This is a genomic window from Kitasatospora setae KM-6054 (assembly GCF_000269985.1).
Classification (GTDB): domain Bacteria; phylum Actinomycetota; class Actinomycetes; order Streptomycetales; family Streptomycetaceae; genus Kitasatospora; species Kitasatospora setae.
In genome coordinates this window covers 2,749,745-2,806,731 of sequence record NC_016109.1, presented here as the reverse complement: position 1 = coordinate 2,806,731, position 56,987 = coordinate 2,749,745, and the positions used below count along the sequence as shown (strand labels likewise).

Annotated in this window: 44 protein-coding genes, 3 tRNA genes and 2 pseudogenes (1 of these 49 cut by a window edge); 22 read left to right on the top strand and 27 right to left on the bottom strand. The window is 74.4% G+C overall.

The genetic code is table 11. The annotated features are described in order from the left end of the window. The first annotated feature begins 1,476 nt into the window (after positions 1-1,476). Both KSE_RS12350 and KSE_RS12345 read left to right on the top strand, forming a co-directional pair. A complete protein-coding gene (locus KSE_RS12350) occupies positions 1,477-3,504 on the top strand; it encodes a tetratricopeptide repeat protein (RefSeq protein WP_014135648.1) in 2,028 nt (675 codons plus the stop codon). Positions 3,505-3,736: 232 nt separating this feature from the next. After that, positions 3,737-4,492: a sirohydrochlorin chelatase gene (locus KSE_RS12345; protein WP_014135647.1), complete on the top strand. Its 756-nt coding sequence runs from the start codon at positions 3,737-3,739 to the stop codon at positions 4,490-4,492. Here the strand turns inward: KSE_RS12345 and KSE_RS12340 are convergent. Both KSE_RS12340 and KSE_RS12335 read right to left on the bottom strand, forming a co-directional pair. Then, on the bottom strand, positions 4,464-5,957 hold the full coding sequence (locus tag KSE_RS12340; protein WP_014135646.1) for an MFS transporter: 1,494 nt from the start codon (positions 5,955-5,957) through the stop codon (positions 4,464-4,466). The two genes, KSE_RS12345 and KSE_RS12340, sit on opposite strands and share 29 nt — an antisense overlap. After that, positions 5,954-6,619 (bottom strand): ArsR/SmtB family transcription factor, encoded by a 666-nt coding sequence (locus KSE_RS12335; RefSeq protein WP_014135645.1) that lies wholly within the window; start codon positions 6,617-6,619, stop codon positions 5,954-5,956. Before KSE_RS12335 ends, KSE_RS12340 begins: the two co-directional genes overlap by 4 nt. A gap of 150 nt (positions 6,620-6,769) precedes the next feature. On the opposite strand from KSE_RS12335, the gene KSE_RS12330 reads away from it, so the two are divergent. From KSE_RS12330 to KSE_RS12320, 3 genes are all read left to right on the top strand, one after another. Beyond that, positions 6,770-8,041 (top strand): deoxyguanosinetriphosphate triphosphohydrolase, encoded by a 1,272-nt coding sequence (locus KSE_RS12330; protein WP_014135644.1) that lies wholly within the window; start codon positions 6,770-6,772, stop codon positions 8,039-8,041. A 101-nt stretch (positions 8,042-8,142) separates the two neighbouring features. After that, entirely contained in the window at positions 8,143-10,050 is a 1,908-nt protein-coding gene (gene dnaG / locus KSE_RS12325) for a DNA primase (RefSeq protein WP_014135643.1), read from the top strand. Between the two features lie 208 nt (positions 10,051-10,258). Further along, on the top strand, positions 10,259-11,428 hold the full coding sequence (locus KSE_RS12320; RefSeq protein ID WP_014135642.1) for an RNA polymerase sigma factor: 1,170 nt from the start codon (positions 10,259-10,261) through the stop codon (positions 11,426-11,428). Positions 11,429-11,445: 17 nt separating this feature from the next. On the opposite strand, the gene KSE_RS12315 is transcribed toward KSE_RS12320, so the two are convergent. The 4 genes from KSE_RS12315 to KSE_RS12300 form a co-directional block, all read right to left on the bottom strand. Further along, positions 11,446-12,360 carry an IS982 family transposase gene (locus tag KSE_RS12315; protein WP_014135641.1) on the bottom strand — a complete coding sequence of 305 codons (915 nt, stop codon included), beginning with the start codon at positions 12,358-12,360 and terminating at the stop codon, positions 11,446-11,448. Positions 12,361-12,470: 110 nt separating this feature from the next. Then, a complete protein-coding gene (locus tag KSE_RS12310; protein ID WP_014135640.1) occupies positions 12,471-13,883 on the bottom strand; it encodes a glutamate decarboxylase in 1,413 nt (470 codons plus the stop codon). A gap of 95 nt (positions 13,884-13,978) precedes the next feature. Then, on the bottom strand, positions 13,979-15,412 hold the full coding sequence (locus KSE_RS12305; protein ID WP_014135639.1) for an FGGY family carbohydrate kinase: 1,434 nt from the start codon (positions 15,410-15,412) through the stop codon (positions 13,979-13,981). 144 nt (positions 15,413-15,556) lie between these two features. Then, positions 15,557-15,850 (bottom strand): hypothetical protein, encoded by a 294-nt coding sequence (locus tag KSE_RS12300; protein WP_014135638.1) that lies wholly within the window; start codon positions 15,848-15,850, stop codon positions 15,557-15,559. Between the two features lie 309 nt (positions 15,851-16,159). Here KSE_RS12300 and KSE_RS12295 point away from each other — a divergent pair. Then, positions 16,160-16,232: transfer RNA gene (locus KSE_RS12295), tRNA-Asn, on the top strand. A 5-nt stretch (positions 16,233-16,237) separates the two neighbouring features. Further along, positions 16,238-16,310, top strand: a tRNA-Asn gene (locus KSE_RS12290). A 119-nt stretch (positions 16,311-16,429) separates the two neighbouring features. Here the strand turns inward: KSE_RS12290 and KSE_RS12285 are convergent. Together KSE_RS12285 and KSE_RS12280 are read right to left on the bottom strand one after the other, a co-directional pair. Next, positions 16,430-17,218: a trypsin-like serine peptidase gene (locus KSE_RS12285; RefSeq protein ID WP_014135637.1), complete on the bottom strand. Its 789-nt coding sequence runs from the start codon at positions 17,216-17,218 to the stop codon at positions 16,430-16,432. Between the two features lie 173 nt (positions 17,219-17,391). Next, positions 17,392-18,285 carry a trypsin-like serine peptidase gene (locus KSE_RS12280; RefSeq protein ID WP_106973203.1) on the bottom strand — a complete coding sequence of 298 codons (894 nt, stop codon included), beginning with the start codon at positions 18,283-18,285 and terminating at the stop codon, positions 17,392-17,394. A 299-nt stretch (positions 18,286-18,584) separates the two neighbouring features. Here KSE_RS12280 and KSE_RS12275 point away from each other — a divergent pair. Next, positions 18,585-18,658, top strand: a tRNA-Ile gene (locus KSE_RS12275). Positions 18,659-18,950: 292 nt separating this feature from the next. Here the strand turns inward: KSE_RS12275 and KSE_RS12270 are convergent. Next, a complete protein-coding gene (locus tag KSE_RS12270; protein WP_033259357.1) occupies positions 18,951-21,212 on the bottom strand; it encodes a M9 family metallopeptidase in 2,262 nt (753 codons plus the stop codon). 613 nt (positions 21,213-21,825) lie between these two features. Here KSE_RS12270 and KSE_RS12265 point away from each other — a divergent pair. From KSE_RS12265 to KSE_RS12255, 3 genes are all read left to right on the top strand, one after another. Next, entirely contained in the window at positions 21,826-22,464 is a 639-nt protein-coding gene (locus KSE_RS12265) for an ankyrin repeat domain-containing protein (protein WP_014135634.1), read from the top strand. Continuing rightward, positions 22,461-23,630, top strand: coding sequence for a YncE family protein (locus KSE_RS12260; RefSeq protein ID WP_014135633.1), 1,170 nt, complete (start codon positions 22,461-22,463; stop codon positions 23,628-23,630). Before KSE_RS12265 ends, KSE_RS12260 begins: the two co-directional genes overlap by 4 nt. 68 nt (positions 23,631-23,698) lie before the next feature. Then, positions 23,699-24,589: a 1-aminocyclopropane-1-carboxylate deaminase/D-cysteine desulfhydrase gene (locus KSE_RS12255; RefSeq protein WP_014135632.1), complete on the top strand. Its 891-nt coding sequence runs from the start codon at positions 23,699-23,701 to the stop codon at positions 24,587-24,589. A 19-nt stretch (positions 24,590-24,608) separates the two neighbouring features. Here the strand turns inward: KSE_RS12255 and KSE_RS45775 are convergent, their stop codons facing one another. Continuing rightward, complete coding sequence (locus KSE_RS45775) at positions 24,609-26,231, bottom strand: LCP family protein (protein ID WP_033259356.1); 1,623 nt, start codon at positions 26,229-26,231, stop codon at positions 24,609-24,611. 230 nt (positions 26,232-26,461) lie between these two features. Continuing rightward, entirely contained in the window at positions 26,462-26,941 is a 480-nt protein-coding gene (locus KSE_RS12245; RefSeq protein WP_014135630.1) for a MarR family winged helix-turn-helix transcriptional regulator, read from the bottom strand. A gap of 388 nt (positions 26,942-27,329) precedes the next feature. On the opposite strand from KSE_RS12245, the gene KSE_RS12240 reads away from it, so the two are divergent. Then, positions 27,330-27,824, top strand: a complete 495-nt coding sequence (locus KSE_RS12240) for a DUF3145 domain-containing protein (protein ID WP_033259355.1) — start codon at positions 27,330-27,332, stop codon at positions 27,822-27,824. An 80-nt stretch (positions 27,825-27,904) separates the two neighbouring features. On the opposite strand, the gene fabF is transcribed toward KSE_RS12240, so the two are convergent. The 5 genes from fabF to KSE_RS12215 form a co-directional block, all read right to left on the bottom strand. Further along, complete coding sequence (gene fabF, locus KSE_RS12235; RefSeq protein WP_014135628.1) at positions 27,905-29,173, bottom strand: beta-ketoacyl-ACP synthase II; 1,269 nt, start codon at positions 29,171-29,173, stop codon at positions 27,905-27,907. A 114-nt stretch (positions 29,174-29,287) separates the two neighbouring features. Beyond that, on the bottom strand, positions 29,288-29,530 hold the full coding sequence (locus KSE_RS12230) for an acyl carrier protein (RefSeq protein ID WP_014135627.1): 243 nt from the start codon (positions 29,528-29,530) through the stop codon (positions 29,288-29,290). 81 nt (positions 29,531-29,611) lie between these two features. Beyond that, the gene (locus KSE_RS12225; RefSeq protein ID WP_014135626.1) at positions 29,612-30,640 is read right to left on the bottom strand and encodes a beta-ketoacyl-ACP synthase III; all 1,029 of its coding nucleotides are present in this window, start codon (positions 30,638-30,640) and stop codon (positions 29,612-29,614) included. Next, a complete protein-coding gene (locus KSE_RS12220; RefSeq protein WP_014135625.1) occupies positions 30,637-31,575 on the bottom strand; it encodes an ACP S-malonyltransferase in 939 nt (312 codons plus the stop codon). Before KSE_RS12220 ends, KSE_RS12225 begins: the two co-directional genes overlap by 4 nt. 90 nt (positions 31,576-31,665) lie before the next feature. Continuing rightward, complete coding sequence (locus tag KSE_RS12215; protein WP_051055798.1) at positions 31,666-32,862, bottom strand: PucR family transcriptional regulator; 1,197 nt, start codon at positions 32,860-32,862, stop codon at positions 31,666-31,668. A gap of 256 nt (positions 32,863-33,118) precedes the next feature. On the opposite strand from KSE_RS12215, the gene KSE_RS12210 reads away from it, so the two are divergent. After that, the gene (locus KSE_RS12210; RefSeq protein ID WP_231873162.1) at positions 33,119-33,949 is read left to right on the top strand and encodes a pirin family protein; all 831 of its coding nucleotides are present in this window, start codon (positions 33,119-33,121) and stop codon (positions 33,947-33,949) included. An 18-nt stretch (positions 33,950-33,967) separates the two neighbouring features. On the opposite strand, the gene KSE_RS12205 is transcribed toward KSE_RS12210, so the two are convergent. Next, a complete protein-coding gene (locus tag KSE_RS12205; RefSeq protein ID WP_014135622.1) occupies positions 33,968-34,798 on the bottom strand; it encodes a serine hydrolase domain-containing protein in 831 nt (276 codons plus the stop codon). Positions 34,799-34,916: 118 nt separating this feature from the next. Between KSE_RS12205 and KSE_RS12200 the strand changes: the two are divergent. Both KSE_RS12200 and KSE_RS12195 read left to right on the top strand, forming a co-directional pair. Next, a pseudogene (locus tag KSE_RS12200) lies at positions 34,917-35,333 on the top strand (MerR family transcriptional regulator); the annotation flags it as partial. Between the two features lie 128 nt (positions 35,334-35,461). Further along, positions 35,462-36,484 (top strand): aldo/keto reductase, encoded by a 1,023-nt coding sequence (locus tag KSE_RS12195; protein WP_014135620.1) that lies wholly within the window; start codon positions 35,462-35,464, stop codon positions 36,482-36,484. Positions 36,485-36,530: 46 nt separating this feature from the next. On the opposite strand, the gene KSE_RS12190 is transcribed toward KSE_RS12195, so the two are convergent. From KSE_RS12190 to KSE_RS12160, 7 genes are all read right to left on the bottom strand, one after another. Further along, positions 36,531-37,721 (bottom strand): alpha/beta hydrolase, encoded by a 1,191-nt coding sequence (locus KSE_RS12190; RefSeq protein ID WP_014135619.1) that lies wholly within the window; start codon positions 37,719-37,721, stop codon positions 36,531-36,533. 144 nt (positions 37,722-37,865) lie between these two features. Continuing rightward, the gene (locus KSE_RS12185) at positions 37,866-38,201 is read right to left on the bottom strand and encodes an MmcQ/YjbR family DNA-binding protein (protein ID WP_014135618.1); all 336 of its coding nucleotides are present in this window, start codon (positions 38,199-38,201) and stop codon (positions 37,866-37,868) included. Positions 38,202-38,265: 64 nt separating this feature from the next. Further along, a complete protein-coding gene (locus tag KSE_RS12180; protein ID WP_014135617.1) occupies positions 38,266-39,477 on the bottom strand; it encodes an acyltransferase family protein in 1,212 nt (403 codons plus the stop codon). Positions 39,478-39,563: 86 nt separating this feature from the next. Then, complete coding sequence (locus KSE_RS12175) at positions 39,564-40,673, bottom strand: alpha/beta hydrolase (protein WP_014135616.1); 1,110 nt, start codon at positions 40,671-40,673, stop codon at positions 39,564-39,566. A 122-nt stretch (positions 40,674-40,795) separates the two neighbouring features. Beyond that, the gene (locus KSE_RS12170; RefSeq protein ID WP_014135615.1) at positions 40,796-41,473 is read right to left on the bottom strand and encodes a response regulator; all 678 of its coding nucleotides are present in this window, start codon (positions 41,471-41,473) and stop codon (positions 40,796-40,798) included. Next, positions 41,470-42,768: a sensor histidine kinase gene (locus tag KSE_RS12165; RefSeq protein ID WP_014135614.1), complete on the bottom strand. Its 1,299-nt coding sequence runs from the start codon at positions 42,766-42,768 to the stop codon at positions 41,470-41,472. The genes KSE_RS12170 and KSE_RS12165 overlap by 4 nt, the downstream gene beginning before the upstream one ends. Before the next feature lie 79 nt (positions 42,769-42,847). Continuing rightward, the gene (locus tag KSE_RS12160) at positions 42,848-43,501 is read right to left on the bottom strand and encodes a TetR/AcrR family transcriptional regulator (protein WP_014135613.1); all 654 of its coding nucleotides are present in this window, start codon (positions 43,499-43,501) and stop codon (positions 42,848-42,850) included. Between the two features lie 270 nt (positions 43,502-43,771). On the opposite strand from KSE_RS12160, the pseudogene KSE_RS12155 reads away from it, so the two are divergent. After that, positions 43,772-45,404, top strand: a pseudogene (locus tag KSE_RS12155) (MFS transporter); the annotation flags it as partial. A gap of 121 nt (positions 45,405-45,525) precedes the next feature. Here the strand turns inward: KSE_RS12155 and aceE are convergent. Then, a complete protein-coding gene (gene aceE, locus KSE_RS12150; protein WP_014135611.1) occupies positions 45,526-48,276 on the bottom strand; it encodes a pyruvate dehydrogenase (acetyl-transferring), homodimeric type in 2,751 nt (916 codons plus the stop codon). Between the two features lie 467 nt (positions 48,277-48,743). Between aceE and KSE_RS12145 the strand changes: the two genes are divergently transcribed. The 3 genes from KSE_RS12145 (at position 48,744) to KSE_RS12135 (ending at position 50,593) form a co-directional block, all read left to right on the top strand. Then, on the top strand, positions 48,744-49,181 hold the full coding sequence (locus tag KSE_RS12145; RefSeq protein ID WP_014135610.1) for a DUF3052 domain-containing protein: 438 nt from the start codon (positions 48,744-48,746) through the stop codon (positions 49,179-49,181). Between the two features lie 226 nt (positions 49,182-49,407). After that, positions 49,408-49,866 carry a peroxiredoxin gene (locus tag KSE_RS12140; RefSeq protein ID WP_014135609.1) on the top strand — a complete coding sequence of 153 codons (459 nt, stop codon included), beginning with the start codon at positions 49,408-49,410 and terminating at the stop codon, positions 49,864-49,866. Between the two features lie 151 nt (positions 49,867-50,017). Then, on the top strand, positions 50,018-50,593 hold the full coding sequence (locus KSE_RS12135) for a TerD family protein (protein ID WP_014135608.1): 576 nt from the start codon (positions 50,018-50,020) through the stop codon (positions 50,591-50,593). A 64-nt stretch (positions 50,594-50,657) separates the two neighbouring features. Here the strand turns inward: KSE_RS12135 and KSE_RS45770 are convergent, their stop codons facing one another. Continuing rightward, entirely contained in the window at positions 50,658-53,063 is a 2,406-nt protein-coding gene (locus KSE_RS45770; RefSeq protein ID WP_014135607.1) for a protein kinase domain-containing protein, read from the bottom strand. Between the two features lie 391 nt (positions 53,064-53,454). Between KSE_RS45770 and KSE_RS12125 the strand changes: the two genes are divergently transcribed. Together KSE_RS12125 and KSE_RS12120 are read left to right on the top strand one after the other, a co-directional pair. Beyond that, complete coding sequence (locus tag KSE_RS12125) at positions 53,455-54,030, top strand: TerD family protein (RefSeq protein ID WP_014135606.1); 576 nt, start codon at positions 53,455-53,457, stop codon at positions 54,028-54,030. A 60-nt stretch (positions 54,031-54,090) separates the two neighbouring features. After that, complete coding sequence (locus KSE_RS12120; protein ID WP_014135605.1) at positions 54,091-55,173, top strand: DUF475 domain-containing protein; 1,083 nt, start codon at positions 54,091-54,093, stop codon at positions 55,171-55,173. 80 nt (positions 55,174-55,253) lie between these two features. Here the strand turns inward: KSE_RS12120 and KSE_RS12115 are convergent, their stop codons facing one another. Further along, positions 55,254-56,408: a DUF2637 domain-containing protein gene (locus tag KSE_RS12115; protein ID WP_014135604.1), complete on the bottom strand. Its 1,155-nt coding sequence runs from the start codon at positions 56,406-56,408 to the stop codon at positions 55,254-55,256. 216 nt (positions 56,409-56,624) lie between these two features. On the opposite strand from KSE_RS12115, the gene KSE_RS12110 reads away from it, so the two are divergent. Then, positions 56,625-56,987, top strand: partial view of a TerD family protein gene (locus KSE_RS12110; RefSeq protein WP_033259359.1) — the 5' portion only. The gene runs 381 nt beyond the window's last position; only the first 363 of its 744 coding nucleotides appear in the window; the start codon lies at positions 56,625-56,627; its stop codon lies beyond the right edge, outside the window.

The window sequence follows — 56,987 nt, the reverse complement described above, 5'->3', positions numbered from 1 at the left end:
TCCCTCCGAGGTCGTGCTCCGGATGGTGGGCGTCGGAGCTGGCGGGCTGACCGGGCGCCGACCGGGCCACCGGCGGTCCGGTCGGGGCGCAGTGCGCCTCCGGTCCCGCCGGGGGCCTCGACCGGGGCGGTCCGTCGGTGGCCCGCGACCCGGTCGCTGTCGTGGCACCGAGCATGTTCGGAGGGTGTTTCCCGACCGGTGCCGCCCTGTTTCACCGCCGGAACTTCGGTCTCAGCGGCGCCCGGTGCCGACTGTGAGAGCCGATGCGGGGGCAGCCGCCCGCCGGGGGAGCGTCGCGGCGGCGCCATACCAGCTGGCGGCCCTCCGCGGGGGCAGGACTGCCGATCCGGAATGGGATTAGCGGAGAAGTCGATACGCGGGAGTACGGGAGTGCGTACCCTGCACGCAGGGGAGCGGATTCCAAGATCCGGTCCGAGTCCGGCCGGGAGCTGGCATGACAACAGACGTGCAGGTGAGGGGCCGCGCGGCCCACTCCGCCGTGCTGCGCGAACTCCTGCTGCTCTGGGACGAGGCCCGCCGGGTCGGCGGCCGGACGGTCACCCAGAAACGCCTGGCCAGGCTCGCTGGCATCGGTCCGTCCACCCTGTACGGCTGGCTGTCCGGCCGCTCGGTGCCCCGCGAGGCGGACCGACTCGCCCTCGTGGCCGGGGAGTTGGCCCGTGTCGCCGGACAACCGGTGCGGCCGGCCGCCTACTGGTCCGCCCTGCTGGAGTCCGACCGGCTCCGGGCCCACCCCGCCGTCCGACCGCGACCGGACGGCGAAGGACCCGAGTCGGCCGCCGCCGCGCAGTGCCTGTCCGGACGGCGGGCGGTGGTCCTCCGGGGAGCGGACGGCGCGGTGCGTCGGGCCCGGCCGGCGGCGACCGCCGGAGCGGGCGCGTTGGCCCACCGGGCGGCGGCCGGCGGCCCCGGGCCGGTCGGGACCCGGCTGGTGAACCGCTACCGCGCGGCGCCGCCCGCCGCCCGGGCCGTCGTCGACGCGGCGATGGACGCGGTGCGCCTCGGTCACCGCCCGGTCCTGCCGGCGGCACTGCTCGCGGCCTCCGCCCCGCACTACCTGACCTCCCGCGAGCGCAGCGCCCTCCGGCCCGGCTGGGTCGCCGACGGCCTGGCCTACCTGCGCAAGGCCGTCCCGGGCACGGGCGCGCTCCTGATGTCCGGCGACCCGACGGCCGTCGGCCCGCTGAACGGCCGACCGCGGACGGCCGCTTCACGGGCGGTCGTCTCACGGACGGTCGTCTCACGGACGGCCGGGGCGCGGACGGCCGGGGTGCGGCGGGTCGCGCGCCGCGCGGCATCGTGCCGCCCGGGACGGCGGAGGCGCTCCCGACTGCTGGGCCGCCCCGGGCCGGGGAGGCGCTCCGCGGCGGGGAGGTGCTCCGCGGTGCGGAGCCGTCCCGCGGGGCGGCGGCTCGGCAGGGCGCGGAGGCGGCCCGGGCGGGGTGCGGTCCCGAGGTGTGGCTCCCCGAGGCCCTGGTGCGGCAGTTGGGGCCGGAGCGGGAGGGGCGCACGATCCCGGCCGGGCTGTGGGAGGGCCTGGCCAGGTACGCCCATCCGGCCGACCGGTCCGCCCTGGCGCGGTCGGCGGCGACCCGGGGGCTCACCCGGATCGCGGTCGGCCTGTGCGCCTCCGCCGCCGAGGCGGGGGACCCCTCCGCGTTGTCGGTCGGCGCCGCGCTGCTGGCCGAGGCGGGCCGCACCGCCGAGGCCGCCGACTGGTACGGCGCGGCAGCCGACCGGGACGTACCGGAAGCCGCGCTGCGGGCGGCCGAACTGCTGGAGCGGGACGGCCGGTTCGAGCAGGCCGTCGACTGGTACGACCGGGCCGCCCGGGCCGGGGACACCGACGCCCACTGCCGGGGCGCCGAACTGCTCGGCCGCTACGGCGAGATCGCCCCGGCGCTGCACCGCTTCGAGGAGGCCGCCCGGGCCGGCCACTCCACCGCCCGCCACCGGGCCGGTCGGCTGCTCGCCGAACTCGGGCGCGGAGCGGAGGCGTTGGGCTGGTTCGAACGGGCGGCGGCCGACGGCCACCCCGAGGCGGCCGTCGACTGCGCCAGGCTCTGCGCCGAGGCCGGCCGGATCGACGAGGCGGTCACCTGGTGGGAACGGGCCTGGGCCCGGGGCGGCGCGGTCGGCGTCCACGAGGCGGCCCGGGCATTGGAGGCCGTCGGCCGGATCGACGAGGCCGCCGCCTGGTACGAGCGCGCGGCGGCGTCCGGCGACGAGAACGCCTGGCACGAGGCCGCGGCCCTGCTCGCCCGGCACGGCCAGTACGGCAACCTGCCCTGGTACGCGCACATCGGCGACCCGCAGGTGCTGCGCGACCGCGCCGAGCGGTGCGAGCGGGCCGACGACGTGGCCGGGGCGCTGGACTGGTACCGGAAGGCGGCCGAAGCGGGCAGCGAGACCGCCCTGTTCCAGGCCGCCGACCTGCTGGAGCGGCACGGCGACCGCACCCGAGCCGTCCACTGGTACGAACGCGCCGCCGCCCGGGGCGACGTCTACGCGATGCGCGAACTCGCCCGGCTGCAGGGCGAACTGGGCCGGGCCCGGGAGTCCGCCGACTGGCAGCGGGCCGCCGCCGCGGCGGCGACCGGGTGGCCCGTTCTGCCCGCCACCGCCCCGACCGTCCTCCAGACCGCCCCGCACCTCGCGCCGCTGGCAGCCGTCGTCCCCGCGCCGCGTTCCGCCCCGGCCGAGGCGCCGGTCCTGGTCCCGAGCCCGGCCGCACCAGCCCCGGCCCCAACGGTCCCGGCCCCAACGGTCCCGGCCCCAACGGTCCCGGCCGCACCGGGCGCGGCGGCGGCCGTCCCCGCCGACCAGCGTCCCGGGGCCGCCGCCACGGTGGGCGAGGCGGTGGAACTGCTCAAGGAGGCCGGCCGCTTCTTCGAGGCGGGGCTGCTGCTGAACTCCGCCGACCGCCCGGAGCCGCACCGGCTGCGCGAGGCGTCCCGGATGCTCTCCGGCGCGACCACCGGCGACCGGGCCATCGCCTGGGTGCAGCGGCTCGCCGACACGGGCGACGCACCGGCCGTCCGGGAGGCGGCCGAGATGCTGGAGAGCCGGGGCCGGATCGACGACGCGCTGACCTGGTACGAGCGGGCCGCCACCGGAGGCGACCGGGACGCGCTGCTCGCGGCGGCCCGGATGCTCGCCGAACGGCGCCGGCCCGAACGCGCCGTGGAGTGGTACCGCCGGGCCGCCGACGCCGGTGACCCGCTGGCCCACCGCGAGGCGCTGATGCTGCTCCAGGAGTACGGGGAGACGGTCCGTCCCGGAGTCGAGGGCGCGCTGTACGGCAACGGCTGGGAGCCGGACACCGGCACCGCCGCGCCGTGGCCGGCCGCCGTGCCGGCCGTCCCCGCCGCCCCTGCCGTCCCCGCCGCCCCTGCCCTCCCCCGGGCCCAGCACGGGCGGCCCGTCGGGGAGACGCGCCACCCCCGCGTCCCGCGGCAGGCGGGTGACCCCACCGCCGACTGAGCGCCGGCCCGGGCAGTGCCGCCGGTCCAGGCCCGCGCGCCACGCCTGCCGGTCTGGATCACGGCTGTTCGCGCGCCACGGCTACCGGCGGCGCGCCATGGCTACCGGCGGGCCACCGCCGCCGGGTCGCGGTGGCCCGCTCACGTCGGTGGGGCGGGCGGGTGAGTGCGGGGGAAAGCACCCGTGACCGGCGGGCAACCGGAGCGAAACAGGGGTCCGGCATGGTGGTGGTATGACCACCACCGCTTCGTTCTCCGGCCGCCTCGCCCCGTTGCGGGTGCTGCACGCGGCTCGCCGTCCGGCTCTGGTGCTGGTGGCGCACGGTTCGCACGATCCGGCGGCGGCCGCCGAACTCGCCCGGCTGCAAGCCCGGTTGCGGCGGGCCCGGCCGGAGCTGGACATCCGGCTCGGGCACCTCGGGCTGAACGACCCGCTGCTGCCGGAGGTCCTGGACGGGCTGAGCGGGCGGGTGGTCCTGGTGCCGCTGCTGCTCGGCCGCGGCTACCACAGCAAGGTGGACATCCCCGGGGTGTTGTCCGCCGCACCGCACCTGGTGGGGGAGTGCGCCCCGCCGCTCGGGCCGGACCCGCTGCTCACCGAGGCACTGGCCGACCGGCTGCTGGCGGCCGGCTGGCGGGGCGAGCCGGTGGTCCTCGCCGCCTCCGGCTCCCGCGACCAGGACGCCGCCCGGGACGCCGAGGCCCAGGCCGCGCTGCTGGCGGACCGGCTGGGTGCGACCGTCCGCCCGGGGTACGTGGCGGGGAGCGGGCCGAGCGTGGCCGCGCGGGTCGCCGAACTCACCGCCGAGGGCCACCCGAGGGTCGCCGTCGCCTCGTACTTGACCGCGCCGGGCGACTTCGCCCGCCTGGCGGCCGCGGCCGGCGGCGCACTGACCTCCGCCCCGCTCGGCGACCACCCCGCGCTGGCCCGGTTGGTCCTGGAGCGCTACCAGTCCTGCGTCACCCGCACCGTCCGCCTGGCCGGCTGACGACCCGGACGGACACGGCCTGCCACCCCCTCCTGCCCACCCGCCCCGTCCCGTCCTGTCCCGTCCCGCCCCTGCCCCGTGCACCCAGGACGGCCCCGCCGGCCGTGTCACGCCGCGTCGACCGGCACCGCCGGGAGCCCTTCTCGCGGACCGGCGCGCGGCGTTCGGTGGGCAGGTCGCGGACGCGGCGTAGCGGGGAGCACCAGAGGACCAGCGCGGCCAGCGGGACGCCGGCGGTCATCAGCCACATCGCGGGTCGCACGCCGAGTTCGGTGCCGAGGAGGCCGGCCAGCAGCGCGCCGAGCGGGATCGAGCCGAAGTTGAGCACTGCGCCGCTGGCGGAGAGCCGGCCGAGCAGTTCCGGCGGGCAGTAGCGCTGCTGGAAGGTCGCCTTGATGACGTTGCCGGCGACGACGCCGCAGGAGGCGCCGAACCCGCCGACCAGGTACCAGGCCAGCCCGGCGCCGCGGCCGGTCAGCGGGATGAGCACGGTCAGCGCGGGCAGGGCGAGCTCCAGCACCAGCATCGCCCGCGAGCTGCCGAGCCGGGCGGCGATCCGGCGGGCGACGGCCGCGCCGACGATGCCGCCGGTGGAGGCCAGCGCGACCAGCAGGCCGACGGTCCCCTCGCCGACGCCGACCTCGCGGATCAGGAAGACCACCAGCAGCGACTGGTAGCCGGTCAGTACCAGGTTGGACGCGGCGCCGAACAGCGCGAAGGTGCGGAACCAGACGTCCGAGGCGAGCAGTTGCAGTCCCTCGCCGACCTCGCGGCGCAGCGCCCGGCGGGGCCGTCCGGTGCGGGCGGGTTCGCGGTGGCCGATCCGGGCGGTGCACCAGAGCGAGAGCAGGAAGGTCGCGGTGTTGGCCAGCAGTCCGTTGACCGGCCCGGCCAGTTGGGCGATCAGGCCGCCGCTGCCCAGCCCGGCGATGCCCGCGGCCGAGGCGCTGCCGTGCAGCTTGGCGTTGCCCTCGGACTGGTCGGCGGGGGCCAGCAGCTGCGGCAGGTACGCGGTGTACGCGGTCTGGAAGAACACCCCGGCGCCCCCGGCGAGCAGCGCGACGGCCAGCAGGTGCCAGAGGGTCAGCGTCCCGGCGAGCGCGGCCAGCGGGACGGTGGCGTACAGCAGCAGCGAGGCGGTGGTCGCGGCGAGCATGATCGGGCGGCAGCGCAGCCGGTCCACCCACACCCCGGCGGGCAGGCCGATCAGCAGCCAGGGCAGCCAGCCCGCGGCGCCGAGCAGGCCGACCTGGAGGGTGCTCGCGTGCAGGGTGCCGACCGCGATCAGCGGCAGGGCCAGCCCGGTGACCGCGGAGCCGTACTTGTTGGCGGTCTCGCCGATCCACAGCATCCGGAAGTCGCGGTGCCGCCGCAGCAGCCCCGGAGGCGAGGCGGCGGGAACAACGGCGGCGGGAACAACGGGAGCGGGAACAACGGGGGCGGCGGCGGGGACGGAGGCGGTCATGGCCGGTCGGGGTCCTTTCGGGGCAGTGCCTGGATCTGGACGACGACCGGTCGCGCCGCCGGGTCGGGCGCGGCGTCCGGGTCGGGGGTGTGGCGGGCGACCACGGCGGCCAGCTCGTCGATCAGGGCCTGGAGCTGGGCGGGGGTCAGCCGCAGGTTGCCCCAGTCGGAGACGGAGCCGGTGCCGCGCCACTCGCCCTGCCAGTCGGCGGCCAGCGAGTCGGCGACCCGCTGGTACTGCCGGCGCAGGTTCTCGGCCTGGTAGACGGAGAGCGCGGTTCGGGCGGCCGGATCCCGGTCGAAGTCGGTGGCGGTGAGGGTGATGGCCCCGGGCACGGCGCGCCACCAGCGTTCCCGCTTGGTGCCGCGGCCGGGCTCCTCCTCGATGAAGCCGTGCTCGGCGAGGTTCCGCAGGTGCCAGCTGATGGTGCCGGTGGACTCGCCGGTGCGCTCGGAGAGCCGGGCGGAGGTCGCCGGGCCGTTCCGCCGCAGCTCGTCCAGCAGCCGCATCCGCAGCGGGTGGGCCAGCCCGCGCAGCGAACCGGCGTCCAGCCGGCGGCCCGGTGCGGAGCCCCCCGCCCGGCTCTCCGAGCCCTCGGCGATCGGGGCAGTCGGGGTGGCGGTGGTGGTGGCGGCGGGGTCTTCGGGGCGGTGCTCGGTCATGGGCCCAGCGTACGGTGCAGAGAGATCTCTGCATAGAGATCTCTGCAGAGAATTCTCTGCATCATCGGCCCGGGTGACCGCCGTCCCGCCACTTCCCGTTCGCGCGGCGCAGGGTCGAATGTCCGTCATCCGGCGTACGGTGACTGGCATATGAAGAACACCGCTCCGTATGATCCGCAGTCCGAGGCACGCTGGGTGCCCGAGCCCGACAAGCGGCCCGGCCGCACCGCCTTCCAACGGGACCGCGCCCGGGTGCTGCACTCCGCCGCGCTGCGCCGGCTGGCGGGGACGACCCAGGTGGTCGCGCCGATGCGCAGCGACTTCCCGCGGACCAGGCTGACGCACTCGCTGGAGTGCGCGCAGGTCGGCCGGGAGCTGGGGGCGGCGCTCGGCTGCGATCCGGATCTGGTGGAGACCGCCTGCCTGGCCCACGACATCGGCCACCCGCCGTTCGGCCACACCGGCGAGGAGGCGCTCGACCAGGCCGCCGCGGCCTGCGGCGGCTTCGAGGGCAACGCGCAGTCGCTGCGCATCCTGACCCGGCTGGAGCCCAAGCGCTTCGCCCCGCCGGACGAGCCCGCGGTCCGGCTGGCCCCGTGGCCCGGCCGCAGCGTCGGCCTGAACCTGACCCGTGCCGCGCTGGACGCCGCGACCAAGTACCCGTGGGCGCGCGGGCGGCACCCCGCCGACCCCGGCTCCACCAAGTACGGCGTCTACGGGGACGACCTGCCGGTGTTCCGCTGGCTGCGCAGCGGCGCGCCGGACGGCCGCAAGTGCTTCGAGGCCACCGTGATGGACTGGTCCGACGACGTCGCGTACTCCACCCACGACGTGGAGGACGGCCTGCAGGCCGGCCACATCGATCCGGCCGCGCTGCGGTCCGCGGAGGAGCGCGCCGAGCTGTTCAAGATCGCCGAGCGGTTCGCCGACGCCGGGGAGGCGGAGTTCGCCGAGGCGCTGGACCGGCTGCGGGCCCAGGACTGGTGGCCGGCCGGCTACGACGGCACCGCCCGCGCCCGGGCCGGGCTGAAGGACCTCACCAGCCAGCTGATCGGCCGCTTCTGCCTGGCCGCCGAGCAGGCCACCCGGGCCCGCTACGGCCCCGGCCCGCTCACCAGGTACGCCGCCGAGCTGGTCGTCCCGCGCGGCGTCCGGGTGGAGTGCGCGGTGCTCAAGGCGGTCGCCGTCCGGTACGTGATGCAGCGCGACGAGCAGGCCCAACTCCGCTCCCGCCAGCGGGTGGTGATCGCCGAGCTGGCCGAGGTGCTGCTGAACGACGCCCCGCACCAGCTGGACCCGGTGTTCGCCGCCCAGTACGAGGAGGCGGAGGACGACCGGGCCGCGCTGCGCACCGTGATCGACCAGATCGCCACCCTCACCGACGCCTCCGCGCTCGCCCTGCACGCCAGGCTGGTCCCCTGACCCGGAACCGGGCCCGGCGGCCGGCCCGGCGGCAGCCCCGGAGCGAGGGCCCCGGGGCGACGGGCCCCGGAGTGTCAGACCCACTCCCGTAGACTTTCCCGGTGGCCGGTCGGATCAGGGACGAGGATGTGCAGGCGGTGCGTGCCGCACTGCCGATCGACGCCGTGGTCGGCGACTACGTGCAGCTGGCGGCGGGCGGCGGTGCGCAGCTCAAGGGCGTCTGCCCGTTCCACGACGAGAAGTCGGCGTCCTTCTACGTCCACCCGGGCAAGGGCGTGTTCCACTGCTTCGGCTGCGGCGAGTCGGGCGACACGATCACCTTCCTGATGAAGATCGAGCACTGCTCGTTCGCGGAGGCGGTCGAGCGGATGGCCGCCCAGGCGGGCATCACGCTGCGCTACGAGGAGGGCGGCTACAGCCCGCGCCACCAGCAGGGCGAGCGGACCAGGCTGGTCGAGGCGCACAAGGTGGCCGCCGCCTGGTTCCAGGAGCAACTGGCCACGCCGGAGGCGGAGATCGGCCGCCGCTTCCTGGCCGAGCGGGGCTTCGACGAGGCCGCCGCCAAGCACTTCGGGGTGGGCTACGCGCCGGTCGGCTGGGAGCACCTGGTGCGCTTCCTGCGCGGTCGGGGCTTCACCGACAAGGAGATCTCGGTCGGCGGCCTGGCCTCGCAGGGCCAGCGCGGCGGCCTGATCGACCGCTTCCGGGGACGGCTGGTCTGGCCGATCCGGGACAGCTCGGGCGACGTGGTCGGCTTCGGCGCGCGCCGGCTGCGCGAGGACGACAACGGCCCGAAGTACCTGAACACCCCCGAGACGCCGATCTACAAGAAGTCGAACGTCCTGTACGGCATCGACCTGGCCCGCAAGGAGATCGCCAAGTCCGGCCGGGCGGTGGTGGTCGAGGGCTACACCGACGTGATGGCCTGCCACCTGGCGGGCGTCACCACGGCGGTGGCCACCTGCGGCACCGCCTTCGGCGAGGACCACATCAAGATCATCCGCCGACTGCTGATGGACACCTCCACCTACCGCGGCGAGACGGTCTTCACCTTCGACGGCGACGCGGCCGGCCAGAAGGCCGCCCTGCGCGCCTTCGAGGACGACCAGAAGTTCGCCGCCCGCACCTCCATCGCCATCACCCCGGGCGGCATGGACCCGTGCGAGCTGCGCCTGGCCCAGGGCGACGAGGCGGTCCGCACCCTGGTGGACAACCCCGTCCCGCTGTTCGAGTTCGCGCTCCGCTCGGCCGTCGCCCGGCACCGGGTGGACACCGCGGAGGGCCGCGCCGCCGCGCTGGAGGAGGCCGCCGGGATCATCGTCAAGATCAAGGACCGCTCGATCCAGCACGAGTACGCCGTCCAGCTGGCCGGCATGGTCGGCATCCTGGACGAGCGCTTCGTGGTCAACCGGATCGCCCAGCTCGCCCGCTGGCAGCGCGAGAACCAGCAGAACGGCCAGCAGCGCACGCTGCGCCGCCCCGAGGCCGCCCCGCAGCCGGCCCGCCCCGAGCGGCCGGCGTTCCGGCTCAACCCGCGCGACCCGGCCCAGTTCGTCGAGCGCGAGCTGCTCAAGCTCGCCCTCCAGCACCCGGACCTGGTCAGCCCGGCCTTCGACCAGTACGGCGAGGACGAGTTCCCCACCCCGCCGTACCGGGCCGTCCGCCGCGCCATCGGCCAGGCCGGCGGCACCGCGTACGGCGCGAGCCTGCCCGACTTCACCTCCGCCGTCCGCGAGGCCAGTCCGGACGACCAGGTGCGCGGCCTGGTCACCGAGCTGACCGTCGAGCCGATCCGCACCCGCCGCAAGGCCGACCAGGTGTACGCGGGGGAGTTCCTGGTGAAGCTCCGCCTGCAGGCCGTGGACCGCCGGATCGACGAGGTCCGCGCCCACCTGCGCCGGCTCGGCGACCGGGCCACCGCCGAGCAGCAGCACCCGGTGCAGAGCGAGCTCTGGGCCCTGCAGCAGTACGGCCAGCAGCTCCGCTCCCGGGGCGCCGCCGCGCTCTGACCCGCCCGCGGCCCCGACCGCTCGCACGGCAGACCCGCTCGCACGGCGGACCTCGCCACCTGGCAGACCCGCCCGCGCGGCACCCGGCCCGCCGGGGGGTGCCGTCCGACCGGCTCGCGGCCGCTCGCAGGTGCCCGGGCCCGCCACGCTGGGTATCCCCTGGGGTGTGGCGCGGCCAACCCCCAGGCCGCGCGCGGCCCCTGGAGGGATGCCCGTGGAGCTTTCCGTCGCCCGCCCGCCCCAGACCGCCCCAGCCCGGGACGCCGCGATCCCGCCCCAGCCCGCCCCCGCCGACCCCGGGCCCGCGCGGGCCGTCGAAACCCCGGCCACCGAAGCCACGACCGCCACGGAACCGACCGCCACGGAACCGACCGAGGAGCCGGCCGAGGAGCCCACCCCCGAGGAGCTGGCCGACGAGCCGCCGGAACCCGCGCTGGACGAGGGCACCGGCCCGGCCGCCGACCTGCTGCGCCAGTACCTGCGCGAGATCGGCCGGGTCCGGCTGCTGACCGCCGTCGAGGAGGTGGAGCTGGCCCGCGCGATCGAGGCCGGCCTGTTCGCGGAGGAGGCGCTGGACCGCGTCCCGCCCGCCGCCGAGCGCCGGCCCGCCGACGAGCGGCTGCTCGGCGACCTGGACCGGCTGGTGGTGCTGGGCCGGATCGCCAAGCGGCGCCTGATCGAGGCGAACCTGCGGCTGGTCGTCTCGGTCGCCAAGCGCTACGTCGGGCGCGGCCTGACCCTGCTCGACCTGATCCAGGAGGGCAACGTCGGCCTGATCCGGGCGGTGGAGAAGTTCGACTACGCGCGCGGCTACAAGTTCTCCACCTACGCCACCTGGTGGATACGCCAGGCGATGAGCCGGGCCCTCGCCGACCAGGCCCGCACCATCCGGGTGCCGGTGCACGTGGTGGAGCTGATCAACCGGGTGCTGCGGGTGCAGCGCGGGCTGCTGCAGGAGCGCGGCGTCGAGCCGACCGCCGCCGAGGTGGGCGCGGTGCTGCAGCTGCCGCCGGAGCGGGTCCGGGAGGTGCTGAAGCTGGCCCAGGAGCCGGTCTCGCTGCACACCCCGGTCGGCGAGGAGGACGACGTCGCGCTCGGCGACCTGATCGAGGACGCCGACGCCGCCTCGCCGCCGGAGAGCGCGGCGTTCCTGCTGCTGCGCGAGCACCTGGAGGCGGTGCTGGCCACCCTCGGCGAGCGCGAGCGCCAGGTGGTCCAGCTCCGCTACGGCCTGGACGACGGCCGCCCCCGCACCCTGGAGGAGATCGGCCACCTGTTCGGGGTGACCCGGGAGCGGATCCGGCAGATCGAGGCGAAGACCCTCGGCAAGCTGCGCGACCACGCCTTCGCCGACCAGCTCCGCGGCTACCTCGACTAGATGATTGATGCGAAGGGTTAGTGGTCGTAGGCGGTCAGCGAGCGCATGACGGGTTGGCCGGTGCGGTCGTTGTGCCAGATCGCGGTGGTCAGGGCGAGGATGCGTTGCAGGACGCGGACTGTCACCCCGGTCGGGGTGCGGCCCTGGTGGCGTTCGAGGTCGAGTTGGGCCTTGAAGGTCTGGTTGACGGACTCGATGACCTGTCGCAGTGGCTTGAACAGGCTGGATCCGGCCCGTGGGGGCTCGCCCTTGCGGGCCGGCCGCAGCAGGTGGAGTCCCCATTCGGCCAGTTCGCGCTCGAATGCGGCGCCGTAGTAGTGCCGGTCGGCGATGAGGGTCTGGCCCGGGAGGGTGCGGACGAGGTCGGGTTCGGCGTGGAGCATGCCGAGCAGGGTCTGGCGTTCGTCGGCCTTGGCTCCGGTGAGGGCGAAGGCGACGGGCAGGCCGTGCAGGGTGCACACCAGGTGCGGGCGAAGGCCCCAGAAGTATCGGGAGTGGCTGGCGCAGTAGCCGTACTCGGCCCATCCGGCCAGGTCGGAGCGCTTGGCGGTCTCCCGGGAGCGGCCGCACTCCACCGGTGTGGAGTCCACGACCCACACGCTGTCGCTCCACAGCGAGGTGTCCCTCGCGAGCAGGCGGTTGACGTGGGCGATGAGGTCGGCGGCCTTGCGCAGCCGCCGGTTGTAGCCGGACTGCCCGGGCAGGTAGGGGAACAGGTGCCGCAGGTGGGACGAGGCGTGGCGGAGCCAGCGGCGTTCGGAGGTGAAGCCGAGCAGGGCCTGCATCACCGCGAGGGTGACCAGTTCGGCGTCCGTGAGCCGGGGCTTGAGGCCGACCGCGGGCCGCCAGGGTGCCAGATGCGGCGATTGCTTCAGCAGGTCGTCGGTCTTCACGTAGAGTGCGGTCGCGAGGGAGTCCAGGTCAGGCGTCACAACCGACCTTTGGACTCCCTCGCTTCATCTCATGCGCGCCAGCAAGCCCTTCGCATCAATCATCTAGGACGACCGGAGCGCCCGGGCCCGGCAGCCGCGGCGACGGCCGCTCAGTGGTGGAACCCGCTGCGCTGCGGCATCCCCAGCTCGCTGAGCGGCGCGGGCTGGCGCTCCAGCTCGGGGAGCAGCCGCCGCAGGTCGGCCAGCAGCAGGTCGGCGAGGTCCCGGGAGAACCCGTTGCGGCAGACCACCCGCAGTACCGCCAGGTCGGTCCGCCCCTCCGGGAAGGTGTACGCGGGCACCTGCCAGCCGCGTTCGCGCAGCCGCCGCGACACGTCGAAGACGTCGAACGGGCAGCCGTCCACGGTGGTGAACGCGAACACCGGCAGCTGGTCGCCCTTGGTGATCAGCCGGAACGGTCCGCACTTCGCGATCTCCGCCGCCAGGTACTCGGCGACGTCCCGGCAGGCCTGCTGGATCGCGTGGTAGCCGCCGAAGCCGAGCCGCAGGAACGCGTAGTACTGGGCGACGACCTCCGCTCCGGGCCGGGAGAAGTTCAGCGCGAAGGTCGGCATCTCGCCGCCCAGGTAGTTGACCTTGAAGACCAGCTCCTCGGGCAGCGCCTCGCCGTCCCGCCACAGCGCCCAGCCGACGCCGGGGTACACCAGGCCGTACTTGTGGCCGCTGGCGTTGATCGAGGCGACCCGGGGCAGCCGGAAGTCCCACTTCAGCTCGGGGTCGAGGAACGGCGCCACCATGCCGCCGGACGCCCCGTCCACGTGCACCGGCACGTCCAGGCCGGTGCGTTCCTGGAAGGCGTCCAGGGCGGCGCAGATCTCGGCGATCGGCTCGTACGAGCCGTCGAAGGTGGAGCCCAGGATGCCGACCACGCCGATGGTGTTCTCGTCGCAGCGCGCGACGGCCTCCTCGGCGCTCAGGTGGAAGCGCTCGCCCTCCATCGGGACGAGCCGCGCCTCGACCTCCCAGAAGTTGCAGAACTTCTCCCAGCAGACCTGCACGTTGACGCCCATCACCAGGTTCGGCCGCGCCCCGGCCGCGTACCGGTCGGCGTTGCGGGCCGTCCAGCGCCGTTTCAGCGCCATCCCGGCGAGCATGCACGCCTCGCTGGAGCCGGTGGTCGAGCAGCCCACCGCGGCCGCCGGGTCGGGCGCGTGCCAGAGGTCGGCGAGGATCGCCACGCAGCGTCGCTCCAGCTCGGCGGTCTGCGGGTACTCGTCCTTGTCGATCATGTTCTTGTCGCGGCACTCGGCCATCAGCCGGTCCGCGTGCTCGTCCATCTGGGTGGTGACGAAGGTCGCCAGGTTGAGCCGGGCGTTGCCGTCCAGCATCAGCTCGTCGTGGATCAGCTGGTACGCGACCGGCGGCGGGATCGGCACCCGGGGCAGCCGGTGCAGCGGCGGGGCCAGCTGCATCGAGCCCAGCGGATCGGTCAGCACGTGCAGCGGGCTGACCGGCAGCCGGCGCTCGTCCTCGCCCCTGCCCTGCCCCTTGTGCAACGCCATGGCGAACGTCCCTCCACTCGTGGGACCTCCACCGTGGCACCGGCCCGGACCCCCCGCACACCGAGCCGGGAGGAGCCCGCCGGCGGGGGGGCGGGTCAGCCGGCGGTCTCCGGGTGGTACTGCTCGCGCAGCGCCGCGAACTGCTGGCGCACCGCGCTGCCGACCGCCAGGTCGTGCTCCTGGTCGGGGGCGAGCACGGTCAGGTCGGGCAGCTCCCAGTGCGGGGGTTCGGGCGTCCCGGCGAGCGCCCAGGCGGCCTGCCGGGCCGCGCCGCGCGCCGCGTGGTCGCCCGGCGGGGGCACCGCCACGGGCAGCCCGAACAGCTGCGGCGCGATCTCCCGCACCGCGGGCAGCCGTCCGGCCGTCCCCAGCAGGAACACCCGGTTCACCGCCACGCCGTGCCCGCGCAGCACGTCCAGCGCCTCGGCCAGGTTGCACAGCATGCCCTCGACGGCGGCCCGCGCCACGTGCTGCGGCGCCATCGACTCGGCCCGCAGCCCGGTCAGGGTGCCCGCCGCGTGCGGCAGCTTCGGGGTCCGCTCGCCGTCCAGGTAGGGCAGGAAGACCATGCCGTACGCGCCGGGCGAGGACTGCAGCGCCAGCTCGGACAGGCCCGCCAGGTCGGTGCCGAGCAGCGCCGCGGTGGAGCGCAGCACCTGCGCCGCGTTCAGGGTGGCGACCATCGGCAGGTGCCGGCCGGTGGCGTCGGCGAACGAGGAGACCAGGCCGGACGGGTCGACCACGGCCCGGTCGTGCACCGCGAAGATCGTCCCGTTGCCGCCCAGCGACACCACGGCGTCGCCCAGGCCCAGGCCGAGGCCGAGCGAGGCCGCCATGTTCTCCCCGGTGCCGGCCGAGATCAGCAGCCCCTCGGGGGTGTGCCCGGCGGGCTCGGCCGGGCCGAGCACGTGCGGGACGCCCAGCTCGTGGCCGAGCGCCAGCTTGACCAGGTCCTGCCGGTACTCGCCGGTGACCGGCGACCAGTAGCCGGTGCCGGAGGCGTCGCCGCGGTCGGTGGTGCGCCGCTTCGGCCCGCCGAGCAGCTGGGAGACCAGCCAGTCGTGCGGCAGCAGCACCTCGGCGATCCGCTGCGCCGAGGCCGGCTCGAACTCGGCCAGCCAGCGCAGTTTGGCGATGGTGTAGGTGGGGCCGGGGACGGCGCCGATCGCCTCCACCCAGGGGTGCGGCCCGCCCAGCGCGTCCAGCAGCGCGGCGGCCGAGCCGGCCGAGCGGGGGTCGTTCCAGAGCAGTGCGGGCCGCACCAGCACGCCGCCGGCGTCCAGCCCGATCAGGCCGTGCTGCTGGGCCGAGACGCCGATCGCCCGGACGCCCTCCAGCAGGCCCCCGGCGGCGGCGTCGCCGAGCGAGTGCAGCCAGGTCTGCGGGTCGACCTCGGTGCTCCGGCCCTCGTCGCCCTCGGGCAGCGGGTGGGGTGCCCGGCCCTGCCGGAGCACGGCGCCGGTGTCGGCGTCGCACGCGACGATCCGGGTGCGAGTGGTGGAGCTGTCGATGCCCGCGACGATGGCCATGCCGAGATCATGCCGCAGTCGGCGGCCGGGGCGGGCCCGACTGCCGCAAGTGTTGCCCAGTCGGTACCGGAACCACCCCGTCCGGCGACCCTCCGCCGCAGCTCAGCGGGCGTGCGGCGGATTGCGGCGGCCAGTGGCGGCGGTTCAGGGGCGGACGGTGCCCCAGCCGTCGTCCTCGCCGTGCTGCCGGGCGAAGTACGGGACGCGCTCGGTCAGCGCGTTCGGCAGCTTCTCGCCGACCTTGTCGGCGACCGCGCCGGCGGCCTTCCCGGCGACCGCGCCCGCCTGCTGCCTGGCCTTCTCCGCGGCGTCCTGCACCCGCGGGTTGTCCCGCACCTGCCGGGCCGCGCCGGCCAGCTGCTCGTACCGCTCGCGTCCGGCCCGGGTACCGAGGACGTACCCGATCCCGAGGCCCACGATCAACGACACCTTCCACATGCCTGGGTTCCACCCTTCGTCGCCGCGCGATTGTGTGCCGCGTCTACCCGTCCGGCCGGGTGGCGAACCACCCTTCCGGCGGCGGTTCCCGGCCACCGGGCCGCCGTGCACCAGCATCCCCGTCCGCGCCCCGGGGCGCGCGCGGGGCGCGCCGGACCGGACCGGCGGGCGGGCCCGGCCGCCGGTGGGGGAGGCGGCCGGGGAAAGCGATTGGCGGAACACCCCCCTGAGTGCGCTAATGTATGTCCCGCAGCGAGCAGCGTGGCCCCGGAGCGATCCGGAGACCGGGCGGTCGCAGCGGAAGCACGATCCTCCATAGCTCAATTGGCAGAGCAGCCGACTGTTAATCGGCAGGTTATTGGTTCGAGTCCAATTGGAGGAGCGCGGTCCCCCATAGCTCAATTGGCAGAGCAGCCGACTGTTAATCGGCAGGTTATTGGTTCGAGTCCAATTGGGGGAGCTTCACCGGAAGTCTCGGTGATCGGTACAGAGCGAAGGCCCTCCGGCCCACCGGGGGGCCTTCGTGTTTCCCGGGAACCGCCCTACGGCGCCCGGCCCCGCGCCCGGGACCTGCGCGCCTCAGCCGGCGGTGGCCCGCCGGTACAGCTCGGTGACGTGCGCGTCGAAGAGCACGCTGTAGGAGGTGTCGGCGGTGTCGCCGCCCTCCTGGTAGCCGCCTATCACCCCGACCACCTGGCCCGCGCCGGTGATCCACGGGCTGCCGCTGGTGCCGTTGGTGAACCCGGCGCAGTCGAAGCGCTGCTGGGCCGGTCCGTACGCGGCGGCGCGGGCCCGGCAGGTGATCGGGGCGTCGTCGGCGTTGGGGTAGCCGGTGACGGTGACCTCCAGCCCGGGGCCGAGACCGGCCGCGAGCGCGTCGGCGCCCACCGCGTCCTCGACCTGCCGGCCGTCGAGCGGGCCGACGGTGAGGAAGGCGACGTCCCGGTCCTCGTCCTGGTCGTCGGTCCAGGCCGGGTCGACGGTGATGCCGGCGACCGGCCACGTCCCGTGCGGGGTGAGGCCGTCCCGGTAGCCGGGGGCGAACACCAGGCCGTCCAGCGGGACGCCGCCGGGGGCCGCGCAGTGGGCGGCGGTGATCAGCAGGTTCCGGCCGGGGCTGTGCACCACGCCCGCGGTGCAGGCCCGGGCGCCGTCGGGGCCGTCGACGAACAGCGCGCCGATCCGGTCGGACGCCGGGCCGGACGGGGCGGGCCGGGCGGAGGCCGCCGGGCCGCCGCCCGCCGGGTGACCGCCGGTCGGCGGCCGGTCGGCGGAGGAGCCGCAGCCCGCCACGGCGGCGGCCAGCAGCAGCGCCAGCGCGCCGGCGGCGGCCGGCCGCGGGCCGGGACGGGGGGAGGTGCGCGGCACCGTCGCTCGCTTCCGCTCGGCGGCCCGCCCGGGGCCCGGGCGGTGGTCGCTGCAAGATCTACCAGGGCCCGCGCGGGCCGGGCAACCGTCTCCGGGCAAAGCCCCGGCGGACGTTCCGGTGGAGCTCCGGGCGGACCTCCCGGCGGGCCTCGGGCGGCGGCCCCGGCGCGCGCTCACGAGCCGTCGGCGGCCTGCTGGTAGAGCGCCCGCACCTGTTCGCCGAAGTAACTGCTGTAGGAGGTGTCGGCGGTGTCGCCGCCCTCCTGGTAGCCGCCGATCACGCCGACCACGGTGCCGGTGCGGGTCCCCGGGTCGAAGCCGGTGACCCAGGGGCTGCCGCTGGTGCCGCCGGTGTAGTCGGGGCAGTCGATCCGCAGCTGGGTGGGGCTCTGCCCGGTGGTGGTGTTGACGCAGGTGATCGGCTGTTCGGAGCTGCTCGGGTAGCCGGTGACCCGCACCGGCAGGGTGGGGCCCAGGTCGGTGCCGAGCCGGTTGCCGTCCAGTACGTCCTGCACCTGCCGCCCGTCCTGCGGTCCGACGGTCGCGAAGGCCACGTCCATGTCCTCGTTGCCGCCGTGCCGCCAGCTCGGGTCGACGGTGACCCGGTCGATCGGCCAGACCCCGGACGGGGTGTCGCCGTCCCGGTAGCCGGGGACGAACACCAGGTCGTCGTGGGTCCGGCCGGTCCGGGGTTCGACCAGGCAGTGCGCGGCGGTCAGGACCAGGTTCCGGCCGGGGCTGTCGACCACGCTGGCGGTGCAGAAGTGGTCGCCGTCGGTGCCGTGCGCGAAGAGCGCGCCGACCCGGCCGGCGGACTCGGTCGGCCGGGCGGTGCGGGTCGTCCCCCTGTGCTTGTCGATCGCGGCCAGCAGCCGCGCCCGGCTCCAGCCGGACGCGGCGGCGGAGGCGGCCGGGGAGGCGGTCGGGGCGCCCGTCGAGCGGGTGGCCGGGGCCGAGGTGTCCGCCGGGCCGCCGGCGGCGCCCTCCGGGGCGCCGGAGGAGCCGCAGCCGGTCGCCGCCAGCACCAGTACCGCCGTCCACGCCGCCGCACCCACGGACCGCTTCATCCCCGGCCACCCGCTCCCGCTCGCGCCAACCCGACGCTCCAGCGTCACCCGCCGACCGGCCCCCCGCCACCGGCGCCTCCCGTCCCCGCCCGGTGAGCCGTCCGGGGGAGCCGCGCGGGGCGTCGTCCGGGGCGCGGACGGGGCGCGGACGGGCTGCGGACGGGCCGCGGGCCGTGCGTACCCGGATGCGCCCCCGGCGCGCACCACGGGTGATCGACCGGCTATGCTGCCGGGGGCGGCCCTGAGGGGCCGTCTGCTGCTGCCAGGACCGCTTCGTCGGCCCCGGCGGGTCGAGTCGGGGGGCGGTAGCTCAGCCGGTTAGAGCAGGGGACTCATAATCCCTTGGTCGTGGGTTCGAGTCCCACCCGCCCTACCTCGGCCGCCGATCGCCCGTCAGATGAAAATCGCCTCTGACCTGGCAGAACGTCAACACGCCGATCCGCTGTGCCCACGGTAGCGCCCGCGCCGGGCCCTCCGGAACGGCCTCCCGGGGCCCGCCTGCGGAATTTCCGTGGAACGCGCGCGGGCCCCGGGCCGGACGCGCCGCCGTCGCCGCGCGGGTTCACCCCTTCGGGAACGGCCTCCCGTTGACCGTTCCGGCCCCGAACGCGGGCGAGGCCCGCGGATCCGGGGATCCGCGGGCCTCGCCGTCGTCACGGGGACGGTCAGTACTGCGTGGTGACGGTGACTCCGGAGAAGCCGTCCTGCGCGTACAGGCTGAAGTACACCCAGCCCGCGGGCGGGTTGGTGATGGTCAGCGTCTCGCCGTTGCCGGTGTTGGTCGACTTGGCGGTGGAGGCGCCGGTGGTGGCCCAGTTGGACGCGTTCCAGTACAGGTCCGCGTTGCCGGTGCCGCCGCTGGTGGTGATGGTCAGCTGCTTCACGCCGGCCGGCAGGTTCAGGAAGTTGTAGCTGTAGTTGCCGGTGGTGGCGGCGACGCCGTCGCGGCGGCAGTTCTGCTCGTACCAGCGGGTGTCCTGGTTGGTGCAGAGCGGGGCAGCGGGCTGCAGGGTGCCGCAGTCGCCGGCGCCGCAGGCCGTCAGGTACTTGGCGAAGTCGGCGTCGTACGAGGTGCCGATGCCGGTGATGACGGCGCGGGCGCCGGTGTAGTCGCCGGTGCGGGTCTTGCCGAGGTAGGCGGCGACGTCCTGCGGGTGGGACTGCAGCATGTAGCGGGTGGCCAGGTAGCCCCAGTTGTACGTACGGGTGGAGTCGGTGTTCTCGTACGTGGTGTCGAACAGGGTGCTCAGCTTGTACGTGCCCTTGGCCGCCTGGGCGATCGCGTCGTCGTAGCGGACGTCCCGGTAGGTGTAGGACATGTACTCGGCGAAGCCCTCGATCCACCAGATGTTGGGGTTGGTCTGGCCGGCCTCGTAGTCGCCGTAGAAGTCGAAGCGGCCGTCGAGGTAGTGCGCGTACTCGTGGTTGAGGTTCCAGATCGAGAACGCCGGGCGCAGCCACTCCGCCTCGTGGGCGATGAAGCGGGCCTGGTTGCCGGCCTTGCTGGGGGTGCCCTCCAGGTACATGCCGCCGTTGTCGACGTCGATGTCGAACATCGACCAGGCGTACAGGCGGTAGTCGTAGGAGGAGTCGTAGACCACGACCTCCAGGGCGGTGTTGACGTCGTCGGCGACCGGGCCGTTGTCCTTGACCACGCTGTGGAAGAGGGCGTCCTCGTTGGCCAGGCTGGAGCAGGTGCTGTCCAGCTCGGTGGTGCTGAGGGCCTGGGCGCGGATGTGCAGGGTCGGGCTGCAGACGCGGTCGACGGTCAGGACCAGCGGGGCCAGCCGGGTCGGCAGGTCGCACAGGCCGTAGTAGGAGCAGTGCCCCTCGTCCTTCTTCTCCGTGAACCAGGCGAGGTTCATGGTGAGCGGGCCGGTGGCGCCGACCAGCGGGAAGGCGTTGACCAGGTCCTTGACCAGCGGGCGGGCCTGGGCCTGCAGCACCGGCTGCTGGAGGAACGAGCCGAGGTCGATGCCGAGGTTGGTGGCCAGGTCGCCGCCGGTGATCATCGAGCTGTTGCGCTTGACGAAGGAGGCGATGGAGGTGCCGACGGCCGGGTCGGCGACCAGGGCGGCGTTGAACGCGTCGTCGCCGAGGCCGTTCTCCAGGACCAGCTTGGTGTTGTTGACGGCCGACCACATGCCGCCGGTCCAGCCGGAGGTGTAGCGGTCCAGCAGGTCCTTGACCACGCCGGTGTAGCGGGCGTTCTCCTGGGCGGAGTCGATCAGGATGACGGCCTCGGAGAGGATCTGGCCGTTGGCCTCGGTGACGTCCTTGGCGTGCGGGGCGGCGTAGAACGCGTCCAGGGCGCCGCGGACCGCGCTCTGCAGCGAGCTGCCGTAGGCGCCGACGGTGTCGGCGTTGTACCACTGGACGTAGTAGCCGGCCCGCAGGAAGGTGACCAGCTGGGCGACGGAGGCCGAGTTGGTGCCGTCGTAGTTCGCCGAGGCGGTGCGCAGGGCGTTGGCCACGGTGACCATCTGCGGCTCGGCGAAGGTGTTCTTCGCGTCGGTGCCGGTGATGTTGTAGAGCTTGCCCACGCAGTCGAGGGAGGCCGACTTCACCGTGTTGACCAGGGCGGTGCCGGTGGTCGAGCCGAACAGCGAGGTGTCGCAGCCGTTCGCGTCGGCGGCCAGCGCGCCGAACTTCTTGGCGCTCTTGACGGTCGGGGCGCTCGGGGTGGCCTTCTGCGGCGCGGCGCTGGTGCCGCCGGTCCGCTCGGCACCCGGGGTCGGACGGCTGTCCGCGGGCTCGTCGGGCGACTTCGGCACGGGGTGCGCGGCCGGGTCGGTGGACGACCCGTCGGAGGCGCCGGTGCCGGACGCGGTGGGGGCGGCGGCGAACGCGCTGCCCTGCGGGGAGAACAAGCCGATGGTGAGGACGAGTGCGAACGCCAGGGCGAACACCCGACCCAACTGGGCCATCGATATGCGGATATGACGCACGGTGGGGGCTCCGAGCGGTTGAGGCGGTCGACCTGAGGGCGCCGACCATCTGATGTGTGACATGTAAAATGGCATAGATCGTTGCGCGAGGGAAGTGCCGAAAACGCGGCCCCACCCCTCCCGGAATGCCCAGTGGCCCCGCCGGACCGGGGAAGTCGACCGCCCCCGGGTGAATAGCCGCAGGTCGGACGGGGTGCGGCCGGATCGGCCGACCCGTCGCCCGGGGTTCGGATTCCGTTCGGGCAACAGCGGGATACTTTTTGGTCACGGCGGCCGCGGACGGCCCGGGCCGGACCGCCCCGGCGGCCCGCGGCACCCCCGCTGAACTGCGAGAACGCGTCCGGCGCGCGGCCGCATCAACCGATCGGATGATGCCGGGGTCCACCGGAACGCCAGCCGGGTCTGGCCGGTTCGCCGACGAAATGCGGCCGCGGCCGGGACGAATATGGAGGCGGAAGGCGAATCCGCCCGCCCCCGCCGTTTCCGCCCCGTTTTCGCTGTTCTTCACACCCGCCATCCCCCACCGCGTCCCCCCGCATGTCTGTTGAGGCCTTCCGTGCTCCACCTGCCGTCCCTCAGAAGGAGGATCGTGATGACCCCGACCGACCAGCGCCTGCTCACCGCCGCCCGCACCGGAGACCTCGACGCCGCCCGGACCGCGCTGGCGGACGGCGCCGACCCGGAGGCGCGCGACCCGCACGGGCGGACGGCGCTGCTGCTCGCCGCGCTCGCCGACCACGTCGCCCTGGCCGACCTGCTGGTCGCCGCCGGCGCCGACCCCGACGCGCGGGACGAGCGGGAGGACAGCCCCTGGCTGGTCACCGGCGTCACCGGCAGCGTGCCGATGATGCGCGCCCTGCTGCCGGCCGGCCCGGACGTCCGGCTGGTCAACCGGTTCGGCGGGGTCAGCCTGATCCCCGCCGCCGAACGCGGCCACGTTCCCTACGTGCGGGCCGTGCTGGCCGAGACCGACATCGACGTCGACCACGTCAACCGGCTGGGCTGGACGGCCCTGCTGGAGGCCGTGATCCTCGGCGACGGCGGCCGGGAGCACGCCGAGGTGGTCCGGCTGCTGCTCGCCGCCGGCGCCTCCCCGGCGCTCGCCGACAGCGACGGCGTGACACCGCTGCGGCACGCCGAACGGCGCGGCTTCGACACCCTCGCCGCCCTGCTCCGGCGGGCCGAGGCGGCCGCGGACGGCACGGACACCTCGGACGGGGCGGCCCGGTGACCGCCCGCCGCCGGCGCACCGGCCCGCTGCTGCTGGCGGCCGCGCCGGTGCTGGCCGCGCTGCTGGCCGGCTGCGCCGACACCGACACCGGCACCGACACCGGCGCCGCGCCCGCGTCGCCGCCGGTCCCCGCCGCGTCCGCTCCCGCCGCGTCCGTCCCGGCCCCGTCCGCCCCCGCGTCCGCCCCGGTCGAGACCCCCGCCGGGACGCTGCTGGTGGCCGACTTCGGCGCCGACACCGTGACCTTCGTCGACCCGGCGCGCGGCGCGATCGGCTCGGTCGAGGTCGGCACCGCGCCGTACGCGGTCGCGCTCGGACCGGACGGGCGGGCCTGGGTCAGCACCGCGGAGGGCGTCGCCGAGGTCGACACCAGGGCCCGCGTCCTGCTCCGGAAGGTTCCGTCCCGCACCGGTACCGGCCCCGCCGGGACGGGCGAGTACCGCGGCGGCGCGATGGGCCTGGCCCTCTCGCTCGACGGCAGCCGGCTGTACGTCGGCGTCAACGTGCCCGGCCGCACCGGCGTGCTGGAGGTCGTCGACACCGCGAAGGGCGAGGTCACCGGCGTCGCCCCGATCGGCCGCCGCCCCTTCGACGTCGACGTCTCGCGGGACGGCCGGGAGGTCTACGCCACCGGCCACGACTCCTTCGACGTCACCGTGGTCGCGGCCGACAGCCTGGCCACCCGCCGGATCGAGGTCGCCCCGTACGGCACCGAGGGCGGCCTCGGCTCCTGGCTCAAGCCGCACTACGCGGCGGTCCGGCCGGGCGACGGCAAGCTGCTGCTGCCCTTCGAGGGCGAGCGGCTGGCCGTCGTCGACCCCGCCACCGGCCGGGTGGCGATCGAGCCGATGACCGCCGACACCCACCAGCACGGCGTCGCCGTCGCGCCCGACGGCCGCCTGCTGGTGGTCGGCTCCGGTCCGATCGCCCGCGACGACCGCGGCCCCAGCCTGACCGTCCGCGACCCCGGCGGCGGCGAGCGGGTCTACCCCCTCGGCGTCCCGCACGAGAACGTCGCCCTCTCCGCCGACGGCCGCACCGCCTACGTCACCGGCGGCTTCACCCGGGACGGCTACTGGAACGGCATCACCCTGGTCGACCTCGACACCGGCGCCACCCACCGGCTGGACGCCGGACGCCGACCACTGGGCGTCGTCGTCCTCTGACCGGCCCCGGCCCCGGTCCCGATCCCCGTCCCGGTCCCGGCCCGGCGGGGCAGCACTAGGGTGGGCGGATGCTTGCCGCCGCTGACCTGCCCACGCCGCTGACGGCGGTCGACGATCCGGAGTTCGCCGCGGCGGGGGCCGAGCTGTGGCTCAAGCGGGACGACCTGGCGCATCCGACGGTGCCGGGCAACAAGTGGCGCAAGCTCGCGCCGAACCTGGAGCTGGCGGTCGCGGCGGGCGCGCGCGGGCTGCTCACCTACGGCGGGGCGTACTCGACGCACGTGCGGGCGGTGGCGGCCGCGGCGAAGGGGCTCGGGCTGGCCAGCGTGGGGGTGATCCGGGGGGCGGAGCTGGCGGGGCGGCCGCGGAACTGGTCGCTGGCGCGGGCCGAACGGGACGGCATGGTGCTGGAGTTCGTCGAGCGCTCGGCCTACCGGGAGGCGGCGGCCGGGCGGGAGCGGCGGGCGGGGTACCACGTGCTGCCGGAGGGCGGCTCGAACGGCCCGGCCGTGCGCGGGGCCGCCGTGGTCGCGGCCGAACTCGCCGGGCAGCTGCCCGACTTCGGCGCGCGGGACGTGCTCTGCTGCGCGGTCGGCACCGGCGGCACCCTGGCCGGCGTCGCGGCGGGGCTGCCCGCCGGGGCGCGCGCCCTCGGGGTCGCGGTGCTGCGCGGCGAGGGCTACCTGGAGGCCGAGGTGGCCGCCCTGCAGCGGGCCGGGTACGGCCGGGAGTCCGCCAACTGGCGGCTGGCGCACGGCTGGCACGGCGGCGGCTACGGCAGGGTCCCGCCCGAGCTGGAACGGTTCGCCCGGTGGTTCGAGGCCGCGTACGGGGTGCCGCTGGAGCGCCGGTACGTGGCCAAGGCGCTGTGGGCGGCGTACGGGCTGCTGCGGGCGGGCGAGTTGGCCGGCCGCCGGGTGACGGTGCTGGTGACCGGCCTGCCCGACCCGCCGTCCTGAGCCCGGGCGGCGGGGCGGGTCAGCCGAAGTCGAGGTCGCTGCAGAGGTCGGCGTCGGCGGGGCGGGTGTTGTCGGTGATGCCGGAGGGGATGCCGGTGGGCAGCGTGCCGGCCGAGGGTCCGCCGCCGGCCGCGACGCCGCCCGGGATCGAGGGGCCGTCGGTGGCGGACGACCCGGCGGGCGACCCGGTGGCGGCGCCGTCGGGTTCGGCCCCGTCCCCGCCGTCGCTCCCGGGGACGCCCGCGGTGTCGGCCCCGGCCCGGTCCTGGCCGAGGGTGAGCACCAGGCCGTCGGTGCCGTCGGCGCGGAGTTCGGCCCCGGGGTAGAGCAGGGCGAGCTGTTCGGCGGCGGCCCGCCCGCCGGGGCCGTACTCGATCAGGGTGGTGCGGCGGGCCGGGGTGTCGGCGCCGATGGTGATGTCGGTGTAGCCGCGGCCGCGCAGGGCGAGCGCGGTGCGCCCGGCCAGGCCGGTGCTCTTGGCCGCGTTGTGCACGGTGACCGGCGTGTTCAGGGCGGTGGCCGAGCCGGTGGCGGACGGGCCGGTGGCGGTCGGGGCGGGGGTGGTGCCCGGGGAGGGCGCGGCGGGGGTGGCGGAGGCGCCGGTGCCGGTGGCGCGGCCGTCCAGGGTGCGGTCCTGGCGCAGCAGGTTCCACAGGATGCTCGCGTCGGGTTCGACCACGGCGACGCGCGCGCCCTGGAAGCGCCAGGGCAGCGTGACGAACTGGATCTGGGAGAGCGGGATGTCCTGCAGGGACTGGGCGAACTCGGCCAGCTTGTAGGGGGAGCCGAGTTCGGGGTCGACGGTCAGCGACTTGGTGGCGGCGTCGGCGAGCGGCAGCAGGGTGGTCAGGTCGAAGCCCCGGCCCTGTATTTTCTTGATCAGCGAGGACATGAACGCCTGCTGGCGGAGCATCCGGCCGATGTCGGAGCTGTCGCCGAGGCCGTGCCGGGCCCGGACGTAGTCCACCGCCTGCTGCCCGGAGACGGTCTGCCGGCCCTTGGTCAGGTGGATCCCGTACGAGTCGACGTCGTTGGGCACGCAGACGTCCACGCCGTCGACGGCGCTGGTGATCGCGGCGAAGCCCTTGAAGTCGACCACCAGGGTGTGGTCCACCCGCAGGCCGGTCAGCGTCTCGACGGTGTTCTGCGTGCAGGCCGGGTTGCCGTTCTTGAACTCGCCCACGGTGAAGGCCGAGTTGAACATCTGGTTGGTCCGCTGCCGGCTCCAACTGCCGTCCGGGAGGCGGCAGGACGGGACGGTGACCAGGGTGTCGCGCGGTATCGACACGCCGACCGCGTGCTTGTGGTCGGCGTACACGTGCAGCAGGATCGCGGTGTCGGAGTGGCCCACGCCCTCGTCGCCGCCGCCCAGCGCGCCGTTGCCGTCCTCCCGGGTGTCGGAGCCGAGCAGCAGGACGTTCACGGGCCGCCCGCCGGTGGGTGCCGGAGCGGCGGCCGGGGGGCGGCTGGAGGCGATGCCCTCGGGCGCGAAGGTCGTGATGTTGTGGTCGAGCCGTTGGTAGTACCAGGCGCCGGTCCCGGCCGCGGCGACGACCGCGACGGCGGTGACGGCCCCGAGTGCCCGGGCTGTCCGGCGGCCGCGGGAGCGGTCCGGGGCGGCGTCGTGCTTGGCGTCGGTCATCGGTCGGAGGTCTCTCTGCGCGCGGCGGCAACTGGTGCCCGAGGGCAGGCACTCGGCTGACCCGCGGCACTGCGGATCGGCTCTCGTCACTACTTGGACGGCCCGGCACGCGGAATGGTTACACGCGAACCATTCTTTTCGAGAGATTTTTCGAACCGACGGAACCGGGCAGGTCAACGGGGCCGTCCCCGCACGGGAGGACGGCGGTGGCCGGGGGCGGCGGGGCGGGCTCAGCCGGCCTTGGGGCCGGTGGAGTCGAGCATCCGGCGCAGCAGGTCGCGGAGTTGGGCGCGTTCCTCGCCGTCGAGGGCGGCCAGCGGCTCGCGGGCGAAGTTCAGCGACTCGCGCAGCTCGGTGGAGGCGGACCGCCCGGCGTCGGTGGCGACCACCAGCTTGACCCGGCGGTCCTGCGGGTCGGACTCCCGGGTGACGAAGCCCCGGCCCTCCAGCCGGTCGACGATGCCGGTGATGTTGGACGGCTCGCAGGACAGCGTCTGCGCGATGTGCCGCATCGGCATCGGCCCGCGCCGCAGCAGCGCCAGCACCTTGGCCTGGGCGCCGGTGAGCGAGCGGGCGGCGGCGGCCTCCTCGTACTCGCGGTGGAAGAGTCCGACCAGGCGGGCCATCAGGTCGACGACCTCCAGCGTGATCGGGTCGACGGGTGCGGCGGTCTCCTCCGTCATGACCTGCTCCTCCTCCGGCTGCTCCATGCGTTCGAGTCTAGCTGAACATTTGACAACCTGAACCTTTCACCCCCACGACTGCTGCACGTGCTGGATGTTCCATGGCGAGCAGCGTGCGAGGGCGGGAGCGGGACGCCCCCGCCGTCCTCGGCTGTCGCGCCGTCAATGCGCCCCACCGGAGCGGGATCCCCGGCGGGGGCGCGCGCGTGCGGCCGTTCGGGGGAGGTGGGCGCTGTGGGGGTAGACCTCTCGGAGGAACCGACTAGCATGGGGGGAAAGCTTGTCCGTTTTGCTCGATTTGATGACCTAATGTCGAATAAGCCGAGCTTCACGGGGTAGCAAGTGGTCACTACCTACCGGCGACGGCGCGAGGCAGCTGGGGAAGGCGACCCTCGTCCACAGCCAGGAGGTCCCGGTGACGACACGTGGTGTGCTCTACGTCCACTCCGCGCCGCGCGCGCTGTGCCCGCACGTCGAGTGGGCGGTCGCGGGGGTGCTAGGCGTCCGGGTCAACCTCGACTGGATCAGGCAGCCCGCCGCGCCCGGCCACTGGCGGTCCGAACTCTCCTGGCAGGGGGAGCCCGGCACCGCCTCCAAACTCGCCTCCGCGCTGCGCGACTGGCAGCTGATGCGGTACGAGGTGACCAGCGAGCCCTGCGCCACGGCGGAGGGCGAGCGGTACTCCTCGACGCCCGCGCTCGGCATCTTCCACGCCGTCACGGGCATCCACGGCGACATCCTGATCCCGGAGGACCGGCTCCGCGCCGTCCTGCTGCGCGCCCGCAACGAGGGCGGCGACCTGGCGGCGGAGATCTCCAGGCTGCTCGGCAAGCCCTGGGACGACGAGCTGGAGCCGTTCCGGTACGCGGGCGAGGGCGCGCCGGTGCGCTGGCTGCACCAGGTGGTCTGACGCCGGGTCCGGAGACGCCGGAAGGGGGTGCGGGGAGGATCCCCGCACCCCCTTCCGGGTGCCCCGGAGCGGACGGCGCGTCAGACGGTGCGGAAGGCCAGCACCACGTTGTGGCCGCCGAAGCCGAACGAGTTGTTGAGGGCGGCGATCCGGCCCTCGACCGGCAGCTTGCGGGCCTCGTCGCGGACGATGTCGGCGTCGATGTCGTCGTCCAGGTCGACCACGTTGACGGTCGGCGGGGCGATCCGGTTGTACAGGGCGAGCACGGTGGCGACGGTCTCGATGCCGCCCGCGCCGCCGAGCAGGTGGCCGGTCATCGACTTGGTGGCGGAGATCGCCACGTGGTCGAGGTGCTCGCCGAGGGTGCGGCGCAGCGCCTTGATCTCGGCGGTGTCGCCCTGCGGGGTCGAGGTGGCGTGCGCGTTGACGTGCACGACCTCGGACCGGTCGAGCTCGTTGCGGGCGAACAGGTCGTCGATGGCGCGGGCCACGCCGGCGCCGGTCGGCTCGGGCTGGGCGATGTGGTGCGCGTCCGAGGACAGGCCCTGGCCGACGGCCTCGCAGTAGACCCGGGCGCCGCGGGCGGCCGCGTGCTCGGCGGACTCCAGCACGACCACGCCGGCGCCCTCGCCGAGGACGAAGCCGTCCCGGCCCTTGTCGTACGGGCGGGAGGCGTGCTGCGGGTCGTCGTTGTTCTTGGACATCGCCATCATGTTGGAGAAGGCGACGATCGGCAGCGGGTGGATCGCCGCCTCGGTGCCGCCGGCCACGACCACGTCGGCGCGGCCGGTGCGGATCATCTCGATCGCGTAGCCGATCGCCTCGGCGCCGGAGGCGCAGGCGGAGACGGGGGTGTGCACGCCCGCGCGGGCGCCGACCTCCAGGCCGACGTTGGCCGCCGGGGAGTTGGGCATCAGCATCGGGACGGTGTGCGGGGAGACCTTGCGGACGCCCTGCTCCTTGAGCACGTCGTACTGGTCGAGCAGGGTGGTGACGCCGCCGATGCCGGAGGCGATGACCGCGCCCAGCCGCTCGGGCGCCAGCGCGTTGGACTCGTCGGTGGCCGGGGCCTGGTAGCCCGCGTCCTTCCACGCCTCACGGGCGGCGATCAGCGCGAACTGGGCCGAGCGGTCCAGCTTGCGGGCCAGCGGGCGGGGCAGGATCTCGCCGGGCTCGACGGCCACCCGGGCGGCGATCCGGACCGGCAGGTCGGCCGCCCACTCCTCGGTGAGGGCGCGGACCCCGGACCTGCCGGCCAGCAGGCCCTCCCAGAAAGTGGCGGCGTCGCCGCCCAGCGGCGTGAAGGCGCCGATACCCGTGACGACCACGGTGCGGTTTTCAGCAGTCACTGGTTTCTTCTTCTCTCAGATCTGAGGGGAGGACCCGGGGAGGCCGGAGGAGCGGGAGGTGGGGGGTCCGGCCGGGGCGCGCCGGGCGCGCCCCGGCCGGGAGCCTGACACCGGTCAGACGTTGGCGACGATGAAGTCCACCGCGTCGCCGACGGTCTTGAGGTTCTTGACCTCGTCGTCCGGGATCTTCGCGCCGAAGCGCTCCTCGGCGGCGACGACGACCTCGACCATGGACAGCGAGTCGACGTCCAGGTCGTCGGTGAAGGACTTGTCGAGGGCGACGTCCTCGGTGGGGATGCCGGCGATCTCGTTCACGATCTCGGCGAGACCTTCGAGAACCTCTTCGCGGGTAGCCATGTCGGCTGCTCCTTCTCGGTGTTGACGGCGTGCGGCCCGGTGGGCCGACGCGCTCTACAGGGGTGTGACGGGGAAAAACGCCTAGGGGAGCGTAACGACCGCGGCGGCGTAGACGAGACCCGCCCCGAAGCCGATGATCAGTGCCAGGTCGCCGCTCTTGGCCTCGCCGCGCTCCAGCATCCGCTCCATGGCGAGCGGAATGGACGCGGCGGAGGTGTTGCCGGTCTCCGCGATGTCGCGGGCCACCGGGACGCTCGGGGGCAGGTCCAGCTTCTTGACCATGGCGTCGATGATCCGCATGTTCGCCTGGTGCGGGATGAACGCGCCCAGCTGGTCGGCGGTGATCCCGGCGGCCTCCAGGGCCTGCTCGGCGACCTTCGCCATGTCGTACACCGCCCAGCGGAAGACCGCCTGGCCCTCCATCCGCAGGGCGGGCCACTTGGTCTCGTCACCGGCGCCGTTGACCGCGTCCGGCTTGGCGAACGCGGTGTCCCACGCCTGGGTCTGCGAGATCACGTCGGCCTGCGAGCCGTCGGAGCCCCAGATCACCTTGCCGATGCCGGGGGTGTCGGACGGGCCGACGATCGCGGCGCCCGCGCCGTCGCCGAAGATGAACGCGGTCGACCGGTCGGTGACGTCGGTCAGGTCGGACAGCCGCTCCACGCCGATCACCAGCACGTACTCGGCGCTGCCGCCGCGCACCATGCCGTCGGCCAGGCTCAGGCCGTAGCCGAAGCCCGCGCAGGCCGCCGAGATGTCGAACGCCGGGGCGGTGCCGCAGCCGAGCCGCTGGGCGATCTCGGTGGCGATCGCCGGGGTCTGCTTCAGGTGCGAGACGGTCGCCACGATGACGCCGCCGATCTGCTCCGGCCGGATCCCGGCCATCGCGACGGCCTTGCCGGCCGCCTGCACCGACATCTCGGCGACGGTCTCCTCCGGGCCGGCCCAGCGGCGCTCGGCGATGCCGGAGCGGGTGCGGATCCACTCGTCCGAGGAGTCGATCCAGTTCAGCACCTCGGAGTTGGGGATCACCCGGGTCGGCCGGTAGCCGCCCACGCCGTGGATGCGGGAGTGCTGGGCGCCGGTGGCCGGCTTGATGGTCGGGCTCATGCGGTCGCCTCCTGGCTGCCGTGCTCGGCCACGAGCGCGCGGGCCTTGTCGAGGTCGGCGGGGGTCTTCAGGGCCAGCGTGGCGACGCCCTTGACGTTGCGCTTGACCAGGTTGGTGAGCGTCCCGGCGGGGGACAGCTCGATCACGGCGGTCGCGCCGATCCGCTGCAGGGTCTCCATGCAGAGGTCCCAGCGGACCGGGTTGGAGACCTGCGAGACCAGCCGGGCGAGCACCTCGGCGCCGGAGCCGACCGGCTCGCCGTCCCGGTTCGACAGGTAGGTGAGGGCCGGGTCGGCGACCGCGAGGGTCGGCGCCAGCTTCTCCAGCCGGACCACGCCCGGGCCCATGTGCGCGGTGTGGAACGCGCCCGCGACCTTCAGCGGGATCAGCCGCGCGCCGGCCGGCGGGTCCGCCTTCAGCGCGGCCAGCTGCTCCAGCGTGCCGGCCGCGACCAGCTGGCCGCCGCCGTTGTTGTTCGCCGCGGTCACGCCGTGCTCGGCGAGCTTGGCGAGCACGGCCTCCTGGTCGCCGCCGAGCACCGCGGTCATGCCGGTCGCGGTGGCCGCGGCGGCCTCCGCCATGCCCAGGCTGCGCTCGCGGACGAAGTTCAGCGCGTCCTGCTCGGACAGCACGCCGGCCAGCGCCGCGGCGGTGATCTCGCCGACGCTGTGGCCGGCCACCGCGCCCACGGTGCCGGTCAGGCCCTGCGGGAACAGCGCGGCGGCGGTCACCAGGCCGGCGGCGACCAGCAGCGGCTGGGCGACGGCGGTGTCCTTGATCTCCTCCTCGGAGGCCCCGGTGCCGGCGTGCAGCAGGTCGAGGCCGGCCGTCTCCGACCACTGGCGGAGCCGGTCGGCGGCGCCGTCCAGTTCGAGCCAGGGGTTGAGGAAGCCGGGGGTCTGGGCACCCTGTCCAGGGGCGACGATAACGAGCACGGTTCAACCCTCTCTCGCCGGACACCCGGGGGCGGGTAGGCGACGATGACGAAGAAAAGCACGTCGGCTTGTGGATTCCCTACAGTCGGGTCACCCCTGGTCGGACCCGGAACCGAGACGTCCCAGAGCAAGGGCGATGCGCAGGGTGAAGGCCGAACGCACGTCCGACGGAGCATAGCCGGTGACGTCTGTCACACGACGCAGCCGGTAGCGCACGGTATTCGGGTGAACGAAGAGCATCCGGGCGGCGCCCTCCAGCGAGGAGGCCTGCTCCAGGTAGACGCTCAGCGTCTCCAGCAGGGCCGAGCCGGCCTCCTCCAGGGGTGTGTAGATCTCCTCCACCAGCTGACGGCGCGCCACTTCGTCGCCCGCCAGCGCCCGTTCCGGCAGCAGGTCGTCGGCCAGCACCGGGCGGGGCGCGTCCGGCCAGGCCGCGCACGCCTTCAGGCCCTGCGCGGCGGCGTGCGCCGACCGGGTCGCCGACAGCAGGTCGCCGACCGTCGGACCGACCACCACCGGGCCCGGCGCGAACTGCCCGATCAGCGCCCGGGCCGCGTGCACCGGCTCCTTGTCACCGCCGACCACCACCACCAGCCGGCGGCCCAGCACTCCGGTCAGCACGTGCAGCTTGGCGTACCGGGCCGCGCGCCGGATCGCCTCCACCACCAGCTCGCTGTCCCCGTCCGGGGCGCTGCCCATCACCACCCGCACCTGGCTGGGCTGCCCCCAGCCGAGCGCCGCCGCCCGCGACAGCACGCCCTCGTCGGCGTCGCCGGACAGCAGCGAGTTGACCACCAGCGCCTCCAGCCGGGCGTCCCACGCGCCGCGCGCCTCGGCGGCCTGCGCGTACACCTGGGCGGTGGCGAACGCGATCTCCCGGGCGTAGACCAGCACCGACTCGCGCATGCCCGCCTCGTCGCCGGGCGCGGCCACCTCCTCGATGGCCTCCTCCATCACCTCGATGGTGGTGCGGATCAGCTCCACGGTCTGCCGCAGCGTGATCGCCCGGGTCAGCTCGCGCGGGGCGGTGCCGAACACGTCCGTGGAGATCGCCTGCGGCGCCTCCGGGTGCCGGTACCACTCGGTGAACGCCGCGATGCCCGCCTGCGCGACCAGGCCGATCCACGAGCGGTGCTCCGGCGGCATCCGCCGGTACCAGGCCAGTTGGTCGTCCATCCGGGCGATCGCCGCGGACGCCAGCTTGCCCGCCGACTTCTCCAGCCGCTTCAGCGTCGCCGCCCGCAGCTCCGCCCGCTCGGCGGCCAGCCGCCGCTCCTCGGCCGTCATCCGCCCCCGGCCCGGCACCCCCGCGGGGCGGTTCGCCGCGGCCGGGCGCCGGGCGGGCTTCTTCTCCGCGGCCTTCTCGGCGGGCCGCTCGGGCCGCTCGGAGGAGGCGCGCGCGTCGGACGCCCGGTCGGAGGGCTTGTCGGGTTTCGCTGAGGCGGATGGCACGGCACTAGCCTGCCTCACGCCGGAGGGTGCTCGTGCACACCGGGACCGATGTCGGCCGGTGGCACCCGTCACACCGGCTACCGTGGTGCCCGTGAGCGTGGAACTTCCGCCCCAGGACGGGCAGGCGTACGAAACCGTCGAACCGGCGTCCGGGCCGGGCCGCAAGGAGCGCGGCCGTGCCGACCTCCGGCGCACCGCCGAGCGCTACCTGTCGGAACCCGCCGAAGGCGTCACCACCCGGCACGCCTTCTCCTTCGCCGGCCACTACGACCCGCGGAACACCTCCTTCGGCGCGCTGCTCGCCTGCAACGAGGAGACCCTGGCCCCCGGCGCCGGCTACGAGGCGCACCGGCACAGCGAGACCGAGATCGTCACCTGGGTGCTCTCCGGCGCCCTCGCCCACCGCGACGACGCGGGCCACGCCGGCGTGCTGCGGCCCGGCACCGTCCAGGTGCAGTCCACCGGCAGCGGCGTCACCCACACCGAGCGCAACGTCGGCGGGGCCGCCGAACCGGTCCGCTTCGTCCAGATGTGGCTGCAGCCCGACGCGTACGGCGCCGCGCCCGGCCTCGGCCTGCGCACCGTCCCCGACGGCGAGGGCCTGCACCTGCTGGCCTCCGGGCGGGACGCCGACGCCGACCGGGCGCCCCGGCTGCGCCGCGGCGACGCCGCGCTCTGGCTGGTCCGGGCCCCCGCCTGGATGCCGCTGCCCGACCTGCCCGCGGCGCCCTTCCGCTACGCGCACGTCGTCGCCGGATCGGTCGGCTACCGCACCGTCCCCGGCCCGCAGGGCGGCGGCCGCTCGGCGGGGCCCGGCGACTCCGTCCGGATCACCGGCGACGCGTTCGCGGACCCGACCGCCGGGCCGGACGGGGTCGAGCTGCTGCTCTGGGAGATGCACACGCCGGTGCGGTACGGCTGAGCCGGGGCGCGCCGCGCGCTACGCCGCTTCGGCGAGGACCGCGTCGCCCAACCGCGGCCAGACCTCGGCCGCCCAGGGGCCGAAGTCGCGGTCGGTGAGGGCGAGGCAGGCGAGACCGGCCTCCGGGTCGACCCAGAGGAAGGTGCCGGACTGGCCGAAGTGGCCGAAGGTGCCGGGGGAGTTGGCGGTGCCGGTCCAGTGCGGGGCCTTGTGGTCGCGGATCTCGAAGCCCAGGCCCCAGTCGTTGGGGCGGCGGTGGCCGAAGCCGGGCAGCACGCCGCTGGTGCCGGGGAAGGCGACCTCGCGGGTCGCGGCGCGCACGGTGGCCGGGTCGAGCAGCTTGGGGGACTGCAGCTCGGCGGCGAACCGGGCCAGGTCGGCGGCGGTGGAGAGGCCGCCCGCGCCGGCCGGCGCGCGGTGCGCGGTGTTGATCAGGGTGGCGTGCATGCCGAGCGGCTGGAAGACGGCCTCGGCGGCGTACCGGGCGAACGGGATGCCGGAGGCGCTCTCCAGGGCGGCGGCCAGCACGTCGAAGCCGGCGTTCGAGTAGAGCCGCCGGTTGCCGGGCTCGGCCATCACCCGGTGCTCGTCGAAGGCCAGGCCCGAGGTGTGCGCCAGCAGGTGGCGGACGGTGGACCCGGCCGGCCCGGCCGGGTCGTCCAGCTCGAAGACGCCCTCCTCGACGGCGACCAGCACGGCGTACGCGCTGAGCAGCTTGGTCACCGAGGCGAGCGGGAACAGGTGGTCCTGCGGGCCGTGCGCGCCCAGCAGCGCGCCGTCGCTCCCGCGGACCACCGCCGCCGCGGCGTGGGGTACCGGCCAGTCCTCGATCATCCGCAAGCTCTGCATGGGCCGCACTCTATCCAGCCGGGGCGGGCCGGGGCGGGGCGGTGGCGTGCCGGGCTTGCTTCGAGCGCACTCCAAGTCGGTAGCGTCGTCGGTGTCGTCGAGACGGGAGAGCGGAACCATGGCAGAGGCCGCGGAGCAGGTGCCGGCGTGCGAGGAGGCGTTCCGACACCCGGTCGCCGTACCGGACCTGACGCCCCGGCACAGCATCGGCGAGGTCTCCGCGATCAGCGGGCTGAGCGCGCACACGCTGCGCTGGTACGAGCGGATCGGCCTGCTGGAGCCGGTCGACCGCTCGCACGCCGGGCAGCGCCGCTACACCGACGCCGACCTCGCCCGGCTGGCGTTCCTGACCAAGCTGCGGCTGACCGGCATGCCGGTGGCCGACATGGTCCGGTACGTCGAACTGCTCCGGGCCGGGGACGGCACCCGGGCCGAGCGGCGGGACCTGCTGGTCGCGCACCGCACCGAGGTGCGCCAGCGGCTCGCCGACCTGCACGCCACGCTCGCCGCGATCGACAAGAAGATCGACCACTACGACGAACTCGACGCCCGGCTCCCCGACGGGGGGCTCCCCGGCGGCCGGACGGCCGGCCACCCGGCAGCGGAACACCCGACAGCGGAACACCCGACAGCGGAACACCCGGCACAGGACAGGAAGAGCGCATGAGCAGCGACAGCAGCATCGAGACCACCCGGCTCGGCGGCCACGGCCCGGTCGTGGGCGTGCAGGGCCTGGGGTGCATGGGGATGAGCGAGTTCTACGGCCCGACCGACACCGGCGAGGCGCTGGCCACCCTGGAGCGGGCGCTCGAACTGGGCGTGACCCTGTTCGACACCGCCGACATCTACGGCTCGGGCGCCAACGAGGAGCTGATCGGCCCGTTCGTCCGGGCCCACCGCGAGCAGGTCGTGCTGGCCACCAAGTTCGCCATCGAGCGGCGCGCCGACGACCCCGCGTACCGGGGCATCAACAACGACCCGGCGTACATCCGGCGGGCGGTGGACGCCTCGCTGGCCCGCCTCGGGGTCGACGTGATCGACCTCTACTACATGCACCGCCGCGACCCGAACGTGCCGCTGGCCGAGTCGGTCGGCGCGATGGCCGAGCTGGTCGAGGCCGGGAAGGTGCGCTACCTGGGCCTGTCCGAGGTGACCGGCCCGGAGCTGCGGGAGGCGCACGCGGTGCACCCGATCACCGCGCTGCAGTCCGAGTGGTCGATCTTCGCCCGCAGCGTGGAGCGCAGCGCCGTCCCGGCCGCGGCCGAGCTGGGCGTCGCGCTGGTGCCGTACTCGCCGCTCGGCCGCGGCTTCCTGACCGGGGCGTTCGCCGACGCCGGGCAGCTGGACGCCGGCGACTACCGCCGCCACCTGCCGCAGTTCACCGGCGAGAACGCGGTCGGGAACGCCGCGCTGGTCGCCCCGATCCGGGCGATCGCGGAGCGCCGCGGCGCCACCGCCGCGCAGGTCGCGCTGGCCTGGCTGGGGCAGCGCGCCGAGGCGCACGGCCTGACCGCGGTGGTGCCGATCCCCGGCACCCGCAAGCGGAGCCGGCTGGAGGAGAACCTGGGCGCGACCCGGCTGGTGCTCGACAAGGAGGAGCTGGCCGAGCTGGAGCCGATCGCGGCCCGGGTCGCGGGCGGCCGCTACGCCGACATGGGCTCGACCTCGGACGCCCGCGAGCTCTGAGCGGCGGCGGTCCGGTCCTGACGGCCCCGGACCTCGGCCGGGCCGGTCAGCCCTGGGTCTCGGACGGGCCGGTGACGTCCCCGTAGTGGCCGAGCGCGATCGCGGCGAAGTTGTGCCGGCTCGCGGTGCCCTCGGCCAGGTAGCCGTTGTGGCCGCTGGCGCCCAGCGAGGAGATCGACATCGCGCCGAACGCGTGGGTGGTCGGGTCCGCGCCGTGCCCGAGGCCGCCGACCTCCAGGTACGGGACGTTGCCGATCCAGTCGTTCGGGTTCCGGGCCGCCCACACCTGGACGCCGGTGCCCAGCTCGGCCGCCGAGTCGACGCCCATCCCGGGGCTGCCGAACGCCACCACGTCGGTGGGCTCCGCCGCGTGCAGCCCCGGGGCGGCGGTGCCGCACACCACCGAGCCGTACGAGTGGCAGAGCAGGGCGGGCGGCGCGTCCGGGTGGCTGGTCTGCTTCAGGCCGGCCAGCAGCCGGGTCAGCCGGGGCGCGGCCGCGGTGGCGAGCCGGGCGGTGACCGCGTCCGGGCCGAGGCCCTGCGGGGTGACGTAGCCGGTCCAGGCGACCACCGCGGTGCGGGTGCCGGGGGACTGCGCCCGCTCCTCGGCGTACAGCGCGCGGGCCATCCCGGCGGGGGAGCGCAGCGGGTCGGCGCTCTGGTCGAAGTGGCCGAGGTCGGCGTCCGAGCCGGGGACCAGGACGGCGATCCGCTGGGCGGCCGACAGGTCGCCCCAGACCTCGGTGACCAGGCCGCGGCCGCGCGGGTCGAAGGCGAGGACCTGCCGGCCCGGGGCGAGCAGCCGCTCCGAGTCGTTGGCCCGGGAGGCGGCCAGCGCGCGGGCGGTGGCGTCCAGCGCCGGGTCCGCGGCGCGCTGCCGGGCGCGGTCCCGCTCGTCGCCGATCGCGACCCGGTTGGCCCGGTAGCGGACCTCGGCCGGGGCGCCGTCCAGGTTGCCGACCACCAGCGGGTACGCGGCGATCAGCCGGGTCAGCTCGGCGGGCTTCAGCGCGGCGAAGAACGCCGCGACGGCGGCCGGGTCGGCGGTGGCCGGGTCCGGCAGCGGGTGGCCGAAGCTCTGGTCGGCGACCCAGGCGGTGCTGCCCGCGGGCGGCGTGGTGATCGCCAACTGCTCGTTGGAGGCGGCGGCCTGGGCGGCGGCGGCACCCGCGTCCACCAGGGCCGCGCAGCCGGCGAAGACGCCGATCAGGATCCGCTTGACCCGCCTGCGGTGCATGGCGTCCACTCCCTCGGGCCGGTACATCGCGGCGGGACGGGCCCGACGGTGCTGTGACTGCCAACTACTAGTCAGCCAGAGTAGAGGGCGCCCGACCCGCCGGGCAGGGAGTAAACGGTGTTCCGCGTCACATTCGCCCGGACGCTACCCGCCGTGCTCCCGCACCACCCGTTTCGGGGTCACCGAGCGCCAGGCGTCGGTCAGCAGCTCGCCCAGTTCCGCCGCCTCCAGGCCGGCCAGCCGGACCCGGACCCAGCCGAACCGGCCGGTGTACGGCGCCACCGAGAACACCCCGGGAGCGGCCGCGACCAGCTCGGCCTGCTCCGCCGGGGCGGCCTTCACCGTCGCCTCGCCGGTCTCCGGCCGGCCCATCGCGAAGATCTTCCGCCCGACCCGGAACGTCACCTGCTCCCAGGTCTCCTCCTGGTGGGTCCCCGGCAGCGCCAGGGCCAGCGCGGTCAGCTCGTCGAAGGTCGCCATGGCGGGCAGCGTACGGGCCGGCACCGACAGCCGGGCCCGGACCGCGCCGGGCCGGCGGCCGGCGTCAGACCGCGCCCAGCGCGTACACCGCGAACAGCGCCGCGCCCGCGCCCGCCACCGCCCGCCAGGTCCGGGACGGCCACGGGGCGTCGAAGCGGCGGGCCCACCGGCCGAGCAGCGCCAGCACCGCGCCGAACACCGGCAGCCAGGCCAGCCGGGCCAGCGCCCAGCCGCCCGAGTCCGGGGCGGTGGTCAGGCCGGGCAGCGCGCCGAGCCGCGAACCGGCCAGCGCGGTCAGGAACATCGCGCTCTGGTGCCAGCAGAAGATCGTCATCGCGCCCAGGTTGACCACCACCACCGGCAGCCAGAGCAGCGGCCGCCGCAGCGCCCGGCCCAGCCGGTCCTTCAGCAGCACCGCGACCCCGGCCTGCGCCGACGCCAGCGCCAGCACCAGCAGGGACGGCGGGTGCGAGTTGGTGCGGGCCGCGCCCGGCACCCCGACCATGCTCGCCGGGTAGTGGAACACCAGCAGCAGCACCGCGAACAGCGCCGCGCCGCCGAGCGCCAGCAGCCTCGCCCCGGCCCGGGTCAGCCGGCCGTGCGCCCAGTCCACGCCCAGCTGGTAGGCGAACAGCCAGCCCGGCAGCAGGTTCAGCAGGCTCAGCCAGCCGGGCATCGCGCCGCCCCACGGCCCGTACCGCAGGAAGTCCACCGCCGCGACCGCCGCCAGCAGCCCCGCCGAACCCCAACCCCTGGTCAGCGCGCCGAACTTGACGCACAGCGGGGTCAGCGCGGTCAGCACCAGGTACATCGCGATGTACCAGAGCGGCTGCACCATCAGCACCGCGCCGGTGCGCACCGGCGCGTCCGGCACGCCCAGCGCGTGCAGCAGCGGCACCAGCGCCGCCCACACCGCGGCCACCCCCAGCACCGGGCGCACCAGCCGCAGCACCCGGCCGCGCAGCCAGCGCCCGGTCGGCACGCCGCGCTCGGCGGCCCGGCGCAGCGACAGCGCCGAGGCCCGGCCGCCGACCAGGAAGAACACCCCCAGCATCTGCAGCACCCAGCTCAGCGGCGCCATGAACGGCATCGCCCCGAGCGGGCTGGCGTTGTGCAGCACGCCGCCGGCGGCGTCGAAGCCGCCGAGCATCCAGTGGCCGAGCGGGACGGACAGCAGGGCGACGGCGCGCAGCCCGTCCAGGGCGCGGTCGCGGGTCGCGGGGGTCTTGGCGTCGATCGCCGCCGCGGTGCGGCGGAGCCTGGTCAGCACGGTCATCGTCGAGTTCTCCTCCGGTCGGTGACGCGGGGTCGGGCCCGGGGTCGGGTTCGGGCCGGGGCTCAGGCGCGGGCTCAGGTACGGGCTCAGGCGCGGGCGGTGAGGGCGAGGGCGGCGAGGGCCGCGAGGGAGGCCGAGCCGGGCGCGAAGTAGCCGGTGTGGCCGTGCGAGCCGTCCGACGGCAGCGGGCGGGCGCCGAAGCCGGCCGAGGTGGGGTCGGCGCCGTGGCCGAAGCCGAGCAGCGAGACGTTCGGCACGTCGCCGATCCAGTCCTCGGCGTTGCGGCTCACCGCCCACACCGGCACCCGCAGCCGGTCGGCCCGCTCCAGGCCCATCCCGGGCGAGGCCACCGCCACCACCCCCGCCACCGCGGCCGGGTCCGGGTCCGAGCGCCCGCAGACCACCGACCCGTACGAGTGGCAGACCAGCTCCACCGGCCCGGTCACCGGCGCGAGTCCGGCCGCCAGCCGGGCCAGCCGTTCGGCGCCGGCCTCGGCGAGCTCCTCGCGGGCGGCGTCCACGCCGAGGCCGACCGGCGTGGTGTAGCCGGTCCAGGCGACCACGGCGACCCGGTCGCCGCTCGCCGCGCGCAGCGCGCGGGCCATCCCGGCGAGGGTGTCGTAGCCGGCCGCCGAGGGGCGGTCGTAGCTCGCCAGGTCGGTGTCCGAGCCGGGCACCAGGACGACGGTCCGCGGGTCGTGCTCCAGGTCGCCGAAGACCTCGGCGACCTGGCCCCGCCCGCGCGGGTCGAAGGCCAGCAGGCGGCGGCGCGCCAGGTCGTCGTACCGGTCGGCCCGGGCGGCGGCCGCGGCGCGTTCGGCGGCCGGGAGGCCGTGCTCGGCGGCCCGGGCCCGCTGGTGGTCGCGCTCCTCGGCGGCGGCCAGCGCGTTGGCCCGCAGCCGCAGGGCGACCGGGGCGCCGTCCAGGTTGCCGACCACCTGCGGGTGGCGGACCGCGAGTGCCTCGCGCTGGGCGGCCGGCAGGCCGGCGAAGAACGCGGCCACCTCGGCCGGCCCGGCCTTCGCCGGGTCGGGCGGCCGCACCCCCAGCGTGGTGTCCGCGACCCAGGCCGCGCTGCCCGGCGGCGGCCCGGTCAGCGGCGTCTGCGCGTCCGCGGACGCCCACGACCCGACCCCCAGCACCGCGGCCAGCACCAACCCGGCCGCGGCCGTTCCCCGACGCAGACGCGACAGCATCCCCGTCCTCCTTCCGTTCCGTCCGTTCGGCTACGGGAGGAAGGTAGGAAGGCGGTGGCCGGGCGGGCGTCACCCCGGGGGGCCAACCGCGGTGTCATACCGGGGGGCCACCCCGGGCGGTGCTACCGCTCGCCGGGCTGGACCAGGCCGCTCTCGTAGGCGAGGACGACGGCCTGGGCGCGGTCGCGCAGGTCGAGCTTGCCGAGGATCCGGCCGACGTGGGTCTTGACGGTCTGTTCGGCGAGCACCAGGTGGGCTGCGATCTCCTGGTTGGACAGGCCGCGGGCGATCAGTTCGAGGACCTCGGTCTCTCGCGGGGTCAGGCCGTTCAGCCGCAGCCGGGGGTCGCGGCGCGGCGCCGGGCGGTTGCGGGCGAAGTCGGCGATCAGCCGGCGGGTGACCGAGGGGGCGAGCAGCGCGTCGCCGGCCGCGACCACCCGGACGGCGGCGATCAGGTCGGCGGGCGGGGCGTCCTTGAGCAGGAAGCCGCTGGCGCCGGCCCGCAGCGCCTCGTACACGTAGTCGTCGACGTCGAAGGTGGTGAGCATCAGGACGCGCGGCCGGTGGGCGGTGCCGGGCGGCGGGTCGAGCAGCCGGCGGGCGGCCTCCAGGCCGTCCATCTCGGGCATCCGGACGTCCATCAGCACCACGTCGGGGTGGGTGCGGCCGCTGGCCTCGACCGCCTGCCGGCCGTCGGCCGCGTCGCCGACCACGTCGATGTCGCTCTGGGCGTTCAGCAGGGCGGCGAAGCCGGCCCGGACCATCGCCTGGTCGTCGACGATGAGGACGCGGATGGTCATGCGGTGCTCTCCCCTGAGTCCGGACCCGGGCCGGTGCCGTCCAGCGGCAGGACGGCGGTCACCAGGTACCCGCCGTCGGCGGTCGGGCCGGTGTCCAGGGTGCCAGCCAGCAGCCGGACGCGCTCGCGCATTCCGACCAGTCCCTGCCCGGTGCCGCCGGAGGTCTCGACGGCGGCCCCGGCCCGGTCCGCGGCCCGGCCGGGCGGCGGACCGTTGCGGACGGCCAGGCCCAGCGCGCCGTCCGCCGCGGCCCGCAGCCGCACCTCGGCGGCGGCGCCGGGGGCGTGCCGGACGACGTTGGCCAGCGCCTCCTGGACGATCCGGTACGCCGACAGACCGACCGCCTCGGGCACCGGGCCGAGCGCCGACACCCCGTCCTCGACGGCGAGTTCGGCCCGCACCCCGGCCTGGCCGACGGTGGCCAGCAGCGTCGGCAGGTCGTCCAGGCCCGGCTGCGGCGCCTTGTCCGGCGCCGTCCCGGCGGCCCGCAGCACCCCCAGCAGGCGGCGCATCTCGGCCAGCGAGCCGCGGGCGGCGGCCGCGATCTGCCCGAACTCCTCGACGGCGGCCGGCGGCAGGCCCTCGATCCGGTACGGGGCGCTGTCGGCCTGCACGGTGATCACCGACATGTGGTGGGCGACCACGTCGTGCAGCTCGCGGGCGATCCGGGCGCGCTCCTCCAGCAGGGTGCGCCGGGCCCGCTCGGTCTCCGAGATCCGCTCCTGCTCGGCCAGCCGCCGCCTCGCCTCGCCGCGCCCGCGCAGGCTCCAGCCGAGCAGCAGCAGCACGCCGGACAGCGCGGTGGCGACCACCGAGGAGCCGTCGAAGTGCGCGGTGAAGACCGTCCAGCTCAGGCTGCAGCCGACGAAGGTCACCACCCAGACCGCGAACAGGGTGCGGCCGCGCTCCCGGACCGCCAGGAAGACCATCAGGAAGAGGTACGACAGCAGCGTGGTGACCGGCCACGGCCAGGGCTGCTCGGCGGCGGCGCCGTGCGTGGCGACCGCGCCGACCAGTACCGACGGCACCGTCAGCTGCCAGGCCAGCAGCGGCCGGGTCAGCGCCACCGGCAGCACGCCGGCCTGCACGGTGGCGAGCGCGGTGGCCAGCGCCGGGTCCACCCCGTAGAACCGCTGCAGCGTGACGATGCCGGTGGGCAGCAGCGAGGCGGCCGCCAGCAGCACCAGCCCGTGCGGCAGCATCCGGATCCAGGGTCGGCGGGCCGTCGACAGCGGCGGGCGGTGGTCGCCGAGCGGTTCGGTGAGGGCGCGCACGAATTCGGTCCAGGGGTTCACCGGGCCGAGGGTAGGTCGCCGGAGCGGCGGGTGTCCTCATACCCCGGTAGCGCGTCCGGGGTACCACCCCGGTAGGGGGTCAGCGCCAGGAGCCGGCCAGCGCCGGGCCGAGCTGGTCGAAGTGCCGCTCGATCAGGTCGAGCATGCCGGTCATCGAGTGCCCGTCGGCGGCCGGGCCGGCCGCGTACGAGAGGTGCGAGATCCGCACCACGGTGCCGAAGACGGCGGCCAGCAGGCGGGGGCGCAGGTCGGCGTCCGGGTCGAGGCCCTCGCGCTCGGCGAGGATCCGGGCGACCTCGGCCTCCTGCTGGATGGTGTGCCGCAGGTGGGCGGCGAGCAGCGTCGGGGTGGACTCGATCAGTTCGAACAGCTCCAGCGCGGCCGGGCCGGTGCCCGCGCCGCGGTCGACCGACTGCCACACCTCCCGGACGGCGCCGCGCATCGCCTCCAGCGGGTTCTCCGCGGCCGGGCGGCTGCGCAGGAAGCCCAGGAACGCCTCCTCGGCGTCGGCCAGCACCGCGAGGGCGACCTCCTCCTTGTTGGCGAAGTACCGGAAGAAGGTGCGCTGGGAGACCTCCACCTCGGAGGCGATCTCGTCCACCGTGGTGCGCCCGTAGCCGTGGCAGAGGAACAGCCGGTGCGCGGCGTCGACCAGGGCGTCCCGGGTGCGACGCTTCTTGCGTTCGCGCAGGCCGACGGGCTGCGGGTCGGCGGCGGTGGTGGACATGGCCATGGGGCCAACGATAGCGCCGTGATCGTGAACTGGCACCAGGTGACAGGAGTCACCGTTTGTCGAATGTCAGTGACTGACATAATGTTCCGCGACGGCGGTACCCGGCTGTCGTGGAGCTCGTGGGGACGGGCGTGAGGGCCGGGCACCGCCGCCCTCCGCGCCGGTGCCGTCCCAGCCGTCCCAGCCGTCCCGGACGCGCCGGCCGTCCAGTCGTCCCGGCCGTTGCGGCGCGGGCCCCGCACCACCACACGAACGGGGAAGTCCCGAGACATGAGCCAGTCCGTAGTACTCGACAAGGAAGCGGCCCCGGCCGCCGGCGGCCGGCTGCGGGGGCACCCCTGGCTGACCCTGCTCACCGTCGCCGTCGGCGTCATGATGGTCGCCCTCGACGGCACCGTGGTCGCGATCGCCAACCCGGCCATCGCCAAGGACCTGAACGCCAGCCCGTCCGACATCCAGTGGGTCACCTCCGGCTACCTGCTGGCCCTCGCCGTCTTCCTGATCACCGCCGGCAAGATCGGTGACCGGTTCGGCCACAAGACCACCTTCCTGGTCGGCGCGGTCGGCTTCGCCGCCACCTCCGCCGCGATCGGCTTCGCCGGCTCGATCCAGCAGGTGATCCTCTTCCGCGTGCTCCAGGGCCTGTTCGGCGCGCTGCTGCAGCCCGCCGCGCTCGGCCTGCTGCGCGGCGCCTTCCCCACCGACAAGCTCAACATGGCGATCGGCATCTGGGGCGGCGTCATCGGCGCCTCCACCGCGGCCGGCCCGATCGTCGGCGGCCTGCTGGTCGAGCACGTCAACTGGGAGTCGGTGTTCTACATCAACGTCCCGGTCGGCCTGATCGCCCTGGTCCTGGGCCTGCTGGTGCTCAAGGACGTCCGGGCCGAGAACGCCGCCAAGTCCTTCGACATCCCCGGCATCGTGCTGCTCTCCGGCGCGATGTTCATGCTGGTCTGGGGCATCATCAAGGCCCCGAGCTGGGGCTGGGGCGACCCGCTCACCCTGCTCTTCCTCGGCGGCGCGCTGCTCGCCCTGGTGTTCTTCGCGGTCTGGCAGAAGTACGCCAAGGAACCGCTGATCCCGCTCTCGCTGTTCCGCTCGGTGCCGCTCTCGGCCGGCACCCTGCTGATGGTGCTGATGGCGTTCGCCTTCTTCGGCGGCATCTTCTTCGTCACGTTCTACCTGCAGAACGTGCACGGGATGGCCCCGGTCGACGCCGGCGTCCACCTGCTGCCGATGACCGGCATGATGATCGTCGGCGCGCCGGTGGCCGGCTTCCTGATCGGCAAGGTCGGCCCGCGGATCCCGATCGTCGGCGGCATGCTGCTCACCACCGCCGCGATGATCGGCATGTCCACCCTGGACATCCACTCCGGCAACGGCGTGATGTCGCTCTGGTTCCTGCTGATGGGCCTCGGCCTCAGCCCGGTCATGGTCGGCGCCACCGACGTCATCGTCGGCAACGCCCCGCTGGAGCTCTCCGGCGTGGCCGGCGGTCTCCAGCAGGCCGCGATGCAGGTCGGCGGCAGCCTCGGCACCGCCGTCCTCGGCGCGGTGATGGCCTCCAAGGTCACCAGCGAACTCCCCGGCAAGTGGCAGGCCGTGACCGGCGGACCGCTCCCCGCCGGCGAGCAGGGCGAACTGCTCAAGCAGGGCGCGCAGCTCGGCATCGCCCCGCAGGCGGGCGACCTCGGCCCGGCCGCCACCCCCGAGTTCGCCCGCGGCGTCGCCGACGCCGTGCACTCCTCGTTCGTCAGCGGCATGGGCGTGGCCTTCGTGGTCGCCGCCGTCGTCGCCCTGGCGGCGGCGGGCCTCGGCCTGCTCACCCGCCGCGGCGTGAACGAGACCGGACCCTCGGTCCACATCTGACCCGCGCTGCCCGCGGATCCGCCCGGGGAGGGGAGTTCCCCTCCCCGGGCGGATCTTCGCGTTCACGGGGGTCGCCCGGGGCGGGAGGAACAGACGGAAAGGTCCGCCCGGAGAGGGGGTTCCCTCTCCGGGCGGACCTTTCCGTCAGGCGGTGCTTACGCCTCGCCGCCCGCGGAGCCCGGGTCGGCCGCGGCCACGTCGAGCAGCTGGTAGCGGTCGATCGCGTCCTTCAGCGCCGAGCGGTCGATCTTGCCCTGCTTGGCCAGCTCGGTGAGCGTGCCCAGGACGATCGACTGCGCGTCGATGTGGAAGAAGCGGCGGGCCGCGCCGCGGGTGTCGGCGAAGCCGAAGCCGTCGGCGCCCAGCGACTGGTACTGGCCGGGGACCCAGCGGGAGATCTGGTCCGGGACGGCGCGCATCCAGTCGGAGACGGCCACGAACGGACCCTCGGCCCCGGAGAGCTTGGCGGTCACGTACGGGACGCGCTGCGGCTCCTCCGGGTGCAGCAGGTTGAACTCCTCGGCGGCGACGGCGTCGCGGCGCAGCTCGTTCCAGGAGGTCGCCGACCAGACGTCCGCCTTGACGTTCCACTCCTCGGCGAGGATCCGCTGCGCCTCCAGGGCCCACGGCACCGCCACGCCGGAGGCGAGGAGCTGCGCGGGGATCTGGCCGGCGGTGCCGTCGGAGAGCTTGTAGAGGCCCTTGAGGATGCCGTCGACGTCGACGTTCTCCGGCTCGGCGGGCATCTTGATCGGCTCGTTGTAGACGGTGACGTAGTAGAAGACGTCCTCGCCGTGCGGGTGCTCGGCCGAGGAGCCGTACATCCGGCGCAGGCCGTCCTGCATGATGTGCGCGATCTCGTACCCGTAGGCCGGGTCGTAGGCGACCACGCCGGGGTTGGTCGAGGCCAGCAGGTGCGAGTGGCCGTCGGCGTGCTGCAGGCCCTCGCCGGTCAGCGTGGTGCGGCCGGCGGTGGCGCCGATCACGAAGCCGCGGGCCAGCTGGTCGGCCATCTGCCAGAACTGGTCGCCGGTGCGCTGGAACCCGAACATCGAGTAGAAGACGTACACCGGGATCAGCGGCTCGCCGTGCGTCGCGTACGAGGAGCCGGCCGCGATCAGCGAGGCGGTGCAGCCGGCCTCGGAGATGCCGTCGTGCAGCATCTGGCCGGCCGGGGACTCCTTGTACGCCAGCAGCAGCTCGCGGTCGACCGACTCGTAGGTCTGGCCGAGCGGGTTGTAGATCTTGGCGGACGGGAACAGCGAGTCCATGCCGAAGGTGCGGTACTCGTCGGGCGCGATCGGCACGAAGCGGTTGCCGATGCCCTTGTCGCGCATCAGGTCCTTGAGCACCCGGACGAACGCCATGGTGGTGGCGATGGTCTGGTTGCCGGAACCCTTCTTGACCGCCTTGTAGGCGTCGTCGCCCGGCAGTTCGAGCTTGCGCGGGCGCACCTTGCGGGTGGGCACGTAGCCGCCGAGCTCCTCGCGGCGGTCGTGCATGTACTGGATCTCTTCCGAGTTGCGGCCCGGGTGGTAGTAGGGCGGGTAGCCCTCGTCGAGCTGCTTGTCGGTGATCGGCAGGTGCAGCCGGTCGCGGAAGCGCTTCAGGTCCTCGACCGTCAGCTTCTTCATCTGGTGGGTGGCGTTGCGGCCCTCGAAGTTGGGGCCCAGCGTCCAGCCCTTGACGGTCTGCGCCAGGATGACGGTCGGCTGGCCCTTGTGCTCGCGGGCGGCCTTGAACGCGGCGTACACCTTGCGGTGGTCGTGGCCGCCGCGGCCCAGGTGCTGGATCTGGTGGTCCGTCATGTTCTCGACCATCGCGCGCAGGCGCAGGTCGCCGCCGAAGAAGTGCTCGCGGATGTACGCGCCGGTCTCGGTGGCGTAGGTCTGGAACTGGCCGTCCGGGGTGGTGTTCAGCTTGTTCACCAGGACGCCGTCGCGGTCCTGCGCCAGCAGCGGGTCCCAGCTGCGGTCCCAGACCAGCTTGATGACGTTCCAGCCGGCGCCGCGGAACTGCGACTCCAGCTCCTGGATGATCTTGCCGTTGCCGCGGACCGGGCCGTCCAGGCGCTGCAGGTTGCAGTTCACCACGAAGGTCAGGTTGTCCAGGCCCTCGCGGGCGGCCAGCGAGAGCTGGCCGAGCGACTCGGGCTCGTCCATCTCGCCGTCGCCGAGGAAGGCGTACACCTGCGAGTCGGAGGTGTCCTTGATGCCGCGGTGCTCCAGGTAGCGGTTCATCCGGGCCTGGTAGATCGCGCCGAGCGGGCCGAGGCCCATCGAGACGGTCGGGAACTCCCAGAAGTCCGGCATCAGCCGCGGGTGCGGGTAGCTGGAGAGGCCGAACGGCGCCTTGGACTTCTCCTGCCGGAAGGCGTCGAGCTGCTGCTCGGTCAGCCGGTCCAGCAGGAAGGCGCGGGCGTAGATGCCGGGCGAGGCGTGGCCCTGGAAGAAGACCTGGTCGCCGGACTCGCCGTCGGCGTCCTTGCCGCGGAAGAAGTAGTTGAAGCCCACGTCGTACAGCGACGCGGACGAGGCGAAGGTGGCGATGTGGCCGCCGACGCCGATGCCGGGACGCTGGGCGCGGGAGACCATGACGGCCGCGTTCCAGCGCGTCGCGTTCAGGATCTTGCGCTCGATCTCCTCGTTGCCGGGGAAGAACGGCTCGTCCTTGGTGGCGATGGTGTTGACGTAGTCCGTGCTGCGCATCTCGGGCACGGCGACACGCTTCTCGCGGGCGCGCTCGATCAGCCGCAGCATCAGGTAGCGGGCACGCTCGCGCCCCCGCTCGTCGATGGCAGCGTCAAGCGACTCCAGCCACTCCGCGGTCTCCTCGGGATCGAAGTCCGGGACCTGGCTCGGGAGGCCGCCAATGATGATCGGGTTGCGATCGGATCCGGAAGCCACGCTGTTCCTTCACTGTCGGTCGAAACTGAGTTGTCGCGCCGCCTCCATCGTGCTACCGCGCTCGGAGATCCGTCATCTCTACCGATCGGTAACCGTTCCGCCTGGTGGACGGGACGGTCAGGAGGTGGTTTGACCGTGGACCCGGGCGGACGATGGCGGCCGACCGGGATGAGGGCCAACAGGAGACTTTACGCCCGCACCCCGCCCCCACCCGAATGCCGTTCGCATCTCGGGCAGGCGTACGGGGGGTGAACGGGCCGCGGGTGGGTACGAGACGAAGCAACCTTGTCGGTACGGACAGGGACATATGGGTGTGTTCACCACCACAGTGGGCGGCGTGTCGCCCCGCGACACGTCAACCTTTGGGTGGGATCGGGGGTCGGGTACTTGCGCGAACCGCCGCTCCCGTGTGGACTACGGCCACAGCCCCGGCATGGACGCCGGGCCGAATACTGGAGGTTATTCCCGTGAGCGCGACCGCGGACCCCGCGGACAAGTCCAACCCGGCACTCCGTCTCGGCTTCGAACAGGGCCAGATCATCCAGGAGCTCGGGTACGACGAAGACAGTGACCAGGACCTCCGCGAGGGAATCGAGGAGCTCACTGGCACCGAACTCGTCGACGAGGACTACGACGACGTCGCCGACGGCGTCCTGCTGTGGCACCGCGACGAGGACGGGGATCTCACCGACGCCCTGGTCGACGCCCTGGAGTACCTGGCGGAGGGCGGCCTGATCTGGCTGCTCACCCCGAAGACCGGCCGCGACGGGCACGTCGAGGCCCACGAGATCGCCGACGCGGCGAAGACCGCCGGTCTCTCGCAGACCAGCTCGGTGGCGATCGCCAAGGACTGGGCGGGCACCCGCCTGGCCACCCCGAAGGCCACGAAGGCCGGCAAGCGCTGACCCTCGGAGCACGACCCGCGACGGGCCCCGCCGGCGAACCAGCCGGCGGGGCCCGTCGGTGTTCCCGGGGCGGGCGGGCCGGGGGCGCGGTGTTCACCCAGGGCGAACGGATCGCCCGGACGGCCGCACCGGGCTCACCCGGACGGCCGAACCGGGGCCGCCGGGTGGGAGGATCGACCCGGCCGGACCACCGTCCGCCGCCCGTTCAGCGAGGAAGGTTCCCCTCATGACCGTCGAGATCGGCACCCAGGCCCCGGACTTCGAGCTCCGCGACCAGCACGGCGAGTCGGTGAAGCTGTCCGACTTCCGCGGCGAGAAGAACGTCGTCCTGGTCTTCTACCCGTTCGCCTTCACCGGCGTCTGCACCGGCGAGGTCTGCGAGATCCAGAAGGAGCTGCCGCGCCTGCAGAACGACGAGGTGCAGGTGCTCGCGGTCTCCAACGACGCGCCGTTCTCGCTGCGGGTCTTCGGCGACCAGCAGGGCCTGGAGTACCCGCTGCTGTCGGACTTCTGGCCGCACGGCGAGGTCTCCCGGGCGTACGGCGTCTTCAACGAGGAGAAGGGCTGCGCGGTCCGCGGCACCTTCGTCATCGACAAGGAGGGCGTGGTCCGCTGGAGCGTCGTGAACGGCCTGCCGGACGCCCGGGACACCAAGGAGTACCTGGCCGCCCTCGGCGCGCTCTGAGGGCCGCTCCCGGCCCGTACGGGCCCCGCCCGGCCCGCCTCGGCGCGGCGGAAGTCGCGCCGCGCCGGGCCGGGCGCCGTCGCGGGCCGGGAACCCGGCACTACGATCGGGCCGTTGACGGACCGGGAAATCGAACTTCTTGGAGGACCACGTGGGTGTCAGCCTGAGCAAGGGCGGCAATGTCTCGCTCACCAAGGAGGCGCCCGGCCTGACCGCCGTGGTCGTCGGCCTCGGCTGGGACGTGCGCACCACCACCGGCACGGACTTCGACCTGGACGCCAGCGCGCTGCTCTGCACCGAGCAGGGCAAGGTCCGCTCGGACGCCGACTTCATCTTCTTCAACAACCTGAAGAGCGCCGACGGCTCGGTCGAGCACACCGGCGACAACCTCACCGGCGAGGGCGAGGGCGACGACGAGCAGGTCAAGGTCGACCTGGCGAACGTCCCGGCCGAGATCACCAAGATCGTCTTCCCGGTGTCGATCTACGACGCGGAGAACCGGCAGCAGAGCTTCGGCCAGGTCCGCAACGCGTTCATCCGGGTGCTGAACCAGGCCGGCGGCGCCGAGATCGCCCGCTACGACCTCTCCGAGGACGCCTCGACCGAGACCGCGATGGTCTTCGGCGAGCTCTACCGCAACGGCGCCGAGTGGAAGTTCCGCGCGATCGGCCAGGGCTACGCGTCCGGCCTGCGCGGCATCGCCCAGGACTTCGGCGTCAACGTCTGACCGGTCGTCACGACCCCGGCGGGGCGGCTCCGTTCGCGGATCCGCCCCGCCGTCCTCCCCGCGGCTACACCGGGGGCAGCGCCATCACCTGGTTGCCCTGGACGGCGATCAGCAGCTCCCCGTTGCCGGCCAGGTGCCAGGGCAGTTCGGCGCCCGCGTTGGTCTGGAAGACCCAGCGGACCTTGTGGTTCACCACGTCGACGGCGTAGATGCCGCGGTCCGCGGTGGGCACGAACAGGGTGTCCTTGACCAGCACCGGGTTGGTGTCCATCGAGACCTCGCTGGGCAGCTCCAGGTGCCACAGCTCGGTGCCGTCGGCCGCGTTGAAGGCCACCACCCGGGTCGGTGCGGTCGGGGTGTAGGTGGTGCCCTGGTAGGTCAGCGTCATGCCGCCGAGCACCGTGTACAGCACGTGGTTCCCAGCGGCCGGCGCCGCGTACCACATCCGGGTCGAGCGGTCCGAGGGCTTCGCCCAGACCTGCTTGCCGTCGGAGACCCGCACGCCCTGGATCCCGTTCGGCTCGGACGAGCAGAACACCAGGCCGTCCTGCACCTCCGGCTGGTACGCCGAGCGGGAGTTGGTGGTGGCGAACCAGCTCTGGGTGCCGTCGGCCAGCGACCGGGCGACCAGGTTCTCCTTGCTGTCGGTGTAGAGCAGGGTGTCGGCGGTGAGCACCGAGCTGACCGTGTAGTCGGCGGTCTGCTGGCGGTGCTGGTTCCACAGCATCGAGCCGTCCTTGCGGGACAGCGCCATGATGCCCTTCTCGGTCTTGGCGCCCGCGTCGGTGATGCCCTTGTCGTCCAGCTTCAGGTAGGCGCACATCGCGTACACGGCGCGGTCGTCGGCGGCCAGCACGGTGTCCGAGGCGATCTGGACGCCGTTCGGCTTCGGCGGCTCGGAGCGGTACTTCCACAGCACGGTGCCGGTGGCGGCGTCCACCGTGATCAGGTCGGCGACGGTGCCGTAGCTGACCGTGCCGCCCGCGCAGGCCAGGTGGTAGGCCATCGCGTCCTTGGTGATCCACTTCTGCCGGCCGTCGGTCAGGTCGACCGTGACCAGGTCGGCGTTGCCGATGTGCAGCAGGCCGGGGGAGAAGGCCAGGCCGACGCTGCCGACGTTGCTCGCCTCGGTCCGGTACGTCCACAGCGGCGCCGGGGGCATGCCGGGGGCCCGGCTCGGCGTCGGGCTCGGGCTCGGGCTCGGGCCGGACGGGGAGGTGGTGCCGGTGCCGGTCGGCGGGGCGGGCCGCGGCGCCGGGGCGGGCTTGCCGCCGCCGAGCGCCCAGGCGGCCAGGCCGCCCGCACCGGCCAGCGCCACCGCGCCGCCGCCGAACAGCAGCGCCCGGCGGGACGGGCGAGACGGGGCGACCGGCGCGGTCGGGTGCCCGGACAGCGCGGTCGGGTGGCCGGCCAGCGCGGCCGCGCCGTCCGGCGCGGGCACCGGCGCCGGCGCCGGGTCGGTGGCGCGCAGCCGGACGGTGCCGGGGTCGGCGGCGGGCGCGGTGACCTCGGTGGGGGTGGGGACGGCGGCCGCCGCGCGCGGGTCGGCCGGGCGGACCGGGGCCTCCAGGTCCATCACCTCGGCCGCGTGGGTGGCGATCTCCGAGGCGAGCGCGGCGGGCAGCCAGCCGGCCCGGGCCGGGGCGACCGGCTCGTCCAGCAGCGCGCCGAGCTCGGCCGGGGTCGGCCGGTCGCCCGGGTCCTTGGCCAGGCAGGCGGTGACCGCGGCCAGCAGCGGCTCGGGCAGGCCGGACAGGTCGGGCCGGTCGTGCACCACCCGGTACAGCAGCGAGGCGGCGGACGGCGCCCCGCCGTCCTCGGCCTGGTCGAACGGGCCGTGGCCGGTGGCGGCGTACACCAGCACCGAGCCGAGCGAGAAGACGTCCCCGGCCGGGCCGAGGCGGCGGCCGGCCGCCTGCTCGGGGCTCATGAAGCCGGGCGAGCCGACCACCACGCCGGTGGAGGTCATCCGGTCGCCGTCCAGCGCCCGGGCGATGCCGAAGTCGATCACCCGGGGGCCGTCGGCGGCCAGCAGCACGTTGGACGGCTTGAGGTCGCGGTGCACCAGGCCGGCCGCGTGGATCGCCGCCAGCGCCTGGGCCAGCCCCACGCCGAGGGTGCGCACCGCCCCGACCGGCAGCGGCCCGTGCGCGCGCACCGCGTCGTCCAGCGCCGGGCCGAGCACGTACGCGGTGGCCAGCCAGGGCGAGGGGCCGTCCCGGTCGGCGTCCACCACCGGCGCGGTGAAGGTGCCGCCGACGGACTGCGCGGCGGACACCTCGCGGCGGAACCGCTCGCGGAAGTCGGCGTCCCCGGCGAGATCGGCGCGGACCACCTTGACCGCGACCGTCCGGCCGCCGGCGGAACGGGCCAGGTACACCCGGCCCATGCCGCCGACGCCGAGTCTGGCCAGCAGGTGGTAGGGGCCGACCGACTCGGGGTCGGTCCGGTCGAGCGGTTCGAACGGCATCGCTACCGCGCTCCCTCTGTTCGTCCGTGTGGTGGTGCCGCGCGATGGTTCGTCCCGGCGGTCCCGGCAGCGTACCGGCCACCCGCGGGCGGGTCCGCGGCGAGGGCGGGCGGGCGGGCGCTTGATAGATTCGACGGCGCTCCGCACACCGGCGGGGGTGCGCGTGCGGGGCGGTCCGAGGCCGCCCCGGCGGGCCACCCGGCCGGGAGCGGCGGCGAGTTCAGGAAGTTCAGTCGGGTGTGCAGCACTGCGCGGCCGCGCGGGGGCGTAGATCTCTTGGGGTGCGTCCGCCGGGCGCCCCCGCCGGACCTGGCCCTCCCGGGCGGCCGACGGCAGTCCACCGAACGCACGCCCCGGGAGCCCCGGAGACGGGAGCTTGGGAGGAAGTCAGATGTCCGTCACCCTCGCCAAGGGCGGGAACGTCTCGCTGACCAAGGCCGCGCCGAACCTGACGCAGGTGCAGATCGGCCTCGGCTGGGACGCCAGGTCGACCACCGGCGCGCCCTTCGACCTGGACGCGAGCGCGCTGCTGTGCTCCGGCGGCCGGGTCGCCAGCGACGAGTACTTCGTGTTCTACAACAACCTGCGCAGCCCCGAGGGCTCGGTCGAGCACCAGGGCGACAACCTGACCGGCGACGGCGACGGCGACGACGAGGTGGTGCAGGTCCACCTCGACCTGGTGCCGGTGCAGATCGACAAGGTCGTGTTCGCCGTCTCCATCTACGACGCCGACGCCCGGCTGCAGAGCTTCGGCCAGGTCTCCAACGCCTACATCCGGGTGGTCAACCTGGAGGACGGCAGCGAGATCGCCCGCTACGACCTCTCCGAGGACGCCTCCAGCGAGACCGCGATGATCTTCGGCGAGCTCTACCGCTACCAGGGGGAGTGGAAGTTCCGCGCCGTCGGCCAGGGCTACGCCTCCGGCCTGCGCGGCATCGCCCTCGACTTCGGCGTCAACGTCCAGTAACCGCACCACCGCCAAGCCGGGGCGCCGTCGCCCCCGGTCGCCAGAAAGGCAGTCCACCCCGTGTTCCTCCGTACGTTCGGATGGTCCTTCGCCATCACGATCGCCGGCCTGATCGCCGCCGGCCTGATCTGGGGGGCCGAAGGATTCGGCGTCGTCCTGATCCTCTCGATCCTCGAGATCTCCCTGTCCTTCGACAACGCCGTCGTCAACGCCACCGTCCTCAAGCGGATGAACGCCTTCTGGCAGAAGCTGTTCCTCACGGTCGGCGTGCTGATCGCGGTCTTCGGCATGCGGCTGGTCTTCCCGCTGCTGGTCGTCGGCCTGACCGCGCACCTCAGCCCGGGGACCGTCATCGAGCTCGCGCTCGACTCCAGCAAGACCCACGACGGCCACACCTACGCCGAGTACCTCGACCTGGCCAACCCGGCCATCGCGGCCTTCGGCGGGATCTTCCTGCTGATGATCTTCCTCGACTTCATCTTCGAGGAGAAGGACTTCAACTGGCTGCGCTGGCTGGAGAAGCCGCTGGAGAAGATCGGCAAGCTGGACGCGCTCTCCTCGGTCGTCGCCCTGGTCGTGCTGGCGCTGTCCTCCCGCTTCTTCGCCGGTGACCGCGCCGAGACGGTGCTGCTGGCCGGCATCTGCGGCCTCGCCACCTACCTCGCCGTGAACGGCCTCTCCGAGGTCTTCGAGTCCGGCCTGGAGCAGCAGCAGGAGGCCGAGGACGCGGCCGAGCGCAGCGGGAAGTCGATCGTCCAGGTCGGCGGCAAGGCCGCGTTCTTCCTCTTCATCTACCTGGAGGTCCTCGACGCGTCGTTCTCCTTCGACGGCGTGGTCGGCGCGTTCGCGATCTCCCAGGACATCTTCCAGATCACCCTGGGCCTGGGCATCGGCGCCATGTACATCCGGTCGCTGACCGTCTTCCTGGTCCGCAAGGGCACCCTGGACGACTACGTGTACCTGGAGCACGGCGCGCACTACGCGATCGGCGCGCTGGCGCTGATCCTGCTCGCCTCGATCAAGTACCACATCCCGGAGATCGTCACCGGCCTGATCGGCGTCGCCTTCATCGGCGCGGCCCTGGCCACCTCGATCGTCCGCAACAAGCGGCACCAGGAGGTGCCGGAGGCCGCCGAGGGCTAGCCCCGCAGCACGACGAAGGCCGCGCCCGCCGGGGAGTCCTCCGGCGGGCGCGGCCTTCGTCGCGCGCGGTGCGGTGCGGGTCAGCCGAGCTGCTGCTCGATCGCCCGGAGCTTGCGCTCCAGCGAGTCCAGCTTCGGCATCGACAGGGTGTCCTCGTCCATCGTCAGGTCGACGCTGGAGGAGTACGAGGAGCCGTACGGCGAGGAGTCGTCGCTCGACGAGTAGGACGAGGAGTGCGACGACGAGGACGAGGAGGCGCTGCTGCCGGTGGACTCGACGGCGGCGCGGGGGCGGCGGCCGGCGTTCAGGGCGGCGGGCTCCAGGGCGGAGGCGCCGACCCGGTCCAGGGTGGTTTCCTCCGGGGCTAGGGCAGGCTCCGTAGCGGACGACGCGTCGCTGCCGGCCGCGGCCAGCGCGGGCACCTGGCGGGCGTGCCGGGCCCGGGCGAGCATGCCGCCCTGGCGGGCGATCGCCTTCATCTCGGCCCGCTCGCGGCGGTCGGCGCTGCGGGCGCGCAGCTTGGCGTCCATCTTCGCCTGGCGCTCCTCGCGGACCTCCTCGACGGCCTCGTCCAGGCTGCGGACGTTCTCCAGCAGCATCAGCGACCAGGCCGCGTAGGTCTCGCGCGGCGCGCGCAGCCAGCGCACCACCCGGATCTGCGGCAGCGGGCGGGGCACCAGGCCCTGCTCGCGCAGCGCCGCCCGGCGGGTCTGCTTCAGCGCCCGGTCGAACAGCACGGCCGCCGAGATCGACATGCCGGCGAAGAACTGCGGGGCGCCGTCGTGCGCGCCGCCGCGCGGGGCGTGCACCCAGTTGAACCAGGCCGACGCGACCGCGAACAGCCAGACCAGCATGCGCGAGCCGAGCGCCGCGTCGCCGTGGCTGGCCTCGCGGACGGCCAGCACCGAGCAGAACATGGCCGCGCCGTCCAGGCCGAACGGGACGAGGTACTCCCAGCCGCCGGACAGGTTCAGGTTCTGCTGGCCGAAACCGACCAGGCCGTGGAACGACAGCGCGGCGGCCACACCGGCGCAGCAGAACAGCAGCACGTACGACGCGCCGCCGTAGATGGCCTCCTTGCGGCGGCGGCGCTCCTCGCTGCGCTCCCAAGAGTCGCCCGACGCCTCGTCGGGCCGGTTGTTCTTGAAGCGCAGGAAGGCCACCAGGATGGCGGTGAACAGCAGGGCTGCACCGCCTACCACGGCCCAGACCAGCTGTATGGAGGAGAGGTTCATCGCGGGGAGGGCCTCGGCTTTCCGCAGGGCAGGGGGAAGAGAGGTGACGCACGGTACACCTGTGCGGAGAGACGATATCGCGTCCGAGGGGCAGGCATCGTACGGGAGTGACGAACCCTCTGCCAGCAGGGCGCGCCGTACGCTTGACGTTGACTCAGGACCCTCCCGGTGGGTAAGGGAGAGGTCGAGAAGGTACCGGTGCTGGGGGAGGACGCGATGGTTTCGGTGTGGGAGTTCCTGAAAGGGGACCGCGGCGACAGCTTCGACACCGGAGGGCAGTTCAAGGTCACGCTGACCAAGTCCCAACCGCACCACGCGATCACGGGGTCGGCGGCCACCACCGGCTACCTCTACATCAACCTGCACTGGTCCACCCGCAGCGCCGAACGCCCCAGCGCCGCCAGCGCGCTGCGCCGCTTCTTCGACCCGCGGATCCTCCGCCCGCTGGACACCGCGGCCGGCGGCGCCGCACCCGTCGGCGTCGACCTCGACCTGGCCTGCATGTACGAACTCGCCGACGGCACCCGGGGCGTGGTCCAGCCGCTGGGCCGGCTCTTCGGCGACCTCAACAAGCCGCCG

Excerpts from the sequence above, each read along its gene's own strand:
- KSE_RS12160 (WP_014135613.1), bottom strand. The coding sequence starts at position 43,501 with ATGGCCATGTCCACCACCGCCGCCGACCCGCAGCCCGTCGGCCTGCGC.
- KSE_RS12170 (WP_014135615.1), bottom strand. The coding sequence starts at position 41,473 with ATGACCATCCGCGTCCTCATCGTCGACGACCAGGCGATGGTCCGGGCC.
- KSE_RS12270 (WP_033259357.1), bottom strand. The coding sequence starts at position 21,212 with ATGGCCCAGTTGGGTCGGGTGTTCGCCCTGGCGTTCGCACTCGTCCTC.
- KSE_RS12115 (WP_014135604.1), bottom strand. The coding sequence starts at position 56,408 with ATGAACCTCTCCTCCATACAGCTGGTCTGGGCCGTGGTAGGCGGTGCA.
- KSE_RS12190 (WP_014135619.1), bottom strand. The coding sequence starts at position 37,721 with ATGCACCGCAGGCGGGTCAAGCGGATCCTGATCGGCGTCTTCGCCGGC.
- KSE_RS12230 (WP_014135627.1), bottom strand. The coding sequence starts at position 29,530 with ATGGCTACCCGCGAAGAGGTTCTCGAAGGTCTCGCCGAGATCGTGAAC.
- KSE_RS12280 (WP_106973203.1), bottom strand. The coding sequence starts at position 18,285 with ATGAAGCGGTCCGTGGGTGCGGCGGCGTGGACGGCGGTACTGGTGCTG.
- KSE_RS45775 (WP_033259356.1), bottom strand. The coding sequence starts at position 26,231 with ATGACCGACGCCAAGCACGACGCCGCCCCGGACCGCTCCCGCGGCCGC.
- KSE_RS12265 (WP_014135634.1), top strand. The coding sequence starts at position 21,826 with ATGACCCCGACCGACCAGCGCCTGCTCACCGCCGCCCGCACCGGAGAC.
- KSE_RS12185 (WP_014135618.1), bottom strand. The coding sequence starts at position 38,201 with ATGGCGACCTTCGACGAGCTGACCGCGCTGGCCCTGGCGCTGCCGGGG.
- KSE_RS12300 (WP_014135638.1), bottom strand. The coding sequence starts at position 15,850 with ATGTGGAAGGTGTCGTTGATCGTGGGCCTCGGGATCGGGTACGTCCTC.
- KSE_RS12320 (WP_014135642.1), top strand. The coding sequence starts at position 10,259 with ATGCCCGTGGAGCTTTCCGTCGCCCGCCCGCCCCAGACCGCCCCAGCC.
- KSE_RS12335 (WP_014135645.1), bottom strand. The coding sequence starts at position 6,619 with ATGACCGAGCACCGCCCCGAAGACCCCGCCGCCACCACCACCGCCACC.
- KSE_RS12205 (WP_014135622.1), bottom strand. The coding sequence starts at position 34,798 with ATGCAGAGCTTGCGGATGATCGAGGACTGGCCGGTACCCCACGCCGCG.
- KSE_RS12340 (WP_014135646.1), bottom strand. The coding sequence starts at position 5,957 with ATGACCGCCTCCGTCCCCGCCGCCGCCCCCGTTGTTCCCGCTCCCGTT.
- KSE_RS12330 (WP_014135644.1), top strand. The coding sequence starts at position 6,770 with ATGAAGAACACCGCTCCGTATGATCCGCAGTCCGAGGCACGCTGGGTG.
- KSE_RS12180 (WP_014135617.1), bottom strand. The coding sequence starts at position 39,477 with ATGACCGTGCTGACCAGGCTCCGCCGCACCGCGGCGGCGATCGACGCC.
- KSE_RS12245 (WP_014135630.1), bottom strand. The coding sequence starts at position 26,941 with ATGGAGCAGCCGGAGGAGGAGCAGGTCATGACGGAGGAGACCGCCGCA.
- KSE_RS12305 (WP_014135639.1), bottom strand. The coding sequence starts at position 15,412 with ATGGCCATCGTCGCGGGCATCGACAGCTCCACCACTCGCACCCGGATC.
- KSE_RS12225 (WP_014135626.1), bottom strand. The coding sequence starts at position 30,640 with ATGAGCCCGACCATCAAGCCGGCCACCGGCGCCCAGCACTCCCGCATC.
- KSE_RS12175 (WP_014135616.1), bottom strand. The coding sequence starts at position 40,673 with ATGCTGTCGCGTCTGCGTCGGGGAACGGCCGCGGCCGGGTTGGTGCTG.
- KSE_RS12310 (WP_014135640.1), bottom strand. The coding sequence starts at position 13,883 with ATGGCGTTGCACAAGGGGCAGGGCAGGGGCGAGGACGAGCGCCGGCTG.
- KSE_RS12345 (WP_014135647.1), top strand. The coding sequence starts at position 3,737 with ATGACCACCACCGCTTCGTTCTCCGGCCGCCTCGCCCCGTTGCGGGTG.
- KSE_RS12255 (WP_014135632.1), top strand. The coding sequence starts at position 23,699 with ATGCTTGCCGCCGCTGACCTGCCCACGCCGCTGACGGCGGTCGACGAT.
- KSE_RS45770 (WP_014135607.1), bottom strand. The coding sequence starts at position 53,063 with ATGCCGTTCGAACCGCTCGACCGGACCGACCCCGAGTCGGTCGGCCCC.
- KSE_RS12140 (WP_014135609.1), top strand. The coding sequence starts at position 49,408 with ATGACCGTCGAGATCGGCACCCAGGCCCCGGACTTCGAGCTCCGCGAC.
- KSE_RS12195 (WP_014135620.1), top strand. The coding sequence starts at position 35,462 with ATGAGCAGCGACAGCAGCATCGAGACCACCCGGCTCGGCGGCCACGGC.
- KSE_RS12125 (WP_014135606.1), top strand. The coding sequence starts at position 53,455 with ATGTCCGTCACCCTCGCCAAGGGCGGGAACGTCTCGCTGACCAAGGCC.
- KSE_RS12215 (WP_051055798.1), bottom strand. The coding sequence starts at position 32,862 with ATGACGGCCGAGGAGCGGCGGCTGGCCGCCGAGCGGGCGGAGCTGCGG.